General features: G+C 67.6%; 55 protein-coding genes and 1 tRNA gene (2 of these 56 cut by a window edge). 33 read left to right on the forward strand and 23 right to left on the reverse strand.

Annotated features, from left to right (window positions below; all coding sequences use genetic code 11):
• Nucleotides 1–5 carry the final stretch of a DUF4242 domain-containing protein gene (locus FY251_RS12375; protein ID WP_007275693.1) on the forward strand. 232 nt of this gene lie to the left of the window's left edge, so the window shows 5 of its 237 coding nt (coding positions 233–237); the start codon falls outside the window, past its left edge; the stop codon is at nt 3–5.
• A 54-nt stretch (nt 6–59) separates the two neighbouring features.
• Here FY251_RS12375 and FY251_RS12380 read toward each other — a convergent pair whose 3' ends face one another.
• The 4 genes from FY251_RS12380 to FY251_RS12395 all read right to left on the reverse strand — a co-directional run bounded on the left by FY251_RS12380 (nt 60) and on the right by FY251_RS12395 (nt 2,953).
• A complete protein-coding gene (locus FY251_RS12380; RefSeq protein WP_148415156.1) occupies nt 60–1,115 on the reverse strand; it encodes a hypothetical protein in 1,056 nt (351 codons plus the stop codon).
• A 69-nt stretch (nt 1,116–1,184) separates the two neighbouring features.
• Nucleotides 1,185–1,904: a DUF1405 domain-containing protein gene (locus tag FY251_RS12385; protein WP_148415157.1), complete on the reverse strand. Its 720-nt coding sequence runs from the start codon at nt 1,902–1,904 to the stop codon at nt 1,185–1,187.
• A 165-nt stretch (nt 1,905–2,069) separates the two neighbouring features.
• Nucleotides 2,070–2,492 carry a hypothetical protein gene (locus FY251_RS12390; RefSeq protein WP_255516692.1) on the reverse strand — a complete coding sequence of 141 codons (423 nt, stop codon included), beginning with the start codon at nt 2,490–2,492 and terminating at the stop codon, nt 2,070–2,072.
• A gap of 68 nt (nt 2,493–2,560) precedes the next feature.
• The gene (locus FY251_RS12395) at nt 2,561–2,953 is read right to left on the reverse strand and encodes a putative toxin-antitoxin system toxin component, PIN family (RefSeq protein ID WP_148415158.1); all 393 of its coding nucleotides are present in this window, start codon (nt 2,951–2,953) and stop codon (nt 2,561–2,563) included.
• Nucleotides 2,954–3,354: 401 nt separating this feature from the next.
• On the opposite strand from FY251_RS12395, the gene pdxS reads away from it, so the two are divergent.
• Nucleotides 3,355–4,263 (forward strand): pyridoxal 5'-phosphate synthase lyase subunit PdxS, encoded by a 909-nt coding sequence (pdxS, locus tag FY251_RS12400; protein WP_148415159.1) that lies wholly within the window; start codon nt 3,355–3,357, stop codon nt 4,261–4,263.
• 108 nt (nt 4,264–4,371) lie between these two features.
• On the opposite strand, the gene FY251_RS12405 is transcribed toward pdxS, so the two are convergent.
• Nucleotides 4,372–4,863, reverse strand: a complete 492-nt coding sequence (locus FY251_RS12405) for a universal stress protein (protein ID WP_148415160.1) — start codon at nt 4,861–4,863, stop codon at nt 4,372–4,374.
• Between the two features lie 133 nt (nt 4,864–4,996).
• The gene (locus FY251_RS12410; protein ID WP_148415161.1) at nt 4,997–5,878 is read right to left on the reverse strand and encodes a homoserine kinase; all 882 of its coding nucleotides are present in this window, start codon (nt 5,876–5,878) and stop codon (nt 4,997–4,999) included.
• A gap of 163 nt (nt 5,879–6,041) precedes the next feature.
• Here FY251_RS12410 and FY251_RS12415 point away from each other — a divergent pair, with 163 nt between their 5' ends.
• From FY251_RS12415 to FY251_RS12425, 3 genes are all read left to right on the forward strand, one after another.
• On the forward strand, nt 6,042–7,355 hold the full coding sequence (locus FY251_RS12415; RefSeq protein ID WP_148415162.1) for an NAD(P)/FAD-dependent oxidoreductase: 1,314 nt from the start codon (nt 6,042–6,044) through the stop codon (nt 7,353–7,355).
• 149 nt (nt 7,356–7,504) lie between these two features.
• A complete protein-coding gene (locus FY251_RS12420) occupies nt 7,505–8,164 on the forward strand; it encodes a TetR/AcrR family transcriptional regulator (RefSeq protein WP_148415163.1) in 660 nt (219 codons plus the stop codon).
• A complete protein-coding gene (locus FY251_RS12425; RefSeq protein WP_148415164.1) occupies nt 8,161–9,645 on the forward strand; it encodes an MATE family efflux transporter in 1,485 nt (494 codons plus the stop codon). Before FY251_RS12420 ends, FY251_RS12425 begins: the two co-directional genes overlap by 4 nt.
• A gap of 23 nt (nt 9,646–9,668) precedes the next feature.
• Here FY251_RS12425 and FY251_RS12430 read toward each other — a convergent pair whose 3' ends face one another.
• A complete protein-coding gene (locus FY251_RS12430) occupies nt 9,669–10,310 on the reverse strand; it encodes a DUF6149 family protein (protein ID WP_187367406.1) in 642 nt (213 codons plus the stop codon).
• Nucleotides 10,311–10,432: 122 nt separating this feature from the next.
• Here FY251_RS12430 and FY251_RS12435 point away from each other — a divergent pair, with 122 nt between their 5' ends.
• The 6 genes from FY251_RS12435 to mptA all read left to right on the forward strand — a co-directional run bounded on the left by FY251_RS12435 (nt 10,433) and on the right by mptA (nt 15,185).
• Nucleotides 10,433–11,341 carry a winged helix-turn-helix domain-containing protein gene (locus FY251_RS12435; protein WP_148415166.1) on the forward strand — a complete coding sequence of 303 codons (909 nt, stop codon included), beginning with the start codon at nt 10,433–10,435 and terminating at the stop codon, nt 11,339–11,341.
• 88 nt (nt 11,342–11,429) lie between these two features.
• Nucleotides 11,430–11,831, forward strand: a complete 402-nt coding sequence (locus tag FY251_RS12440) for a hypothetical protein (RefSeq protein WP_148415167.1) — start codon at nt 11,430–11,432, stop codon at nt 11,829–11,831.
• Between the two features lie 108 nt (nt 11,832–11,939).
• Nucleotides 11,940–13,181, forward strand: coding sequence for an NAD(P)/FAD-dependent oxidoreductase (locus FY251_RS12445; RefSeq protein ID WP_148415168.1), 1,242 nt, complete (start codon nt 11,940–11,942; stop codon nt 13,179–13,181).
• A 198-nt stretch (nt 13,182–13,379) separates the two neighbouring features.
• Nucleotides 13,380–13,619, forward strand: a complete 240-nt coding sequence (locus FY251_RS12450; protein ID WP_148415169.1) for a hypothetical protein — start codon at nt 13,380–13,382, stop codon at nt 13,617–13,619.
• 162 nt (nt 13,620–13,781) lie between these two features.
• Nucleotides 13,782–14,177 carry a hypothetical protein gene (locus FY251_RS12455; RefSeq protein ID WP_004975410.1) on the forward strand — a complete coding sequence of 132 codons (396 nt, stop codon included), beginning with the start codon at nt 13,782–13,784 and terminating at the stop codon, nt 14,175–14,177.
• Nucleotides 14,178–14,258: 81 nt separating this feature from the next.
• Nucleotides 14,259–15,185 (forward strand): GTP cyclohydrolase MptA, encoded by a 927-nt coding sequence (mptA, locus tag FY251_RS12460; protein WP_148415170.1) that lies wholly within the window; start codon nt 14,259–14,261, stop codon nt 15,183–15,185.
• A gap of 76 nt (nt 15,186–15,261) precedes the next feature.
• On the opposite strand, the gene FY251_RS12465 is transcribed toward mptA, so the two are convergent.
• Both FY251_RS12465 and FY251_RS12470 read right to left on the reverse strand, forming a co-directional pair.
• Entirely contained in the window at nt 15,262–16,065 is an 804-nt protein-coding gene (locus FY251_RS12465; protein WP_148415171.1) for a TrmB family transcriptional regulator, read from the reverse strand.
• A gap of 74 nt (nt 16,066–16,139) precedes the next feature.
• Nucleotides 16,140–17,798, reverse strand: coding sequence for a DUF255 domain-containing protein (locus FY251_RS12470; protein ID WP_148415172.1), 1,659 nt, complete (start codon nt 17,796–17,798; stop codon nt 16,140–16,142).
• 181 nt (nt 17,799–17,979) lie between these two features.
• Here FY251_RS12470 and FY251_RS12475 point away from each other — a divergent pair, with 181 nt between their 5' ends.
• The 4 genes from FY251_RS12475 to FY251_RS23130 all read left to right on the forward strand — a co-directional run bounded on the left by FY251_RS12475 (nt 17,980) and on the right by FY251_RS23130 (nt 19,658).
• Nucleotides 17,980–18,579 (forward strand): FxsA family protein, encoded by a 600-nt coding sequence (locus FY251_RS12475; RefSeq protein ID WP_187367407.1) that lies wholly within the window; start codon nt 17,980–17,982, stop codon nt 18,577–18,579.
• 180 nt (nt 18,580–18,759) lie between these two features.
• A tRNA-Ile gene (locus FY251_RS12480) sits at nt 18,760–18,833 on the forward strand.
• A gap of 326 nt (nt 18,834–19,159) precedes the next feature.
• On the forward strand, nt 19,160–19,348 hold the full coding sequence (locus FY251_RS12485; RefSeq protein ID WP_042661863.1) for a hypothetical protein: 189 nt from the start codon (nt 19,160–19,162) through the stop codon (nt 19,346–19,348).
• Between the two features lie 181 nt (nt 19,349–19,529).
• On the forward strand, nt 19,530–19,658 hold the full coding sequence (locus FY251_RS23130; RefSeq protein ID WP_255516694.1) for a hypothetical protein: 129 nt from the start codon (nt 19,530–19,532) through the stop codon (nt 19,656–19,658).
• A 127-nt stretch (nt 19,659–19,785) separates the two neighbouring features.
• Here the strand turns inward: FY251_RS23130 and FY251_RS12490 are convergent, their stop codons facing one another.
• Both FY251_RS12490 and eis read right to left on the reverse strand, forming a co-directional pair.
• Nucleotides 19,786–20,808, reverse strand: coding sequence for a sodium:calcium antiporter (locus FY251_RS12490; RefSeq protein WP_148415174.1), 1,023 nt, complete (start codon nt 20,806–20,808; stop codon nt 19,786–19,788).
• Nucleotides 20,809–20,926: 118 nt separating this feature from the next.
• Nucleotides 20,927–22,150: an enhanced intracellular survival protein Eis gene (eis, locus tag FY251_RS12495; RefSeq protein WP_148415175.1), complete on the reverse strand. Its 1,224-nt coding sequence runs from the start codon at nt 22,148–22,150 to the stop codon at nt 20,927–20,929.
• Between the two features lie 139 nt (nt 22,151–22,289).
• Between eis and FY251_RS12500 the strand changes: the two genes are divergently transcribed.
• The 5 genes from FY251_RS12500 (at nt 22,290) to FY251_RS12520 (ending at nt 28,104) form a co-directional block, all read left to right on the forward strand.
• Entirely contained in the window at nt 22,290–22,511 is a 222-nt protein-coding gene (locus FY251_RS12500; protein ID WP_148415176.1) for a hypothetical protein, read from the forward strand.
• Nucleotides 22,512–22,675: 164 nt separating this feature from the next.
• Nucleotides 22,676–22,927: a hypothetical protein gene (locus FY251_RS12505; protein WP_004969679.1), complete on the forward strand. Its 252-nt coding sequence runs from the start codon at nt 22,676–22,678 to the stop codon at nt 22,925–22,927.
• A 159-nt stretch (nt 22,928–23,086) separates the two neighbouring features.
• Nucleotides 23,087–23,617 (forward strand): DUF5815 family protein, encoded by a 531-nt coding sequence (locus FY251_RS12510; protein WP_004969680.1) that lies wholly within the window; start codon nt 23,087–23,089, stop codon nt 23,615–23,617.
• A 343-nt stretch (nt 23,618–23,960) separates the two neighbouring features.
• The gene (gene carB, locus FY251_RS12515) at nt 23,961–27,209 is read left to right on the forward strand and encodes a carbamoyl-phosphate synthase large subunit (protein ID WP_148415177.1); all 3,249 of its coding nucleotides are present in this window, start codon (nt 23,961–23,963) and stop codon (nt 27,207–27,209) included.
• A 130-nt stretch (nt 27,210–27,339) separates the two neighbouring features.
• A complete protein-coding gene (locus FY251_RS12520) occupies nt 27,340–28,104 on the forward strand; it encodes an SDR family oxidoreductase (protein ID WP_148415178.1) in 765 nt (254 codons plus the stop codon).
• A 12-nt stretch (nt 28,105–28,116) separates the two neighbouring features.
• On the opposite strand, the gene FY251_RS12525 is transcribed toward FY251_RS12520, so the two are convergent.
• Nucleotides 28,117–28,938 (reverse strand): NAD(+)/NADH kinase, encoded by an 822-nt coding sequence (locus FY251_RS12525; protein WP_148415179.1) that lies wholly within the window; start codon nt 28,936–28,938, stop codon nt 28,117–28,119.
• A 186-nt stretch (nt 28,939–29,124) separates the two neighbouring features.
• Here FY251_RS12525 and FY251_RS12530 point away from each other — a divergent pair, with 186 nt between their 5' ends.
• Entirely contained in the window at nt 29,125–30,249 is a 1,125-nt protein-coding gene (locus FY251_RS12530) for a KaiC domain-containing protein (RefSeq protein WP_148415180.1), read from the forward strand.
• Nucleotides 30,250–30,323: 74 nt separating this feature from the next.
• Here FY251_RS12530 and FY251_RS12535 read toward each other — a convergent pair whose 3' ends face one another.
• From FY251_RS12535 to FY251_RS12545, 3 genes are all read right to left on the reverse strand, one after another.
• Entirely contained in the window at nt 30,324–30,995 is a 672-nt protein-coding gene (locus FY251_RS12535; RefSeq protein ID WP_148415181.1) for a nitroreductase family protein, read from the reverse strand.
• A 163-nt stretch (nt 30,996–31,158) separates the two neighbouring features.
• A complete protein-coding gene (locus FY251_RS12540) occupies nt 31,159–31,593 on the reverse strand; it encodes a universal stress protein (RefSeq protein ID WP_148415182.1) in 435 nt (144 codons plus the stop codon).
• Nucleotides 31,594–31,654: 61 nt separating this feature from the next.
• Complete coding sequence (locus FY251_RS12545) at nt 31,655–33,613, reverse strand: ATP-binding protein (protein ID WP_148415183.1); 1,959 nt, start codon at nt 33,611–33,613, stop codon at nt 31,655–31,657.
• A 134-nt stretch (nt 33,614–33,747) separates the two neighbouring features.
• Here FY251_RS12545 and FY251_RS12550 point away from each other — a divergent pair, with 134 nt between their 5' ends.
• Nucleotides 33,748–34,161, forward strand: coding sequence for a hypothetical protein (locus FY251_RS12550; RefSeq protein ID WP_148415184.1), 414 nt, complete (start codon nt 33,748–33,750; stop codon nt 34,159–34,161).
• A 46-nt stretch (nt 34,162–34,207) separates the two neighbouring features.
• On the opposite strand, the gene FY251_RS12555 is transcribed toward FY251_RS12550, so the two are convergent.
• Nucleotides 34,208–35,482: a DNA double-strand break repair nuclease NurA gene (locus FY251_RS12555; protein WP_148415185.1), complete on the reverse strand. Its 1,275-nt coding sequence runs from the start codon at nt 35,480–35,482 to the stop codon at nt 34,208–34,210.
• A 151-nt stretch (nt 35,483–35,633) separates the two neighbouring features.
• On the opposite strand from FY251_RS12555, the gene FY251_RS12560 reads away from it, so the two are divergent.
• Nucleotides 35,634–36,293, forward strand: coding sequence for an HAD family hydrolase (locus FY251_RS12560; RefSeq protein WP_089781617.1), 660 nt, complete (start codon nt 35,634–35,636; stop codon nt 36,291–36,293).
• Nucleotides 36,294–36,317: 24 nt separating this feature from the next.
• On the opposite strand, the gene FY251_RS12565 is transcribed toward FY251_RS12560, so the two are convergent.
• Together FY251_RS12565 and FY251_RS12570 are read right to left on the reverse strand one after the other, a co-directional pair.
• Nucleotides 36,318–36,713 (reverse strand): hypothetical protein, encoded by a 396-nt coding sequence (locus FY251_RS12565; protein WP_148415186.1) that lies wholly within the window; start codon nt 36,711–36,713, stop codon nt 36,318–36,320.
• A 73-nt stretch (nt 36,714–36,786) separates the two neighbouring features.
• A complete protein-coding gene (locus FY251_RS12570; protein ID WP_148415187.1) occupies nt 36,787–37,233 on the reverse strand; it encodes a DUF2240 family protein in 447 nt (148 codons plus the stop codon).
• A gap of 129 nt (nt 37,234–37,362) precedes the next feature.
• Here FY251_RS12570 and FY251_RS12575 point away from each other — a divergent pair, with 129 nt between their 5' ends.
• Nucleotides 37,363–37,740 (forward strand): 30S ribosomal protein S8e, encoded by a 378-nt coding sequence (locus FY251_RS12575; protein WP_089781610.1) that lies wholly within the window; start codon nt 37,363–37,365, stop codon nt 37,738–37,740.
• Nucleotides 37,741–37,895: 155 nt separating this feature from the next.
• Here FY251_RS12575 and FY251_RS12580 read toward each other — a convergent pair whose 3' ends face one another.
• The gene (locus FY251_RS12580; protein WP_089781608.1) at nt 37,896–38,897 is read right to left on the reverse strand and encodes a phosphate uptake regulator PhoU; all 1,002 of its coding nucleotides are present in this window, start codon (nt 38,895–38,897) and stop codon (nt 37,896–37,898) included.
• A gap of 345 nt (nt 38,898–39,242) precedes the next feature.
• Here FY251_RS12580 and FY251_RS12585 point away from each other — a divergent pair, with 345 nt between their 5' ends.
• The 5 genes from FY251_RS12585 (at nt 39,243) to phoU (ending at nt 44,708) form a co-directional block, all read left to right on the forward strand.
• Nucleotides 39,243–40,298, forward strand: coding sequence for a PstS family phosphate ABC transporter substrate-binding protein (locus FY251_RS12585; RefSeq protein WP_148415188.1), 1,056 nt, complete (start codon nt 39,243–39,245; stop codon nt 40,296–40,298).
• 63 nt (nt 40,299–40,361) lie between these two features.
• Nucleotides 40,362–41,321, forward strand: coding sequence for a phosphate ABC transporter permease subunit PstC (gene pstC, locus FY251_RS12590; RefSeq protein WP_148415189.1), 960 nt, complete (start codon nt 40,362–40,364; stop codon nt 41,319–41,321).
• Nucleotide 41,322: 1 nt separating this feature from the next.
• Nucleotides 41,323–42,951: a phosphate ABC transporter permease PstA gene (pstA, locus tag FY251_RS12595; RefSeq protein WP_148415190.1), complete on the forward strand. Its 1,629-nt coding sequence runs from the start codon at nt 41,323–41,325 to the stop codon at nt 42,949–42,951.
• A 51-nt stretch (nt 42,952–43,002) separates the two neighbouring features.
• Nucleotides 43,003–43,851: a phosphate ABC transporter ATP-binding protein PstB gene (gene pstB / locus FY251_RS12600; RefSeq protein WP_089781600.1), complete on the forward strand. Its 849-nt coding sequence runs from the start codon at nt 43,003–43,005 to the stop codon at nt 43,849–43,851.
• A gap of 176 nt (nt 43,852–44,027) precedes the next feature.
• Complete coding sequence (gene phoU, locus FY251_RS12605) at nt 44,028–44,708, forward strand: phosphate signaling complex protein PhoU (RefSeq protein WP_148415191.1); 681 nt, start codon at nt 44,028–44,030, stop codon at nt 44,706–44,708.
• 96 nt (nt 44,709–44,804) lie between these two features.
• Here the strand turns inward: phoU and FY251_RS12610 are convergent, their stop codons facing one another.
• The gene (locus FY251_RS12610; RefSeq protein ID WP_148415192.1) at nt 44,805–47,036 is read right to left on the reverse strand and encodes a CDC48 family AAA ATPase; all 2,232 of its coding nucleotides are present in this window, start codon (nt 47,034–47,036) and stop codon (nt 44,805–44,807) included.
• A 193-nt stretch (nt 47,037–47,229) separates the two neighbouring features.
• On the opposite strand from FY251_RS12610, the gene larC reads away from it, so the two are divergent.
• Nucleotides 47,230–48,780, forward strand: a complete 1,551-nt coding sequence (gene larC, locus FY251_RS12615) for a nickel pincer cofactor biosynthesis protein LarC (RefSeq protein WP_148415193.1) — start codon at nt 47,230–47,232, stop codon at nt 48,778–48,780.
• A gap of 33 nt (nt 48,781–48,813) precedes the next feature.
• On the opposite strand, the gene FY251_RS12620 is transcribed toward larC, so the two are convergent.
• Complete coding sequence (locus FY251_RS12620; RefSeq protein ID WP_148415194.1) at nt 48,814–49,359, reverse strand: hypothetical protein; 546 nt, start codon at nt 49,357–49,359, stop codon at nt 48,814–48,816.
• A 182-nt stretch (nt 49,360–49,541) separates the two neighbouring features.
• Nucleotides 49,542–50,288: a hypothetical protein gene (locus tag FY251_RS12625; protein WP_148415195.1), complete on the reverse strand. Its 747-nt coding sequence runs from the start codon at nt 50,286–50,288 to the stop codon at nt 49,542–49,544.
• Nucleotides 50,289–50,450: 162 nt separating this feature from the next.
• On the opposite strand from FY251_RS12625, the gene radB reads away from it, so the two are divergent.
• Nucleotides 50,451–51,140, forward strand: a complete 690-nt coding sequence (radB, locus tag FY251_RS12630) for a DNA repair and recombination protein RadB (RefSeq protein ID WP_148415196.1) — start codon at nt 50,451–50,453, stop codon at nt 51,138–51,140.
• A 107-nt stretch (nt 51,141–51,247) separates the two neighbouring features.
• On the opposite strand, the gene FY251_RS12635 is transcribed toward radB, so the two are convergent.
• A complete protein-coding gene (locus tag FY251_RS12635; protein WP_148415197.1) occupies nt 51,248–52,390 on the reverse strand; it encodes a CBS domain-containing protein in 1,143 nt (380 codons plus the stop codon).
• Between the two features lie 390 nt (nt 52,391–52,780).
• On the opposite strand from FY251_RS12635, the gene FY251_RS12640 reads away from it, so the two are divergent.
• Both FY251_RS12640 and FY251_RS12645 read left to right on the forward strand, forming a co-directional pair.
• Entirely contained in the window at nt 52,781–55,015 is a 2,235-nt protein-coding gene (locus FY251_RS12640; RefSeq protein WP_148415198.1) for a type II/IV secretion system ATPase subunit, read from the forward strand.
• Nucleotides 55,005–55,597, forward strand: partial view of a type II secretion system F family protein gene (locus FY251_RS12645; protein ID WP_148415199.1) — the 5' end (the start) only. Its footprint extends 1,534 nt past the window's final position; the window shows 593 of its 2,127 coding nt (coding positions 1–593); its start codon is at nt 55,005–55,007; the stop codon falls past the right edge of the window. Before FY251_RS12640 ends, FY251_RS12645 begins: the two co-directional genes overlap by 11 nt.

A 55,597-nucleotide genomic window follows, 5' to 3' on the forward strand; every position in this document is an offset into this window, starting at 1 on the left:
AGTAAGCGCGGCCGGCGCACCCCTCGGCGCGTCCGTTTGAAGCGACTGTTTTTCGGTTCTCAGAACCCCAGCCCCGACGGGTCAGCCGACGGCACGAGCGGGCTCGTCGGCAGTTCCGCCGGCGGCTCGGGGAGGTTGTACTCGCGGGGTGCCACGTCGTTCGGGCCGTCGGGGTAGAACACCGACGCGAGCAGTTGGATGTGGGCGCGGCCCGCGTCGAGTTCGAACTGGCCGCCGCCGTACAGCGACATCCCGCGTTCGGCGGCGTACTCGATGGTGTCGAACAGCGACTCGACCGTACCGAACCGCGAGGGCTTGACGTTCAGCCACGACGGCTCGAACGGCAGGCTCTCGACGGAGTCGACGCCGGTAATCGGGGCGTCCCACGAGACGCGGCCCTCGTGGCCGTCGAACAGCGGGCGCGTCTCGTCGGTGAACGCCGGGTCCTCGACGACGGCGTCGGGAAAGCCCGACAGCACGCGCTCGTAGAGGTCGGGGTCTGGGGCTTGGTCCACGTCGGTCCCCTCGTACTGCCCTTTGAGGTCGAGGATGCGGACGCAATCGCGGGCGGCGAGCGACGCCACGAGCTCGTCGTGCCAGTCGGTTGTCGGGTCGAGTTTGAACTCGCAGTCGGGGTCGCGGTCGAGGAGCGTCTCGACGCGGTCGGCCGACGGCGGGTCGCCGAGTCGGGTGCTCGCCACGAACCGAACCGGGTCGCGCTCGCGGTCGACCGCGCTTGCGAGGTCGGTGCCGGCCTGTCGAAGCGCGAGGTCGAGCCCGGCGGATTCGAGCGCCCAGCGCCGGTAGTGTGCGGCCGTCTCGCGCTCCGGCGCTTTCGTCGGGAACAGGTCGACCCCGTCGAGCGCCGCGGAGAAGTCGGCGAAGGTGTCGTAGCTTCCGGCGAGGTCGAACACGTCCGCGGGCGCGTTCGCGAGGGCGTCGTGGTCCTCGGCGTCGTAGGTCACGTCCTCGCCGCGGCCGACCGCGCCGTCGCCGGCGAGCGAGAACACCGTGGTCTTACGGAGAAAGCCGCTCGACGTGTCGCTCTCGAAGCGGTCGCGGGAGACGGACTCGACGGTCACCGGCAGGTCGGTCACGCGGTCGAAGAGGCGCATAGCTCGTCGGTTAGGGGCGGCGGGACAAAAGGCTACGTCCGAATCAGTCGACGACGCGTCGGTTCCCGGTCAGTCGATGCCGCCGCGTTCGAGCTTCGCGACCCGCGTCGCGAGCGCGAGGAACGTCGCCGCGACGGTCAGGAGAACCGCACCCGCCGCGGCGTACTCGTGGGCTGGCGAAACGTGCTGGACGACGCCGTCGACGATTGGCTCGGCCGGGATGAGCGTGTGGTGGGGCGTGCCCGCGATGGGGACGAAGTAGTCCACGAGGTCGTTGAGGCCGTACCAGCCGACCGCGACGAGAACGGCGAGACTCGGGAACTCGGCGTACCGCTGGATGAGGAACGCCTCGACGACCATGGCGAGGTGGCTCCAGAAGAGGAAGTTGTACATCGCCCAGTGGAGGTACGAGAACTCGCCTTTGAAGGCGAGGAGGACGTACGGCGTCCACAAGCCGAGTTTGAGACAGCCGAAGAACGCGAGGGCGTTGACGTACTCGTTCGAGCGCCCGAGTTTCCAGAGCGCGAGCGACAGCGCGATGAACAGCGTGGCGACGGGGCTATCGGGGACGAGCGGCCACATCGCGGTCGGTTCGATGCTGAACTGGTAGCCGTAGTACCAGAAGCCGAAGGCGGTCCCGACGAGGTTGATGACGACCACGAGCCACGCGATGTTGAGGCCGAAGTTCTCCAGCCACTCCGGCAGGGGTGCGAGCCACCGCGGCAGGTCGGTCCCCGCCGGGAGGTCGTCGTCGTCGAGCAGTCGGCGCAGTCGGGTCGCCGCGTCCATACCCACGCCGAAGCGGGGGTGGACAAAAGTGATGCCGGTCTCGGAGACTGCGGCCGGTGTCGGCGGGCGGGGATTACGCTGGCGGTACTGTTGAAATCCTCAGCCGCTGATAGCTTGCTGAGGGCGTGCTGAATACAGCGCGCATATGTTGCACGAGACGGGGGCTCAGTTTGATGTTGTATTCCTGTGATTCTCACCTAACTTGCGCCGGGTGATGACGAACGAAAGAGCGAGAATACTCGCTATTTCTGCCCCGATTGCCGGGAGAACCCGCCACAGTGGAGTTAGTTCAGAGAACCCAGGTCTCGGATACAAGACTGCATCAAAGTAGCCAAAGCGATGAAGCGTCATGAACAACAACGCGGCTACGCCGACTAATGCGAACACAGTAACGAGGGCCTGAAGCGTCTTGTTCAGTGAGTTCTTCCGAGTCCACAACAGCCAAAACGACGAACCGGTAAGCGCGACTCCGGCGAGTATGAAGTCGGGTGTTGTGGAGGGTGGAACCATGTCACCAAGGGTGACTGTATCCTTATCGACTTTTTGGGAAATCCTGAGAGAAATTGAGTTGGCTCGTGCTGAGCTCACACTCTACGTTCAGCTCGGGTGTTGCGAAACCAGTCGAGATGGCCACATCGAGAACTGCGTCTGTGCGGTCAGTCAATCAGTTCTTCCGGTGCAACACCACCGTGATCAAGCAACTCTCCGTCGAAGGTAACCATGGTCGCATCAACATCGTTCGCTAATGCGAGAAGCACGCAGTCCATTGTATAGAGTAGATTGTCTTGCTGTAATCCATACGCTGCAACCTGGTCGCTGATTTCGGGCGCGTAGATGTCCACGCTACTGTAGATGTCTGATAACACTGCCTCGACTCGATCTTGCTCAACACGCTTCTTCTTTGTCATCACTGACCGAATCTCCATGAGGTTTAGAATAGAAGTACAGAACTCGTGGTCCTCGTTGAGCAACTGTGTCGCGATTTTGCCACGACCCGGTTCGTCAGTTAAACTAGCGATGAAAACGTTTGTATCGACGAAGACCTTCATTCTCGTCTTCGTTCGTCACGTACCGCCGCAACAGAGTCGATGTCCACGTCTGCAAGTCGGCCTGATAGGAGGTCGCCAAGTCGTAGTCGTGGTTCGTCGTTATCAGACGATTCGTCGGTCCAATTCGGCAGCGTTGCGTAGCTACCCATTGCCGGTAATTGCGGACGTGCCTGTAAATCATTTTCTCTGTGAGAGGGTTCGACTCCCCAACCTCGGTCAGACTGTTCTCGATTTGCTGAACTCGCCCTCTGAGTGTTGCACGCTCCATCTGTCAAAAGCTGAGTAGTTCAACAGAATCACGACACCCCGACCCGCCCACCGCGAAACACGACCTGTGCGGAATGCGAACGGTTGACGGATGGAAGCGACCGCTTAAGTAAACCCAGTCGCAAGCGACGGCTATGCCAGAGGAGACCGACCTGGAGGAGCTTCGGCGCGGGACCGAACTCGTCAAGCGCGGGTTCGCCCAGATGCAGAAGGGCGGCGTCATCATGGACGTCGTGGACGCAGAGCAAGCGAAAATCGCGGAGGAAGCCGGCGCGGTCGCCGTCATGGCGCTCGAAGCCGTCCCGGCCGACATCCGCAAGCGCGGCGGGGTCTCCCGGATGGCCGACCCCGACACGGTCAAAGAGATCATCGACGCCGTCTCCATCCCGGTGATGGGGAAGGCGCGCATCGGCCACTACACCGAGGCGCAGATTCTCGAATCCATCGGCGTCGACATGATAGACGAGAGCGAGGTGCTCACCCCCGCGGACAACGACTACCACATCGACAAGCGCGAGTTCACCTCGCCGTTCGTCTGCGGCGCGCGCAACCTCCCCGAGGCGCTCCGCCGCATCAACGAGGGCGCGGCGATGATTCGCACCAAGGGCGAGGCGGGCACGGGCGACGTGAACCAGGCGGTCACGCACCAGCGAACCATCAAACACCAGATTCGCAGCCTGACCGGCCTCAACTTCGACGAGCGCGAGAAGTGGGCCCGCGAGCACGAAGCGCCCGCCGAACTCGTCCACGAGACGGCCGAGATGGGTCGTCTGCCGGTCGTCAACTTCGCGGCCGGCGGCATCGCCACGCCCGCCGACGCCGCGCTCATGATGTACCACGAGTGCGACGGCATCTTCGTGGGCTCCGGCATCTTCGGCGCGGAGGACCCGGAACAGATGGGCGAGGCCATCGTCGAGGCCGTCAACAACTGGGACGACCCCGACACGCTCGCCGACATCGCCGCCGGCATCGGCAAGGGTATGAAAGGCGAGGCGAACGTCGGCATGGCCGACGAGGACAAACTGCAGGGCCGCGGCGTCTGACGCGGCGGACCCCGGCGGACGCCACGCGTCTCACCGTCTCTGTTTTCGATTTCGATTTCGGTTCCGTTTTCGATTCCGTGTTGCTCTGGTCTCGGCTCGCCGCCCGTTTCAGGCGCTGAGTCCGGACTTCCCCGGCGCGTCGTCGGACGACTCCTCGCCGAGCAGGACGGTGACCGGGCCGTCGAAGTTGAGCATGACCGACTGCGTCAGGTCTCGGGAGATGAGCTTTCCGGCGGGCGAGCGGCGGCGACCGGCGATAAAGAGGTGGTCGCAGCCCTCCCAGCGGGCCGTCTCTAAGATGGTGTCCGCCTCGGGGCCGATGTCGGCGACGATGCGGTAATCGAGGTCCAGTCCCTCGAACGCCTCGCGGGCGACGCGCTTGGCGCGGCGGGTGGCCGACTCGATGGCCTGGTCGATGCCGTAGACCACGTCCGAGGAGCCGACGCTGGCGAGCGCCGAGCGGGTCCGCTCGAACTCCTCGTCCGGGAGGACGGTGAGGACGACGAGTTCCGCGCCGCTGCCGGCGGCGAGTTCGCCGGCCTCGCGGAGGATTCGGTGCGACCGCTTTTCGGGGGAGACGACGACGAGTGCTCGTTCCATGATTCGAATATATCGTGATGGTGAGAAAAGTCTTCTCGGAATCGTGCTACCAGCGACCGCGTCAACGCGTTACAGTGGCTCAGGAGCGAGAAAAGACGAGAATAGCGTGTGGGTGTGGTTCGCTCTGTACCACTCAGGATTCGAATACTTCGGCCCCGCGACCGACCCGGGTCTTGTAGGCGCGGGCGGCCACGTCGGCCTCGTCGAAGGCTTCGAGCATCGCGCCGGCGACGCGGGTGCGGTCGCCCGCTCGGCAGACGGCGAGGACCGACGGGCCGGCCCCCGAGACGGTGACGCCGGACGCGCCCGCGTCGAGGGCGGCCTCGCGGACCTCGTGGTAGCCCGTTATGAGTTCCGCTCGCGCGGGCGTGACGACGCGGTCGTCCATCCCCGCGCCGACGAGGTCGGGGTCGCGGCGACACATCCCGACCGCGAGGGTCGCCGCTCGGCCGACCGTGTGGACCATGTCTTCGATACTGGCGTCGCTCGGGACGACCCGTCGGGCGTCGCGGGTCGAGACGGCGATTTCGGGGAGACAGGCGACCAGCGGGATGTCGGCGTCGACGGTCGTGACGCCCTCGTCGGTCGCGACGGTGAAGCCGCCGAGGAGCGCGGGCGCGACGTTGTCGGCGTGGGCCTCGCCGGAGACGACGGCCTCGCCCTCGGCGGCGACGGGGACGAGCTCCTCCCGTGAGAGTCCGCGGTCGTACAGTTCGTTCAGCGCGAGGGCGGCGGCGGCCGAACTCGCCGCCGACGACCCGAGCCCCGAGGAGGGACGGACGCCCTTGTCGATGCGGATGTGCGCGGGGGCGTCGAGCGCCTCCGCGACCGCGCCGACGACGTTCCGGTCGGGGTCGGTCGGGATGTACTGGCTGCCGACGCCGGTGACTTCGATCGTCGTCCGGTCCGCCCGTTCGACGTGCACGATGTCTGCGGGGCGGTCGAGAGCCACGCCGAAGACATCGAACCCACTTCCGAGGTTTGCGCTCGTGGCGGGTGCGCGGACCGTAACCATGCCCCGCTGTTGCCTTATCGCAGATAAAAATGTGGCGAACGTCGCAACGACCCGTCTCGGTCGCTCGGCGAAGCGCGCCGACGCGTCCCGCGGTCGGTGACGACGACGTCGGCGGACCCGGCCAATCAGAAAGGACTTTCCACCCGACGCCGAACGTCGGGGCATGATAGGCATCGTCGGCGGCGGCATCGCGGGCCTCGCCGCGGCGTACCGGCTCCAGAACCGGGGCCACGACGTTCGAGTCTTCGAGGCGGCCGACTCCCTCGGCGGTCTCGCGGCGACTTACGAGACGAACGGCGACGACATCGAGAAGTTCTACCACCACCTCTCGAAGTCCGAAGAGACCATCGTCGAACTCGCCGAGGAACTCGGCCTCGGAGACGACTTGGAGTGGCGCATCGGCAAGAACGCCTACTACGTCGACGGCGTCGTCCACCCGCTGGACACCGCGTGGCAGATCGCCGCGTACCCCCACATGAGCCTCTACGACAAGTTCCGCCTCGGCATGCTCACACAGGGTATCGACGTCCGCGGGGGCGTCCCCGACTTCGACGCCTACGAGGAACTCGCCGAGTACGAACACACGCCCATCGAGGAGTTCGTCGTCGAGCACACGACCCGCGGCGTCTACGACAACTTCGTCGACCCGCTTTTGGACGGGAAGTTCGGCGAGCGCAAACACGACGTGTCGGCGTCGTGGTTCCTCGGGCGCGTCCGCTTCCGCGGCGAGCGCGACCTGCTTCGCGGCGAGAAACTCGGCTACTTCGACGGCGGCTTCGCGCCCTTCATCGACGCGCTCGTCGAGGCGGTCGGCCGCGAGCACATCGAGACCGGCGCGCGCGTGACGTCGCTCGACACCGACGGCGAGGAAGTCTCGACGCTGACCGTCGAGACCGACGACGGGACCGAGAGCCACGAGGTCGAGTCGGTCGTCGTGGCGACGATGCCGAACGTGCTCGAAGACCTCACGGGCTTCCCCTGCGACATCGACTTCCAGGGCGCGGTCTGCGGGCTGGCGACCATGTCGGAGTCGCTGATGGACACCTACTGGCTCAACATCGCCCACGACGCGCCGTTCGGGTCGCTCATCGAGCACACGAACTTCGTGCCGAAAGAGCGCTACGGCGGCGACCACCTGCTGTACGTCGCCAGTTACGTGCAGGGGCCGCACGAGGACCTCTGGCAGATGAGCGACGAGGAGGTCGAAGACGCGTGGTTCGACGAGATCGAGGACATGTTCCCCGACTTCGACCGCTCGGCGGTCGAGGAGTTCGAAATCGCCCGCAACCCGCGGGCTGGCCCGGTGTACGAGCGTGGCTACCTCGACCTCGTGGTGCCGTACGACCTCGGCGACGACGTGGCCGAGGGCGTCTACTACGCGGGGATGGCGTCGGAGGCGCAGTACCCCGAGCGATCGCTGAACGGCGGCATCGTCGCCGGCTACGAGGTCGCAGACCGCATCGACCGCAGCCTGTAGCCCGGTCTCAGCCCGGTTTTCTCGGAGCTATTCGCGGCATCTCGTCCCCGAGTGTGCCGTCGTCTCTCGTGCCGCGATATCGCACACTTACCGGCAATCGGTTTCCCGATCGCAACTTCTTTTTAAGTAGCTGACTGACTAGTCAGTTAGTGAGTGCAGACGAAACGACGGACCAGTCGGTCCCCGACGAGGTCCACGAAGAACTGATGGCCGCGACCTACCGGGCGCTGTGCGCCCACGGCTACGCGGACCTGACGATGCAACGAATCGCAGACGAGGCCGGAAAGAGCAAGTCCCTCCTCCACTACCACTACGGGACGAAACAGGAGCTGCTCGTCGCGTTCCTCGGCTACCTGTTCGACCGCTTCGAAGCGCGGGTCGCCGCGACCGAGGGCGACGCCCCCGAGGCGCGCCTCCGGGCCCTCCTCGACAAGATGGTCCCCGCAGCGGACGACGACCGCGACTACGACCGCTTCGGACTGGCGCTCAACGAACTGCGGACGCAGGCTCCCTACGTCGAGGCCTACCGCGAGCAGGTCGCCCGCAACGAGGCGGTCATCCGCCGCCGCCTCGCCGACATCATCCGCGAGGGCGTCGCGGAGGGCCACTTCCGCGAGGTCGACGCGGACCGGACCGCGTCGCTCCTGTTCGCCGCGCTCGACGGCGCGCGCCTCCAGCGCGTCGCCGTGACCGACCCCTCGGGCACCGAGACGGCGAGCCAGTCCGCCTTCGACGCGCCGACCGAGGTCCGCGCCGCCCTCGACGAGTTCGTCGTCGAGAACCTCGTGCGCGAGGGGGGCGACGAATGAGCGCGAAGGCCCGCGACGTCAACCTCGTCGACGGCGACCTCGTCAAGCCGATGTTGGTGCTGTCGCTCCCGCTCGTCTTCTCGCAGATCATGCAGGTGGCGTACAACCTCGCCGACACCTTCTGGGTCGGCCGCGTCGGCTCCGAGGCCGTCTCGGCGCTGTCGTTTTCGTGGCCGCTCGTCTTCCTCATGATCTCGTTCGGCGGCGGCTTCACCGTCGCGGGGACGGTCCTGGTCGCCCAGAACAAGGGCGCGGGCAACCACGGCGAAGTCGACCACGCCGCCGGCCAGACCCTCGGGTTCGTCATCCTGCTTTCGGCCGGGTTCGCGGTCATCGGCTATCTGCTGACGCCGATACTGCTCCCGCTCATCGGCACGACGCCCGGCACGGAAGTCCACCAGTTGGCGGTCGAGTACACGCGCACCATCTTCCTCGGCGTCGCGTTCATGTTCGGCTTCTTCATCTTCCAGGCGCTGCTCCGCGGGTGGGGCGACACGAGGACGCCGATGTACCTGATGGGTCTCGGCGTCGTCATCAACGTCTTCCTCGACCCGTTTCTCATCCTCGGGTTCAATGCGAACCCGATATTCGGCCTCGTCGGCCTCGAAGGCCTCGGACAGTCGCTGTTCGCCGCGACCGGCTTCACCGGCTTCGGCGTGCAGGGCGCGGCCATCGCCACGGTGTTCTCCCGCGGCGTCGGCGCGCTCGTCGGCTTCTGGCTCCTGCTTTCGGGTCGGGTCGGCATCAGCCTCTCGCCGCGCGACCTGATTCCGGAGCGCGAGACGGTCGAGCGCATCGTCCGCATCGGCGCGCCGTCGAGCATCGAGCAGTCCACCCGCGCGCTCGGCGTGACCGCCCTCACGGCGCTCGTCGCCTACGCCGCGGTCAACGCCGGCGGGGCCAGCACCGAGACCGCGGTCGCCGCGTTCGGTATCGGTAACCGCCTCAACTCGCTGGTCTTCCTGCCGGCCATCGGCCTCGCGCAGGGGACCTCGACGGTCGTCGGCCAGAACCTCGGCGCGGACCAGCCAGACCGCGCCGAACGCGCCGTGTTCTGGGGTATCGGCATCATCGTCGCCGCGCTGGTGTTCGTCTCCGCCGCCGCGTACCTGTTCGCCGAACCCATCGTCTCGGTGTTCATCCCCGGCGAGGAGGCGGTCATCGCCATCGGCGTCGACTACCTCCGCATCATCGGCCCGACGTTCCTGTTCCTCGGGGCGTTCAACGTCGTCAACGGCGGGTTCCGCGGGAGCGGCTCGACCCGGACGGCGATGGTGTTCTCGCTCATCTCGCTGTGGGTGCTGCGCATCCCGGCGGCGTTCGTGCTCGTGGAGTTCTTCTCCATGGGCCCGACCGGCATCTGGTACGGCATCGCCTTCTCGAACGTCGGGGTGGCGCTGCTCGCGTTCGCGTGGTTCACCCGCGGGACGTGGAAAAACAGCGTCGTCGACGTCGGCCCCCGCGTGCCGACCGACGACTAAGAAACGACTCCGCGCGGCCCCTTTTAGGCGGTCTTCTCGTCGGTGCCGTCGACCTCCTGCATCCCCGGCGCGGCCGACACGTCCACGTCCTCGGGTTCGTCGGCCCCGCCGACACCGACTTCGCCGGAGTCGTCTTCGACGTACACGTCGTCTGCGAAGCCGCCCTCCGCGTGGGGGTGGTCCGGGTCGTCGAGCTTGTCGAGCGTCGCGGGCGCGTCCGGGATGTCGATAGTCCGGAACTCGCCGAGCGGGTCGGCGATGTCGATGCCGTGGCGCTCGAAGAACCCCTCGTAGCGCTCGTAGTGAGCCTCGATTTCGTCGACCGGAATCTCCATCATCTCGGTCCAGCCGTGGTTGTAGAAGTCGAAGTTGGCCTGGACGTGGGTTATCTCGCGGGCCTCGGCCTCGGGGTAGCCCGCGTCGAGCGCCGCGAGGTAGGTGTCGAACGTGCACTCGAAGAACGCCGCCATGTGGTCCTCGCGCTCGTCTCTGCGGTCGGGGTCGGCCCGCTCGCCGAAGATGCGAACGTGGAGGTCCACCATCTTCTCGGTGGCGATGTCGCCGATGACCGGCATGGTGAGCGCCTTCTTCGTCGCGAAGTGGCGGATGTTCTGGCGAATCTTCATTTCGTCGTTCGCTTCGGGTCGAATACACGTAAAGACCACGTCTCCGGGGACGACGGCGCGTTCGCCCCGAGCGAGACGGACGCGACCCCACCGCGACCCGCGAAGCTCCCGAACGAGATTTCACGACGTAATTTAATGCGGTTCGACCGCATGTGAGGGGTATGAGCGACTCCGCATCCGTCCGCGAGGACTCGGTCCTCGAATGCGACGACTGCATCTCGCCGGCCGAAGCGTTCGGCATCGTCGCCGACGAGACCCGACTCACCATCCTCGAAGCGCTCTGGGAATCTCCCGACCGACCCGTCCCCTTCTCGGAGCTCCGCCGACGGGTCGGCGTCGACGACAGCGCCCGCTTCAACTACCACCTCGGAAAGCTCCGCGGCCAGTTCGTCCGCAAGACCGACGAGGGCTACGACTTCCGGCACGCCGGCGAGAAGGTCGTTCGCGCCGTGCTCGCGGGGACGTTCAACGAGGACCCCGTCCTCCCGGCGTTTTCGGCCCCCGGCTCCTGCGTCGGCTGCGGCGGCTCGCTCGAAGCCGACTACGGCGACGAGAAACTCACCATCTCCTGTGCCGACTGCGCGCGGGTCCACGCCCGCGAGGAGTTCCCGCCCGGCGGCCTCGAAGGCCGTAGCTCCGATGCGCTCCTGTCGGCGTTCGACCAGCGCGTGCGACACCTCCACTGCCTCGCCGCCGACGGCGTCTGCCCCGAGTGCGGCGGGACGACCGGCACCTCGCTGTCCCGCGAGGCAGACCCGTTCGACCTCGACGTGGTCGTGACTCACCGCTGCGCCCAGTGCGCCTACGAGGCCGTCTCCCCCGTCGGGCTGGTCCTCCTCGACGAGTCGACCGTCCTCGGCTTCCTCTCGTCGCGGGGGAACGACGTGTGCGGGACGCCCTTCTGGCGGTTCCCGTGGGTCGTCGGCGACGACGCGCTCACCGTCGTCTCCGAGGAGCCGTGGCGCATCCGCGTCCGCATCGAAGCGGACGACGAGGCGCTCGTCGTCGAACTCGACAGCGACCTCTCGGTCGTCGACTCCGCCGTCGAACCTGTCGAGACGGTTGCATAAGTACGCTCCAGTAAGCCAGCGTACAGAAATGTGATTCAGATTACTATTATGGCGTCGGCGGTCGTCTCTCCAAACGAGGAGAACGACCATGTTCGACGACACTCACACCGGCCGCGACGACGTGCGAGAGACGCTCCCCCGCCGGTACAGGACGCTTTCGGAGGCCGCCCTCGTCGCGGTCGCGGCGGTCGGCGGCGTCTTCACGTCGGGGATTACGGCGACGCTCGTCGCCCCGCTCGCTCCCGGCCTCGGCCTCGTCGCGCTGTTCGTCGGGTGGCCGGTCGGCTTCGTCGCCGGTCTCGTCGGCGTTCGCGGCGTCGTCCGTGTGGCTTCCGCCGGTCGCGGCGTCGTCCGCGCCCGGCTCGGCCACGTCCGCAGTCCCAGCCGCGACGCCGTCGCTCGCGGTGGCGACGACGCGGAGGCGACGCATTCGGAGTGCCCCGCGGCCACCGACGGCGGCTTCGACGGGCGCTTCGGCGAGACGCGATAACCATCCGTACTCGGCTTCTGTCTCTCGATTTCGCTGGGGTCTCCGAGGGGGAAATCAATCATGAAGGAGATAGCAATCCACATTAACCCCGAATACAAACGTCGGGTCATGAGCCAATCGTACGTGATCGTCGGCGACGGTATCGCCGGGGCCTCAGCGGCTGAGACACTCCGCGAAGAGGAACCCGACGCCGACATCACCATCATCACGGACGAGGGCGAACCGCTGTACAACCGCATTCTCATCAAGGAATTCGCCAAGGGCAAACTGCCCGAGGCACCCATCTCCATCCACGACGAGTCGTGGTACGACGACCGCGACGTCGACCTCGAACTCGACACGCTCGTCACGGACATCGACCCCGAGGGTCACACCGTCACCGCCCACGACGGCACCGAGTACGACTACGACAAACTCCTCCTCGCCGTCGGCGGCACGCCGACCCAGCTCCCCGTCGAGAACTCCGACGCCGAGGGCATCCACCACTTCTGGACGTTCCAGGACGCCCGCGACATCAAAGAGCACATCGAGGGCGCGGACAACTCCGTCGTCATCGGCGCGGGCCTGCTCGGCATCGACCTCGCGGCCATCACGGCCGCCCAGGAGGTCGAGGGCAAGTACCTCATGCGCGGCAAGGCGTGGTGGCGCTACGCGCTCTCCGAGGAGGGCGCGGAGATCATCCACGAGGCGCTCCGCGAGCGCGACGTCGAACCCGTCTTCGACTCCGGCGTCGACCACTTCGAGGTCGACGAGAACGACCGCGTCACGACCGCCGTCGACCCCAACGGCGACCGCTACGACGCCGACTTCGTCGGCATCGCCATCGGCCTGAACTTCAACACGGAGATTCTCGGTGGCACCGACATCGAGTACGACAACGGCATCTACACGGACGAGTTCATGCGGACGAACCACGAGGACATCTTCGCGGCCGGTGACATCACCGAGTTCCACGACCTCATCCTCGGCGACCGCGCCCAGAACGGCGCGTGGGGCTCCGCCAAAGAGCAGGGCACCATCGCGGCCAAGAACATGGTCGACTACGGCTCCGAGGAGTTCCGCTGGGTCTCGTCGTACTCCATCACCCACTTCGACTTCCCGTTCCTCTCGTTCGGCCACCCGACGCTCGGCGACGACCACGTCGAGGCCAAGTACTCCGACACCGAGTGGCGGCGGCTCGCCATCAAGGACGGCAAAATCGTCGGCGGCGTCCTCATCGGCGACCTCTCGCCGCAGACGAAGTACAAGAAGCTCATGCGCGAACAGGTCGACGTGAGCGGCCAGAAGGAGGTCCTCGTGAAGCAGGATTTCCAGCTCGACGACCTCGAAGGCGCGGCGGCCGAACAGTAACCCGGGACACCGCGCCCGCTGTTTTCACCCGGTCAGCCGCGTCTGCGCGCGGCCGCCCGGCGCGGCGTCGGCTTGCCGAGTGCTTGCCCGCGTCGCGGTTCGCCTCTCGTTCTTGGCTCTCTTTCGCCCGTCGTTACGCGCCCCGACTGTCGCCCCACCGGCCAAACATTTATCACCATCCATGAAGTGTGTTACCACATGTCATCCAAAAACGGACAGCAACCGTCTTCTCCAGACGCCACCGCGCCGCCGACCGTCGCACCCGTCTCCGACGTCCCGCCCGGTGCGCGGGTCCACCACTTCGACGAGTTGAGCGAGCGGACCCAGCGCGCGCTCGCGGCCGCCAGTCCCGCCGGCCGACTCGACATCGACACGACCGCCTCGCGGCTCTCGCGGGGCGACGTCGTGGTGTTCACCGACTACGTCCGCGTTCAGTAATCTCGCTACCTCCGTCCCGTCGCCCGCGTTCTCCGGCCGACCCGGTCGCCCCCCGAGCCGTGCGGCCGTCTCGTCGCGTCTCGCGGACGGCCGGGACCGAAGTCGTTTTCCACGCGTCGCCGCCTATCGCCGGGTATGGCAACAGGTGGCGGCCAAGGAACGATGACGCTCGCGTTCGAACTCTCCGCGCTCAAACAGCTCGGCGACCCGAACGCGGCGTTTTCTGACGCCCGGACGTGGACGAAGTACATCGGCGTGGTGAGCGAGAAACCCACGTACGTCGTGACGAACTTCACCCGGAAAGAGCGAATCCGGCAGGACTTCTTCTCCGGACCGCGCGGCGTCAAAGAGAGCCTCGAAAACGTGATGCGCCAGTTCGACACCGACCGGCACGTCTTCGTCGGCACGTCCGACGAGGACCGCGCGGTGGCCGAGGAGACCGGCTGGGAGTACCTCCCCGTCGAGGACGCCGCCGAGGCCGCCGAGTGGGTGCTCGCCGGCGACGACGACGCCCCCGCCGACCCCTTCGAAGACGAGGGGCGCGACGACTGGCCCTAGTCGGAACACAGCGGCGCGTTCGGCCGCGATTCCGTTCCCCTATCGAAAGCACTAATCAGCAACGGCACTTCTTATTCTCCGATGAGTCACCAGTTGCCTGACGTACAGGCCTCCCAGCCGGACGTGACCGTCGGGCTGAGCCAGGTCGGCGTCACGGGCGTCGAGAAGCTCGTCAAGATAGCCCGCGACGGGAAGCGACCCCTCGTCTTGATGGCGGAGTTCGAAGTGTTCGTCGACCTCCCCGGCGGCCGCAAGGGCATCGACATGAGCCGAAATATGCAGGTCATCGACGAGGTCCTCGAAGCCGCCGTCTCCGAGCCGGCCTACCGCGTCGAGGACATGTGCGGCGACGCCGCCGAGCGCCTCCTCGCCAAACACGAGTACACGACGACCGCCGAGGTCAGCATGACCGCAGAGCTCGTCGTCCGCGAGGACACCCCCGCCAGCGGCCTGTCCACCCAGAGCACCGCCCAAATCATCGCCAGCGCCACCGCGACCGACGAGGGCACCCGCGAGGAAATCGGCGCGGAAGTGGTCGGCATGACCGTCTGTCCCTGCTCGCAGGGGATGTCCGCCTCCCGCGCCCGCGACGTGCTGCAGGACCTCGCCGTCGACGACGACACCATCGAGGAGTTCCTCGACACGGTGCCTCAGCCGGGCCACTCCCAGCGCGGCCACGCCACGCTCACCGTCGAGACGGAGGGCTCGCCCGAGGTCGACCTCATGGACCTCATCGACATCGCCCGCGACTCGATGTCGGCGCGCATCTACAACCTCGCGAAGCGCCCCGACGAGGACCACATGACCTACCACGCCCACGCCAACGCGAAGTTCGTCGAGGACTGCGTCCGCTCGATGGCCGAGCTGTCCATCGACGCGCTCGACCACCTCGGCGACGACGCGGTGGTCCACATGAAACAGTCGAACGACGAGTCGATTCACCAGCACAACGCGCACGCCGAGCGCGAAGTGACGCTGGGACAGCTCCGCGACGAGCTCGACGCCTGAACGCCCTCGACGCCCGAGACGCTCGTTTTTCGAATCCGACCCCGATTTCAGTTCTCGTTTCCGTCGCCGTGAGCCGCTACAGCGAGAGCGGTGCCGCTTCCTCCCAGCGCGGGTCGAACGTCGCCCGGAGGTCGGCGGCGAACTCGGGGTCTTTCAGGTCGATCATGGCGAACGCCTGTCCGGGGTCGAGGGGGTTCGGCACCTCGATACAGACCTCCACGTCGTCGATGAGGTTGAACACGCCCGTGACGTTCTCCGCGGTGCGCGCCCGGAAGTTCGGCGCACTCGACAGTCGGTTCACGTAGCTCTGTCCGACGCTCTCGGGTAGGCTGTCGACGAGACCGGGCGACATGAGCATCGACACTTCGACCCCGCGGTCGAGCGCGGCTTCCAGTTCGTCGACGACGAGGTTGCCGACGGCGTCGAGGTCGAACTGCGGCGAGGGCGTCCCGGCCACCATCACGAGCGAGTCGTCGGCCGCCGCGAGCCGCTCGACGAGCAGGTCGATGGTCTCGTCCGCGCCGACCGCGGCGGTCCAGAACTGGTCGTGGACCGGCTCCGCGGCGTCGAGTTCGTCGGTCAGCTCGGCGACGACGTTCTCGTACTGCTCGGCCTTCTCGGCCAGCTCTTGGCGCTTCGATTCGAGGAGGCGGTCCAGCGCCGTGTCCGGCTCGACGGCGACGTACTTCTTCGGCCGGCTGGCCGCTTGACTCCGGATGAGGTGGTACTGTTCGAGGCTGTTCAGCACGTCGTAGACACGACCCATGGGCACGTCGCTGGCGCGCGATAGCTCCTTGGCCGTCGTCGCCCCCGTCCGCAGGAGCGCACGGTAGGCTCGGGCCTCGTACTCGGACAGCCCGAGGTCTCGCAGACTGGTCATGCACCGTCCGTCACGTTTCTCCTTGATAAACAAACCGGATGTTTACACCCGCAGTCCGTTGCCGCCGGTCGCTGTCAGGCGTCGGGCGTGACTGAAGACACAGCCTCCATCAACTCCTCGGGAGTGGTTGCCTCCACCGCCGTCTCGCCGGCGCTGACGCGCGCGGTCCCCGCCGGGAGGTCGTCGGCGCCGGCGTCGGGCACCACGAGCGCCTCGTGGTCCGCGACGCGGAGCGCCGCCCGGTGGAGGTCCGAGCCGACCCCGTCGTTGAGTTCGACGAGGAGCGGGTCGCGGAGCAGTCGCGCCGCCGCGGTGCCGTAGGCGGCGACCTGCACGCCGATGCGGTCCCACGCGCCCGCGAACGCGGCGATAGTCTCCCGTGCCACCTCGCGGTAGCGTCCCTCGCCGGTGAGCGCCGCGAGGTCGAGCAGCGCGTTCGCCATCTCCACGTTCCCGTCGAGTGGGCGCAGTGGTGACGACAAGAGCGCCTCGCCGCTCGCGGGGCCGTCGAGGAACGAGCCCTCGTCGAACAGCTCGTCGATGGCGGCGTCGGCGACCGCGGCGGCGAGTTCGAGGACCGGTTCGCCCGCCACCGACTCGTCGCCGAGCACCTGCCGGGCACGGCAGGCCGCGGCGACCACGCGCGCCTGGTCTTCCAGCAGGAGGTCCTCGCCCGCGTCGCCGCCGGACCGGAAGTGGGTCACGACGCCGTCGTCGACGAGGTCCTCGGCGATTCTGTCGAGCGCGCGGGAGCCGAACTCGCGGGCCCGCTCGTCGTCGGTGAGCCCCGCCAGCACCAACAGCGCGTCCGCGGCGAGGGCGTTGCCGCCGGCGTACACCGTGAGGTCGGTCCGCGGGCCGGGCGCGTTGTCACGGCCCTCCTTTCCGAGGAGGTAGTAGTCCGTCCCCGCGGCGGGACCCATGCTCCCGGCGAACCCGGTTCCGGTCCACAGCGAGTCGACGAGGAAGTCGGCGGTCCCCGCGGCCGGATCGAGGTAGGCGTCCTCGCCGGTGTAGCGGTAGCCGTTGGCGAACGCCCGCAGGAGCGCGGCGTTCGATTCGAGCGTCTTCTCGCGGTTCGGCTTCGACCACGCGGCGTCGTCGGCGTAGCGGAAGAAGCCACCCTCGACGGGGTCGTACAGGCCGTCGCGAATCGCGTCGAGCGACCGGAGCGCCCGGCTTCGGTCGCGCTTCAGCGCGAACTCGACGGTCCGCGGGAGCGGGAACTTCGCGGCGTCGCCCCACCCGCCGTGGGCCTCGTCGAAGGCGACTTCCAACTGGCCGGCGAGGTGCGATTCGATTTGCGGCGACACCTCGCCCGCGGGCGGGAGGTCGCCCCTGAGCGCCCGCGGGAGCCGCCCGGCCTCTGCGCCCTTTTTGTCCCACACCTCGCGCACGCGGTCGACGACCTGCCGCATGCCGTCGGGGCCGATGAACGTCGCGCCCGTGATGGGGTGGCCGTCGGGCGCGAGGAAGACGGTCGAGGGGAAGCCGCCCATGTTGTACCGCTCGCGGATGCGCGGCTGGCGGTCCACGTTCACCCGAATCGGGACGAAGCCGTCGTTGAGGTTCGCCGCGATGCGCGGCTCGGCGTACGTCTCGGCGTCCATCTCGTGACAGTCCTCGCACCACGTCGCCGACAGCGAAAGCAGAATCGGCTTGTCCGCCGCTCGCGCCTCGGCGAACGCGTCGGGACCCCACTCTCGCCATTCGACGCGCGTCTCGTCGGTCATGTCCACCCATCCGCGGTGGACGCGGGTAAGCGCTTCGAGCCCTCGTGGCACGACCGGTCGCAGTCGGGTGGTCTGTCGGTCGGCCCCGCGAGTCCCTCGACGGCCCCCGGTCGGATTCGGGACACCGGCGCGTCGCGGGCGGGACAAAAGGGCTATGGGCCGCGACCCGGTAGTGTCGCCCATGCGAACGCGCACGCTGATGGCGCTCTTGCTCCTCATCCCCCTCTCCGACGCGTTGCTGCTCGTGGTCGTCGCGCAGTACATCGACCTCGTGCCGACCGTCGCGCTCGTCGTCCTGACCGGGCTCGTCGGGATGCTCATCGTCCGCGCCGAGGGGCGACACACCCTCAGAAGCCTCCAGTCGAAGTTCGCCGGGGGCGACCTCCCGACGAACGAGGTCATGGACGGCGGCCTGCTCATCGCCGCGGGCGCGTTCCTCCTCACGCCGGGGCTCGTCACCGACACCATCGGCTTCCTGCTCGCCATCCCCGTGACTCGGTACCCCATCCGCGAGGTGCTCAAGCGCTTCGTCGTCAAGCCGTACCTCGACAAGCGCGCCGACGGCTTCGTCACCGGCAACGTCTGGACGACCGGCTTCCCGCAGGGCGACTTCGGTCCCGGCGGCCCCGGTGGCCCCGGTGGCTCGCCCGGTCCGGGCGGCGGGAGCGGTTCCGGCGGAAGCGGTAGTAGCGGCAGTAGCGGCAAGGGCGGCAGCGACGGCGTCTACGACGCCGACCCCGACTCCTACCGGTTCGACCGCGACAGCAACGACTCCACGTAACGCGTCTTTCTCGCTTTCGCGTCAGTCGTTCGGTGTTCTCACCCGCGTAGCCGCGCGGTTCCCCCGCGCTTCGATTCGCGCAATCGACCGACGACGCCGACATTCACTAACACGCACCAACGCGCCTCCGAAAAGAAAGTCTTAAAATCAACAGCGCACAACGAGTGAATGCGCTTACCTGGGCCAATAGCTCAGTCAGGTTGAGCGCTCGGCTGATAACCGGGAGGCCCGCGGTTCAAATCCGCGTTGGCCCACTCCCATCGATAACGTTTCGTTGCCGATGCGAGTCAGGGGCTGAAACTCCCCGGCCACCCAACTTCTGCGGATACCACTGACCGAGAGAACGTTCGGTCCGTCGTTCGTGCCGTCGGGACGAATCAGCGACGAAGCCTCGACTCCGCCGACCGAGCGGCGACGCCCTCGGTACAGAAAATTACTACTGCTTGACTCAAATACCGCCCATTCATCGTAATCACGAGCCTATTTGCACAGAATCGTCTGTATTTATCGGCACATATCTGGTCGAACGGACGAATACAGAGAAAGCTATATCACGCAATAGATTGTGGTACTGAACAACATGGAATACGAACTCACCTGTCTGTACGGGTGCGGCCACACCTCCACGGCCGACTCCCGCGAGAGCGTCGGCGTTCTCGTGATGGAACACATGGACGACGAACACGACACGCCCGTCGACCCGCTCGAAGCGGGCGAGCTCGCGTTGAAGCGCTTCGACGGCGCGTCGCTCCGGCAGGCGCGGCAGTAGGAAACGTTCTGATTTCTGTTACGTCTTCCAATCCGAGTTTCTCTCGGTGACAACCGTCTCACGAGCCCAAGTGGCGGTTCAGTCTGCCGATTTCCTGCTTCGAGGGCCCACGGCCTCGGACAAATTTACTCAGTTCTGTATCCCAGTAGTATTAAATCCGTACACGCCATACGTGTTTGTGATGCCAACCATCGACGTCTCCGAACACCTGTACCGCCAGATTGAGTCCGCCGCCGACGGCGACGACCTCGACGCGGCGATGTGGAAGATGGTCGGCCGGTACCAGCGCGGTAACACGCCCGGCGACTGACAGGCTTCGGACCGACCCCGCGACCCTCGACCGCGCGTGCGGTCGTCATCAACCTCGCTCGCCGCGACAGCCCTTTCCGCGGCGAGTCCGTTTTCCGTTTTCTGAGAGGTCATCCCAGAGCGTCGTCTCAGCCGAGAAACCCGGTCACGCCGAGGCTTTCTGCGACCAGCCACGCGACGAACAGCGCGTAGGTTCCGAGGAGGAGGTACGACTCGCCGCGCGTCAGTGCCATCTCGGTTCGGAGGACGGCGAAGAAGACGACCGACGCGCCCGTGAGGAAACTCATCATCGGCACGACCTCCTCGAAGTTAATGACCGCGCCCCCGGCGACGAGGATGCCGACCGGGAGGGCGACGAGGAGCGCGAAGACGTTGCTCCCGAAGACGTTGGCGAGGCTCATCGGCGCGTTGCCCTGCCGGGCGGCCGCGACGCTGACGAAGGTGTCCGGCAGGCTCGTGCCGGCGGCGACGACCGTCAGCCCCCAGAGGAACGGCGACGTGCCGAAGGCGTCGCCGAGGCCGACCGCCGCGCGGACGAGCAGTTCGGCCCCGACAAGGATGACCGCGAGCGACCCGACGAGCGCGAGCCACTCGCGGCCCGGGTTCACGTCGTTGACGACGGCGGTGAGTCCCGCGCGGTGCTCCAGCGTGTCGTGGTACTGCATGAACAGATACAGGCCGTACAGCCCGAGCGGGATGAACGCGAGCGGGGGCGTGACGAGGCCGTCGAGGCCCGCGGTGTCGGCGGCGGGGCTGTAGATGACCGCGAGCGAGAAGGTGAGCACGAGGACGGCGATGGAAAGCAGGTAGAACTGCGCCTCCTTGTAGACGAGGTCGCGGTTCGAGGCGAGCCGCTGGCCCTCGCCGACGAGCGCCGACACGGCCGGGATGATGAGGATGTTGTAGACGGCGGACCCGACGACCGCGCCGACGCCGATATCGAACGACTGGTACCGGAGCGTGGCGATGACGATGCTCGATAGCTCGGGGAAGCTCGACCCCACGGCGGCGATGATGGCTCCCTGCACGATGGCGGGGAGGCCGTAGTACGCACCCAGCCGGTCTGAGGCCTGTACGAGCATGTCGCCGCCCCGCCACGCGAGGGCCGCGCCGGCGACCGCGAACGCGACGAGGACCGGAACAGATGGCACGCCCGCACTTCGGCGGCCGATAGCAAAAAACCGACCCGAACGGGGTCGCCGAACAGCGCCGCCGCGCAGTCGCCCGGTCGTCGGCGGTTCGCCCGCCGGGTCCGTCCCGCCCGCGCTCTCAGAACCCCTCGCGGAGGTACAGGTCCCGCTCTGAGAACACCGCGTCGAGGGCGTCGGCCGCGCGTCCGTCGGCGACTGCGAGGTGTTCGGTGCGGGCGAGCGCCTCGACGGACCGCGCGCCGACGAGGAGCTGTGAGAGCGCCCCGATTTCGACGGTCGCGTCGGGGGCGATGTCGTCGCCGACCGGTTCGACGCTCGCCTCGCCGTCGGCGACGGCGAGTCCGAACGGGCCGTCGTTCCAGTCGCAGCGGTCGTCTTCGACCGCGAGGACGAGGTCGCAGACGGTGTCGGCGGGCAACGAGACGGCTTCGAGGGCGGCCGACACGTCCACGATACGGACCATCGGCCCGGGCTTGATCTCCACCGTCGCCGCCCGCGGGTCGGTCAGGTCGTCGATGAGTCGGGTCGACGCGTGCTCCGACGAGAGGACGACCTCGTCGACCTGCGAGTCGTGGTCCCGCAGGAATCGGAGCAGTTGGGCGCGGGCGTCGGCGTCGACGGCGACGAGTTCCGCCACGGTCAGCGTCCGCGACTCCCAGTCGCCGGTCACGTCGTAGACGACGTAGCCGCGGAGGTCGCCGTCTCGCTCCCAGCCGTAGACGAACGGGTCGTCGTCCCAACCGCGGAAGAGCCGGTGTCGAATCCACCCCTCGCTTCGGTTCACCGCGAGGTCTGCGGTCGCCGCGGCCGCGTACACGCCCTCGACCCGCGCCCAGTCGTCGGCGTCGAGTCTGACGAACTCCCCGTCGGGGTCGGCGGCGACCGCCGCGAGCTCGTCGGGCGGGACGGTCGTCTTCGCGTAGTTGTTCGCCGTCGCCCAGCCGAACCGGCGGTAGAACGCGTACTTGAACGGCCAGAGGGCGGAGAGGTATCGCCCGGTGTCGCGGAACTCCGCGAGCAGGTCGTCGAGCATCGCGGCGATGTGGCCCCGTCGGCGCGCCTCCGGCGGGGACGCGACGGCGGAGACGCCGGGCAACGGATGCCACTCGCCGCGGACGCGGGCCGTGAAGTCGTAGAAGGCACAGACCGCGCGGAGCGACGCCGCGTCGAGGTCTCCGACGGGTGCGTCGCGCGGAGCGTCGTAGAACCCCCGCGGGCGGTAGCTCTCCGGGTCGGGAAGTCGCTCGTCCGGCCAGTCGGGACCGTTCTCGGGGCGGAAGGCGTAGTCGAGGAACTCGCGGTACGTCTCGCGGTGCTCCTCGGGGAGAGGGCGGAGATGCATACCCGCGGTGCGTCGGGCGGCAGTATATGTTTTCGGTACCGGGGGCACGTCGTCGAGCGATTCGACGGGGCTCGACGGGGGTTGAGACGTCGCTCTCCGAACCGTGCGATTCACGTCGCCTCGGTCCCGAGTGCCGCGTATGAGCGAGACGAAACAGTCGTTTCTGTCGCGGGGGAACCTCCTCCTCGCGGCGGTCGTGACGCTCGGCATCGTCCTCCCGGGCGTGGCGCGCCGCCTCCTCGGCGAAGCGGGCTACAACGATCTCGGGATGGTCGTGTTCACGCTCGGCTACGCGGGTATGGTCTTTATCGTCTGGTACGGGTGGCTTCGACCGCTCGACATCACCGGCCCCTCCGGGTAGTCCGCCGCAGTCCGTCGCGGTCGTACCGTTCCGAATCGGTGTCTGCCGACCGTCGGGACCGTCCCGACCGCTCGGTCGCCCCAATATCGGGGGGCTCGGCCCCCGGTTTCCAACGAGAATAACGGAACTTTGATAGTCGATTCGAACCGACCGAGAAAACAAGAATGCTTCCCCTTCAGCTCGTAGACACCTTCCTGCTCGACTACAACATCGGGCAGGCGCTGTTGCTCGTGTTCATCCTGTCGACGGTCGGCACGCTGCCGCTGAAGTCACGGCACGTCCTCGGCATCAACGCCACGCTGTTCGGGCTCATCTTCCTTCTGACCCCGGTGACGCTGGGCAAACCGCACTACATGTTCCTCGGCATCACGCTCCTCATCGTCGGCCCCATCGTCTACGTCTCGGGCCGCCGCTGAGGGGACGCCGCCGCGCGGTTCTCCTCCGGTCGCCGCCGTTTTTCGCCGACAGTACGACGGACAGACCGACCGCAACTGACGTTCCGTGTTCGTCTCGTTCCGCGCGCGCGGATTCCGAAGAACGCGACGTTTAAACGGCGAGAACCGCAACCCACGGGTATGTCTGAACCGAGCGTTCCCGGCGGCCGCGGGGCCGTCTTGGACCTCCCCTGCGGCGAGACGAAGCGCGTCCGGGAACTCGACTTGGGCAAACGGGAGTTCGACTGTCCCTGCGGCGACAGCCACGCCGTCGTGATGGACGTCCACCCGCCCGACCGCTTCCTCCCGGAGTTCCTCGTCGAAATCCTCCAGGAGACCATCGAGACCACGAGCGACGACATGCCCGAGTTCGGGACGGCCCACCTCATGGGCATCGTCTTGGAGGAGTTCCCCGAGGCCGTCGTCTCCGAGGACGTCTCGGAGGACGGCGAACTCGGCGCGGGCATCGTCTGGGTGACCGATTTCGATTCTCGACGGCTCCACGAGATAATCGTCGAACTCGTCGTGGAACTCATGGAACACGCCGTCAGCCACGCCGACGACGACGACGTCGTCTCGGAGTTCGAGTCGAAGATGCTGCAGTTCGACGTGAGCGAGTTCGTCGACCAGTACCGCGCCCAGCGCGACCTCGACCCCGAACCGTACATGTAGCGCGCGTCGAGCGCCCGCTTTTCGGTCGATTCGAAGCCGCGTGACCGCCGGGTCCAGCGTCGCCTTCGCGCCGTGGCTCACGACCCGCGGGTCCAGCGGAACAGCCGGCGGTTGTCGTTGTCGCTGAAGCCGAAGGGGGCGTCGGCGACGCGGTCAGTCTGGTCGGGTCGAACGGCGGCGTCGTGAATACCGCGGGCATGCGTAGCCGGTACTCGGATACCCGTCAAAAGCCTTCCCCGGCCACGACAGCGGCGTTCGGGGGCTTTTTCGAAATTCGCAATCGAGTTTCGGACCTCGTAATTTTTCGCCGGACTTATTACGATGTGCGGATTGGATTCCGACGATGACTGACGAGGACACCTCGACCGGGTCTCAGGAAGGCACGGAGGACCGGACGATTTTGCTCATCGGAAGCGGCCCGATCCAGATCGGACAGGCGGCGGAATTCGACTACTCCGGCGCGCAGGCCTGCCGCGCGCTCCGAGAGGAAGGCGCGCGAGTTGTCCTCGTCAACTCGAACCCCGCGACCATCATGACCGACCCCGAGATGGCCGACAAGGTCTACATCGAGCCCATCACGACCGAGGCCATCTCCGAGATTATCGAACAGGAACGCCCCGACGGCGTCATCGCCGGACTGGGGGGGCAGACCGGGCTCAACGTCACGGCCGAACTCGCGGAGGAGGGCGTCTTAGAGGAGTTCGACGTGGACATCATGGGCACGCCGCTCGACACCATCTACGCGACGGAGGACCGCGACCTCTTCCGCCAGCGCATGGAGAAGATCGGCCAGCCCGTCCCGAAGTCGACGACCATCTCGCTGGAGGAAGGCGAGGCGGTCGAGAACATCACCGAGGAGGCCCTCGAAGAGCGCGTCGAAGACTCCGTCGACGCCGTCGGCGGCCTGCCGGTCATCTCGCGGACGACCTACACGCTCGGCGGCTCCGGGTCGGGCGTCGTCCACGAGATGGACGAACTCGTCTCCCGCGTCCGCAAGGGCCTCCGCCTCTCGCGCAACAGCGAGGTGCTCATCACGGAGTCCATCTCCGGGTGGGTCGAACTCGAATACGAGGTGATGCGCGACGCCGACGACTCGTGTATCATCATCTGCAACATGGAGAACATCGACCCGATGGGGATTCACACCGGCGAGTCCACTGTCGTCACGCCCTCGCAGGTCATCCCCGACGAGGGCCACCAGGAGATGCGCGACGCCGCGCTCGGCGTCATCCGCGAACTCGGGATTCAGGGCGGCTGTAACATCCAGTTCGCGTGGCACGACGACGGCACCCCCGGCGGCGAGTACCGCGTCGTCGAGGTGAACCCGCGCGTCTCGCGGTCGTCCGCGCTCGCCTCGAAGGCGACCGGTTACCCCATCGCCCGCGTCACGGCGAAGGTCGCCCTCGGCAAGCGCCTCCACGAGATCACCAACGAAATCACCGGCGAGACCACCGCCGCCTTCGAGCCCGCAATCGACTACGTGGTCACGAAGGTGCCGCGGTGGCCCAAGGACAAGTTCACCGACGTTGACTTCGAGCTCTCGACGGCCATGAAGTCCACCGGCGAGGCGATGTCCATCGGGCGCACCTTCGAGGAGTCGCTTCTGAAGGCGCTGCGGTCGTCCGAGTACGACCCCGCCGCCGACTGGGACGAGGTGTCCGACGAGGAGCTCGAAGCCAACTACCTCGAAACCCCGACGCCCGACCGCCCGTACGCCATCTTCGAGGCGTTCGAGCGCGGCTACACCACCGAGGACGTGGTCGAACTGACCGACATCCACGAGTGGTACGTCGAGCGCTTCGGCCGCGTCGTCGAGGCGGTCGAGGCCGCCTCCGAGGGTGACTTCGCCGCCGCCGCCTCCGCCGGCCACACCAACGCCAGCATCGCCGCGGCGACCGGCACGAGCGTCGGCGAGGTCGAACAGAACGTCCCCGGCCGCACCTACAAGCAGGTCGACACCTGCGCCGGCGAGTTCGCCGCGCAGACGCCGTATTACTACTCCGCGCGCAAGCCCGAGTTCTTCCGCGGGCCCTTCGAGGGCGACTCGGCGGGTAACGAACTCCGCGTCGACCGCGACATGGAGAGCGTCGTCGTCGTCGGCGGCGGTCCCATCCGCATCGGACAGGGCGTCGAGTTCGACTACTGCTCGGTCCACGCGGTGCAGGCGCTCCGCGACATGGGCATCGACGCGCACGTCGTCAACAACAACCCCGAGACGGTGTCGACCGACTACGACACCTCCGACGGCCTCTTCTTCGAGCCCATCACGGCCGAGGAGGTCGCCGACGTCATCGAGGCCATCGACGCCGACGGCGTCATGCTCCAGTTCGGCGGGCAGACCTCGGTCAACATCGGCCACCCGCTGGAGTCCGAACTCGACCGCCGCGGCGTCGACTGCGAGATTCTCGGCACGACCATCGACGCGATGGACCTCGCCGAGGACCGCGACCGCTTCAACCGCCTGATGGACGACCTCGGCATCCTCCAGCCCGAAGGCGGCTCCGCGACGAGCGAGAGAGAGGCGCTCGACCTCGCAAACGACCTCGGCTACCCCGTGTTGGTCCGCCCGTCGTACGTCCTCGGCGGCCGCGCGATGGAAATCGTCCACTCCGACGCGGAGCTCAAGGAGTACATCGAGGAGGCCGTTCGCGTCTCCCCCGACAAGCCCATCCTCATCGACGAGTTCCTCGCCGACGGCGTCGAACTCGACGTGGACGCCGTCTCCGACGGCGAAAACGTCCTCATCGGCGGCGTGATGGAACACGTCGAGGCCGCGGGCGTCCACTCCGGCGACTCCGCGTGTATGATTCCGCCGCGCTCGCTCGACGACGAGACGATGGCCCGCGTCCGCGAGGTCACCGAAGACATCGCCAGCGCCCTCGACACGGTCGGCCTGATGAACGTCCAGCTCGCGGTCAAGCGGAACGAGGACGGCTCGAACGACGTGTACGTCCTCGAAGCCAACCCGCGGTCCTCGCGCACCGTCCCGTTCGTCTCGAAGGCGACGGGCGTCCCGATCGCAAAGCTCGCGGCGAAGGTCATGGCCGGCAACTCCCTCGACGACCTCGACGTGAGCGAGCAGATTCCCGAGCAGGTGTCGGTCAAGGAGGTCGTCCTCCCGTTCGACCGCCTGCCGGGTTCGGACCCGCGTCTCGGCCCGGAGATGAAGTCCACGGGCGAGGTCATGGGCACCGCCACCTCGTTCGGCAAGGCCTACGAGAAGGCCCAGTCGGCGGCGAACGACCCGATTCCGGCCGACGGAACCGTCTACGTCGACCTCGCTTCCCCCGAGTTCCCCGACGCCGACAGCGAGGCCGGACAGGAACTCCTCGACGCCTTCGGCGAGTACTACGAGGTGCTCACGCCCGAGGACGTCGACGACTTCCTCACGATGCTCCGCGAGGGCGACTTCGACTTCGTCGTCTCCCGAAACCGCGAGACGCTCATCGACTGCGTCGAAGAGGAGGTCAGCTACTTCTCGACGTACGCCTCCGCGAAGGCGGCCCTCGAAGCCCGTGGCGCGGCCGACGAGGACATCGACGTGCTCCCGGTCGGCGAGCGCCCGCGCGTCGTCGCCAACTGGGGCCAGTAAGGAGCCAGCAGGGCGCGCGGACCCACCGACGCGACGTTTCGATTCTCCGTTCTCCCGGCCGCCGAGCGCCGCCGACCCGGACTTTTGACGCGTTCCCGAAGATTATTGAGCCGCGCCCCCATGCGGGGGTATGGCACGCAATCGCGGTCGCGTCCTCCTCGCCGGTGCGACGGGTCGGACGGGCCGACACGTCCTCGACGCGCTGGCCGAGACGCCCCTCGTCGTCAGGGCGCTGACCCGCGACGCCGACGCCGAACCCGACCTCCGAGCGCGCGGCGCGGACGAGGTCGTCGTCGGCGACCTCCTCGACCCCGACGACGCCCGGCGAGCGGTCCTCGACGCCGACGCCGTCGTCTCCGCGGTCGGCGTCTCGGCGGGGCTCGAAACCATCCGCGGCGACCTCGTCGACGGCGCGGGCGTGGTGAATCTCGTGGACGCCGCGACCGCTTCCGGCGCACAGCGGTTCGTCCTCACGTCCTCTATCGGCGTCGGCGACTCGAAGGGCGGACTCCCGCTGTCGCTCCGCGCGATTCTCACCGCGTCGGGCGTCCTCTCGGCGAAGGAACGAAGCGAGAACCGTCTTCGGGACGCGCCGCTCGACCACACGATTATCAGGCCCGGCGCGCTCACCGACGCCCCCGCGACCGCCGACGTGGTCGTCGGCGAGGGCGGCGACTCCGTCCGCGGGAGCGTCCCCCGCGCCGACGTTGCGAACGTCCTCGCGCACTCGCTTTTCACCCGCGAGACCGAAAACCGGACGTTCGAGGTCGTCTCCCGCCCCGGACTCCGCGGCCGGGCGGACAACGTGGTCGATATCGACTGGACGCCGCTCCCCCGAGCCGAGGCCGCGGGCGGCGAGGGCGACCAAGAACGGGAGCGAGAACTCGCGGAGTAGTCGGCGGCGCGCTCAGTCGAGTTTGCCGAGCGCCTCGAAGAAGTCGGAGGTCGGACCGGCGAGTCGGACCGGCGAGTCGGACCGCTCGATGCGAATCTCCGTCGGCGGCGACACCGTCCGACGGGTCCGGCCGTCGCCGACGACGACCGCCGACGCCGCGTCGGTGACGGTGACGGTCACGGCGGCGTCCAGCGGGACGACGAGCGGCGGCATCCCCTCGTCGGCCGCCATCTCGGTGACGACGAGCCCCTCGACGCCGGGGTGGACGAGCGGGCCCCCCTCGCTGAGATTGTAGGCGGAACTCCCCGCGGGCGTCGTGACGAGCACGCCGTCGGCGTGGCTCCCGGAGTACAGCGAGCCGTCCACGCGGACCTCCAGGTTCGCACCGCCGCCGTGGCCCCGCCGCGGGCCGTGGACGACGACCTCGTTCATCGACGGGTCCATCTCCCAGTCGTCGCCCGTGGCGACGATGCGGGGGACCTCCCGGACCGACTGGTTCCCCTCGCGGAACGCGGCCACCTCGGCCAACACCTCGTCGATGGCGTCGTCGGGCGAGACGGCGTTCAGGAAGCCGACCTCGCCGAGGTTCACGCCGAGGATGGGGACGCCGTCGGCACCGCGGGCGGCGTAGAGGAACGTTCCGTCGCCGCCGATGCTCACCACGAGGTCGCAGTCGTCGAACGACTCGACGGGGACGCCCTCGACGCCCAACTCCGCGGCGGTCGCCGCGTCGACGACCGCCTCGGCGTCGACCCCCGCGAGCGCCTCGCTCGCGTCCGCGGCGAGGTACGCCGCCCGGCTGTTGCCCTTCTGTGCGACGATGCCGACCTTCATGCCCCGCGGTTTGGCGTCCCCGGGCAAAAGCCCACCGTCACGTCGCCCGGTCTCGCGTCCGCTCGTCCCGCCCGGCGACGCCGCGTGATAGCTTCGCGCACGGGAAACGTTCATCACGACGCCGACACACCATGAGATGATGGCAGGCACGGACGCCGGCCGCGCTGTCGTTCGGTGGTGGCTCCCGTGAGTGACGACGACGACTGGTTCGAACGGGCACTCCGCGAGACCGACGACGACGAGACCGACGCAGACGACGCGGACCCGGAGGAACGCGAGCAGCGCGACGACGGCGAGACCGACGCAGAGGCGGACGGCGACGCCGAGACCGAAAGCGGAGCCCCCGAAGCGACAGACGCGGCCGGAGACGAGGGCGAACCGCTGTCGTTCGGCGACGACCCGTTCGGCGGGGGTGCGGGCGACGACGACCCGACAGACGACGACCCGTTTTCGACCGACTTCGCCACGGCGTTCAACAACGCGCCGACGCCCGACGCGGGTGGCGGGTTCGGCGGCGAGTCGCCCGGCGACGATTTCGGATTCGGTCCCGCCCCCGGCTCCGGTCCCGAGGGGTCTGACCCCCCGACCTTCGACGACGAGGAGTTCGACTCCGACATCGACCGCATCGATATCGGCATCGAGGGGCTCGACGACATGATTCTCGGCGGCGTCCCCGAGCGGTCGCTCATGGTGGCCATCGGGAGCGCCGGGACCGGCAAGACGACGTTCGGCCTGCAGTTCCTCCGGAAGGCGCTCGAAGACGGCGGCAGCGGCGTCTACATCACGCTCGAAGAGAGCCGCGAGCGCATCCTCGATACGGCCGACGAGAAGGGCTGGGAGTTCTCGAAACACGAGGCCGACGGCCGGTTGGCCGTCGTGGACCTCGACCCCGTGGAGATGGCGAACAGCCTGTCGAGCATTCGCAACGACCTCCCGCGGCTGGTCGAGGAGTTCGGTGCCGACCGGCTCGTCCTCGACTCCGTCTCGCTTCTGGAGATGATGTACGACCACCCCTCGAAGCGCCGCAGCGAGGTGTTCAACTTCACGCGGTCGCTGAAGGACGCCGGCGTGACGACGATGCTCACCTCCGAGGCTGACCAGTCGACTCCCTACGTCTCCCGACACGGCATCGTCGAGTACCTCTCGGACGCCGTGTTCGTCCTCCAGTACGTCCGCGGCGACGACTTCCGGGAGACCCGGCTCGCAATCGAGATTCAGAAGATACGCGACGCCAACCACTCCCGGGAGACCAAGCCCTACGAACTCACGAACGAGGGCATCAGCGTCTACCGGCAGGCGAACATCTTCTGACCCCGCGTTCCGCGTTCCGGCGGTGCCGGCCTCGAACGCGCGCGTCCGCGGCGAAGAAAAGCGTCGTCGATAGCTCAGTCGTCGGCGGGCGCGGGGTCGGCCGACTGTTCGGACTCGAAGCTCTCGAAGTGGACGACCTCGTCGACCGGGCGGCGGTACTTGCGTTCCGCCTGCAGTTCGCCGGCGTCCTCGGCGGGGATGCCCATCGTCAGGAGCATCACGGGTTCGTAGCGCTCGCCGTCGATGTCGAACGCGTCGAGGACGGCGTCGGCGTCGAAGCCGCCGACGGGACAGGAGGCAACGCCCTCGTCCCACGCGGCGTACATGAGCGACATGGCGACCAGCGACGTCGAGCGGACGGTCCAGACGCGGCGCTCCTGCTCGGGGAGGTCGGCCATGCCGGCGATGTTGTCGAGGATGTCGTCGCGGACCTCCTCGCTCGGCAGGTAGCCCTTCTCCAGCATGTCGTCGGCGACGGTCTCGGCGTGCGCCTCGGGGTCCTTGTTGCCGAGCACGATGACCGACGCGGCGGCACCGGTGACGTGGTCTTGGTCGTAGGCCGCCTCGCGGAGCAGCTGCTGTGTCTCGTCTTCGCGCAGCACGACGAACTCCCACGGCTGGAGGTTGTAGCTCGACGGGGCCTGTACGGCGTTTTCGAATATCGTCCGGAGGGTCTCGTCGTCGAGCGACTCGTCGGCGTACTCGTGAATCGAACGGCGGGTCGTCACGACCTCTGTGAACTCCATCGGTTCCCGGCAGGGACGGCGCACAAATAGGCCGTTGTAATCCGGGTGAATCGGCCGATTCCGGTGTGTTCGCAGTTCTCGTATCGGCACACTACCGGGTGACGCCGGTGTTACCGAGGGGGGGCAGACGCGCGGTCCCGCGGCGGCGGCCGCCCGTCGCGGCTCACCTGACGATGGTCACCGGCACGGGCGACCGCCGGAGGACCTCCTCGGCGACGCTTCCCAGCAGGATGCGCGAGACGCCGGTCCGTCCGTGGCTGCCCATCACGACGTGGTCGTAGTCGGCGTCGTCGCCGCCCAGCACCTCGACGATGACTTTCTGGGGGCTGCCGACCTCGATGCGGTCGGTCACCGACCTGTCGGCGTCGACGAGTCCCACCTCGGCTTTCACCTCGGCGAACGTCTCTCTCGCCTTTCGTTTCTCCGCTTGGAACCACTCCTCGGAGCCGCTGAGCGCCCGCTCTCTGTAGTCGGCGTCGGCGGGGTTGATGACGTTCAAGAGCGTGAGTTCGGCGTCGGGCCACTCCGAGGCGGCGAAGCGAACCGCGGCGACCGACTGCGGCGACCCGTCGGTCGGTACGAGCACGTGTTCGGCCATGTCGCGGACTACTCGGCCGACCGCTAAAAAGCCGCCCGGCGAGCGCGCCGCGTCGCGGCCGTCAGTCGCCGTGTCGCGTCACGCAGGTCGAAAGCCCCGTCAGCTCGACGGGTTCGGAGTTGTCGGGCGAGTAGACGACCATCTGGCCTTTCTCCATGTACGGCACCTTGTCTTCGAGGTTCGGCGGGATGTTGACGCTCTTGATGGCGTCCTCGTCGCCGAGGTTGAGCACGATTTTCGTGTTCACCTGCTTGAACACCGGGTCGGCGATGTCCTGCGGGTCCTGCGTGATGAGAAACAGCCCGAGGCGCTCCTTGCGGCCCTGTTTGGCCGCCTCGGTGAACTTCTGGATGACCTTCCGCGCCTGCACCGAGTCGGCGTCGGTGAGGAAGTTGTGCGCCTCGTCCATCCCGAGGACGACCGGCGTCTCCTTGATGCGGTCGCTCGACGGGTCGTTCGAGAGTTTGTCGTCGATGAGCAGCGCCGACACCGCGAGGACGAACAGCTCCTTCGCCCGGCTCGACGAGAGGTGGTAGGTCGGCACGACCGTCAGCCCGCCGGGGCGGACGAGCTGGTGGTCGAGTTCGGTTATCGACCGGGCGTCTTGGTCGAAGACGCCGCTCGGCACGCCGCGGACCCGGCGTTTCACCGCGTCGAACGTGGCCTCGTGGACCCGCCCCGACTCGTCGAGTTCCTCTTTCAGCGCCGGGTCGTCGAGGAACCGGAGGAACTGCTTGTACGTCCCCGAATCGCCGTAGTCCCCGAAAAAGCGGTTCAGGAGTTCGGTGAGCGCCTGGTACTGGTTGTCGTTGAGGCTGCTGCCGGCGACGAGCCACGGGAGGTCCCGCACCATCGAGAAGGGGATGGTGAACTCCAACTGCTCGGCGCGGTGGTTCGCGCCCGGATACGACGACCCGGCCATCTTCGGCACGAGCGCGACGGTGTTCTCGTGGCCGCCGTGGGCGACGCCCTCGCGCTCGTAGCGCCGGGCCGTCTCGGCGTCCATGTCCGGGTTGTCGTCGTGCATCTGGGCGTACTCGTCCTGCGGGTCGAACTGGACGACCGCGGTCTGGACCTCGCGGCCGTCGTCCATCTCGTAGCTCCGTTCCGCCGAGAGGTACTGCCGCAGGATGTTCTTCGAGGCGTGGGTCTTTCCCGAACCGGTGCCGCCGGCGACGAGCGTGTGGCGGAACACCAGCGGGTCGCCGTCGGTGTAGTCGTCGTTCAGCCGGTAGTCGATGGTCGGCGGCCGAGCCGCCGTCCGGACCTTCTCCCCGCCGACCGAGAGATGGCCGAGGAAGACGCCCGCCTCGGGAATCTTCAGGCCGGTCTTAATCTGGGTCGCGTCGGTGGCCTCGCCGACCGTCGCCTGCGGTTTCGGCACGCGGTCGACCATCCGGCGCTTGAGGTCGCCGCCGTCGGAAAACAGGACGGCGATGGGTTCGAGTTCGGCCATGAACTTGAAATCGCGCTCCTCGAACTCGTCGGCCGGGCGGCGCATCGCCCGGCGGGCGTGAATCTCCGTCGCGTCGTCGGCCTGGAACTCCTGGGCGTACTCCAGGCCGACGATGCGGCAGAACAGCAGTTCGTCGTCGGGGTAGGGGACGACGAGGTACTTCCCGAGGCGGACGCGCTCGCGGTTGCCGGCGGTCACGAACGCCCGGAGCGCCGTCCGGTCGGGGTCCTCCGACACGCGCAGGCCCTGCGAGACCGCGATCGCGCCGACGCCCCGCTCGTCGCCGACGGGGTCGGCGTCGTAGTTGTCGAACCGCAGGTCGTCCGCGTCGTCGGTCGCGCCGCTCGAATCGGTCGGACCGGCGTCGTCGCGCTCGCCGCGGTCGGTTTCGACGTCATTGCCGTCAGCCGCGCTCGCGTCGGCGGTCTCGGCTTCCGCGACGGACTCGGACTCCGCAGAGCGCCCGTTTCCGGCGGCTTCCGCTCCTCGGTCCTCTTGACTCGGGTCGGACGAGTCGTCGGGGTCGTCGCCGGCGAAGTCGCTGAAGTCCCCCAGGTCGGTCATGTTCCAACGCTTGCGGGCGGCGAGTAAAAAGCCACGCGTCGGCGACGGCTCTCGGTCCCGTGTCGGATGGTCCCGTATCCCGCGGTCTCGGGCCGTCGCGTGCGACTTTTCCGTGTCGCGCACCTAACCCGGCTATGTTATTGGTCCGCGGTCACGGCGGCGGCACGGCACTCACCGGCACGATATTCGAGCGGGGGGAGCAAGCGCCGACCTACCGCGGCGCGCCGGACGAGGACGCCCCCTACGTCTGGGTCTGCGACGAGTTCTACGAGGTCGAAAGCGGCGGCTCGGAGACCGAAATCGACGGGCGGACGATTCGCGTCGCCTTCGACACGCCGCTTCCCCGCGGCTTCGACACCCGCGAGCAGGCGCTGTCGGCGGCGAAAGAACACGTCAGGACGCAGTTCGCGCGGGTCGGCGTCTCCGCCGACGACGTGCGGGTCGAGGTCGTCCGACCCGAAGAGGAGGGCTCGCCGGAAGACGAACAGCCGTCCCCGGCTGACCGCTCCGCCGACGAGGGCTCCCCCGAGGGCGACGCGTCGCTCTGAGGTCGGCTGAGCGTCTCGGTTTTCCGGCTGTGCGACGCCTTGCCGCTCACTCGTCGGCGTCGACCCAGCGGATGTTGTCGTAACTTTTCATCGGGTCCGAATCGAGCTTCTCGGAGAGCTTGCGCCTGAGCGCGGCCTTCTCGCCGACGCTCACCCGCGCGAGTTCGTCGGCCTTCTCGACCGCCAGCGGCGGCCCGCGCGTGGCGGCCACGTCGCGGACGACGTGGTGCATCAGGTCCGCCCGGAGGTCGGGGTCCTTCGTGAACGCGTAGGGCGCTTCGACCCGGTAGCAGACGTCGGTTCGTGGGTCGTACAGCACGAAGAACGTCACCGTGTACGCCTCGGGGTCGAGCGTTCGCTCGATGCCGAACGCCTCGCCCTCGGCGCTCAGTTGGCGGTCCGACCCGCCGCGCGAGGCGAACCAGCTCGTGAACGTGAGTTCGTCGGTGCGGCGCTCGTCGCCGTCGGGGCCCTCCCGGCGTTCGAGCAGGTTGACGAAGAAGGCGGCGTCGTCGACCCACGGCCGCCGGCCGGCGTCTGTCCCGTCGAGCTGTTTCCTGACCGTGCGGACGACGTGTTTCGCGCCGGGGTTCTTCACGAAGCCGGCGAGGGGGACGCCGCGCTCGACGAAGCGCTCGACGAGTCGGACGTAGTTCTCGACGACGGCCTTCGGCTTCGCGTCGCGCGCGAGGTCCTTCAGTTCGGCGTCGCGGTCGCGCCAGTTCAGGAGTTCCTTGGGGTACACCGGCCCGTCGAGGATGAGGAGGTCCGAAACGGCGTCGGCGTGTTCGAGCGCGTGGGCGCTCTCGGCGAGGTAGAGCGCGAGCGCGTGGACGACGCCCTCGGCGTAGCGGTTGACCCGCGGGACGCTCAGCACGCGCCGGCGGCCGTAGCCCTCGTCGGAGTGGAGCCACTCGTCGGTGTCGAAAAACGGGACCGGGTCGTGGGTGTGCGCCGCCATGACGATAGAGCGGTGGCGGTGGAGGTCGAGGTCCGACGGCTCGGCGGCCATCGCGGCGTGGGCCACGTCGAGGACGAGCCCGTTTTTGAACGTCGTCGGGTTGATCGTCCCCGAGTCGAGGCCGTGGACGGTCGGAAACGGCGACTCCGTGAGCGCCACGTCGTCGATGTCCGCGGCGCGGAGCCGTTTCTCGCCGAGCGGTTCGACGATTGGGAGCCCCCCGTCGGACGATTCGAGGGGGTCGAGAAACGACTCCCAGACCGTCCGCGCGAGGTCGTCGTAGTCGGCGTCGTCGACCGAGTCCGCGATGGAACTCGCCATGGACGCGATGTCGTCCACGTGGACGGGGTCGAGGGTCATATCTCGGCGTCGTCGCCGACGGGTATAGTGGTTGCCGTCGCCGGTGGGCTGTCGTCCGGGCGGGGCCGCCCTCGTACCGGCGCGAGACGGGTTATTCCCTCGACAGGTCCCGGCACGCTCATATCCGTTCGTTTCCAACGCTTCGCCGAGAATGTCTGTCAGCGCGGTCGGGTTCGACCTCGACTACACACTCGCGGTTCCGACGCGGGACCGCGAGACGATTCTCTCGGAGGCGGCGGCGGCGTCGGGCGCGCCCCCGCTGACCCGAGAGGCGTACCTCCGGGCACACCAAGAGAACCTCACGCGCGAGACGCGCGAACCCATCTTCGAGACGCTCCTCGACGAGCACGGCTCTCCCGTCGACCCGGAGCGCGTCACCACGGCGTACCGAGAGCGAATCACCGACGCGGTCGTCCCCGTCGAGGGCGTCGAGGCGATGCTCGCCGGCCTCCGGACGACCTACCGCGTCGGCCTCCTCACCAACGGCCCGGTCGTGGCACAGGAGGCGAAAATCGACAAACTCGGGTGGCGCGACCATTTCGATACCGCCCTCGTGACGGGCGCGCTCCCCGCCGGAAAGCCGGACGGGCGGGCGTTCGACGCCCTGCTCGACGACCTCGGGACCGCCCCCGAGGAGACCGTCTACGTCGGCGACAGCGTCCACCACGACATCGCCGGCGCGCACGACGCCGGGCTGCGTCCGGTGCAGGTGCTCGGAGACGGCTGCGACGACCCAGACCCGCGGGCTATCGCGCACATCCACCACGACGACCTGCCGACGGCGCTGCCCGAACTCCTCGCGGACCTCTGAGTCGGTCGCGCCACGGCCGGCCAGTTATTCCTCGCGGTCCCCGGCGTCGAGCGCCGCGACCAGCGCGCGGAACGCCGGGAGCGTCCACTTCACCTGCGCGCCGTCCTCGACGAACACGAGCGTCCGCGGCGGGCGGACCGCCTTCGGGCGAACGCGAAGCCCCGCCTCGGAGGCGGCCTCGGCGGTCACGTCGGGGTGGGCGAGGAACTCGACGCGGGCGCGGTCCGGCTGGACGTACACCTCCGCGACGCGCTCGCCGTCGGCGGCGACCGCGTAGGCGAGCGCGCCGTCGTCGGTCGGTTCCACGTCGGCGTCGGCGTCGACGACGGAGAGAACCGAGAAGGCGTCTTCGTGGCCCGTGACCTCCGAGGCGAGCAGTTGGGCGATGCGTGTCCCGTCGGAGAGCGAATCGACGACCATGCCGGGCGTTCGCGCCCGGACGGTTTCGGGGTGTCGCTTCGCGGTGGGTGTCGACCGAGTGCGGAAAATGGACTTACTCGGCGAGCGACCGCTTTGCTTTCTCGGCCGCGTCGTCGACGTTCACGTCGTTCGCGCGGGCGAAGAGGATCGCGGCGGCCTCGGCGGTGACGCCGAGCCGCGACTGCCGCTCGTTGATGCCGGCGACGGCGGCCTGTTTTTCGATACCGGCGGCGACGCAGGCGTCGAGAACCCGCTCGAACGCCGACTGCTCGCGGAGGACGGAGGCGTCGGGTTCGAACTCCTCGGGAATCTGCACCTCGGCGGGGTCGAACGTCGCGACGACCTCGCCGTCGTCGCGCTCGACGAGGCCGCGGCCCGCGGCGAGGTCGATGAGGCGCTTGGCCTGGTCCGGGGAGAACCAGTCGCGGTCGAGCGACAGGGCGACGACGAACTCGCCCTCGCCGAGGCGGGTCGAGCCGTGTTGCCGGAAGGGGACGGCGACGGTGACGTCGAGACTCATCGGTTCGACGGCGGGCGCGGGCGAACTAAACGGTTTGCGTTGCCATCGCCCCCGAGAGACGTGGTGGCACCCGTCTCCGCCGAGCACCGATTCGAGCGATTCAAGTAGTCACCGAGGTTTTTACCCCGTATGAAGGACCAAGGACGCTCCAAGCGGAAGCGGACCGGCGGTCGGCGCAAGCCGTCCCGAAACAAGAAGCGCTACCAGCTGGGCCGCGAACCCGCCGCCACGACGGTCGGCGAGCCCCGGTTCCAGGTCATCGACTCCCGCGGCAACAACGAGAAGCTCCGCGCCCTCTCGACGAACGTCGCGCAGGTCGCGGACGGTGCCGACGTGACGCAGGCCGACATCGAAGGCGTCGTCGACAACCCGTCGAACGTCAACTACGCCCGCCGGAACATCATCACGAAGGGCTCTATCATCGACACGAGCGCCGGCCGCGCCCGCGTCACCTCCCGCCCCGGTCAGGACGGGCAGGTCAACGCCGTCGCCGTCGACGAAGAGTAAGCTTCTCTCCCCCGCGTCGCCGTTTCGGCGCGGCTCGACCGTTTTCCCCCTGAGCCTCGCGGCCGTCGCTCACGGACAGGGGGTTCGAAGTAGAACGCGAGACTGGACGGTACTGAATCGAATCGCGCGACGAACCGACGCGGCCGGTCGGCCGGTCAGGGCGTCGGCGCGGCCTTCTGGAGCGCCGTCTCGGCGATGTTGCCGCCGTAGTCGGCGCTCCGCGAGACGGAGTCGACGATGAGGCCGAGCAGTTGCGCGCGCGCCGGGTCGAGGTCCCGGAGGAGTTCGTCGATGCCGCGGGCGCTCGCGTCGATGGCCTGGACGGCCTGCCGGGACTCGTTGGCGAGGCGGCTCGCCTCGTCGCTCTCCTCGGCGAACAGCGCGTCCATCCCGCCGTTGACGACCCCTTCGGTCTCCTCGAACAGCTCCCGAATCGCCTCGACGATTTCGTCGCTGACGGGCTCTTCGAAGTTCAACGAGAGGTGGGCGATTTTGGTGGCGTGATCGCCGATGCGCTCCAGCTGCCGGGCCGCGGACTGGTAGTCGAAGCAGATCTCGCGGGGGAGACCCAGCTCCTCGGCGGCCTTCGGGGTCCGGAGCGTCGCCCGGAAGATGCGGGAGACGACCATCCAGAGGCGGTCGACGTCGTCGTCGCGCTGGATGACGTCGCGGGCCATGTCGTCGTCCTTCTCGGCGATGGCCGCGATGGCGTCTTCGAGCATCGAGAGGGCGATGAGCCGCATCCGGGTGACCGCGTTGTGGATGGAGAGTTCCGAGGAGTCGAGCAGGTCGCGGATGACGACCCGGTCGCGCGTCTCTTCGAGCACTTCGAGGCCGACGAGGCTCTGGGTCGCCTCGCGGATGGTCCGGCGCTGGTCGGTCGTGATGCGCGAGCTCTCCAGCGCGATGATGTCGAACCCGCTCACGTACATCGTCATGACGGCGCGCGTGAGCTTGTCGCCTTCGAGGCTCGTGATGTCGAGGGTTCCCTCGGTGCGCTCTTCCTCCGAACGGGGCGTGAGGAACAGCGAGTCGCCCTCCGGGTAGAACTCGACTTCGCTCCCCGCCGAGACGCCGTTGTCCGTCGCCCAGTCTTTGGGAATCGAGACGGTGTAGGTGGAACCGCCCGTCACCTGCACCTTTCGGGTTTCGACCATGTCCGTGGGTGGTTCTCAATACACAATAAAACTGTCTATCTCTATATATTGGCGTGCTGATTTACGGCACCGACGGGACACGACTCGGTCAGTGCCGGATTCGACGGGGGACTCCGCTCGCTCGGGAGCAACGACGCGACGGGTCCGAAGCGACTCTGTGCCCGAGTTCTTGACGTGTCAGGGAGAACTCGCCCCCGGACCGAGGTCGAATGAGACGAACCGGAGTTTTCGACGGAATCGACCGCCGATTGTCACTCGGTAACAATCGTTGTGGACATACCGGAACGTACCACTATATAGTTGTCATAGCAGGGTATTTACGACAAAATCGGCTCGTCAAAATCGATGACGCGTAACTCGGACAGCGTTCTTTCGCGGCGTAAGTTCCTGATTGCCTCGGGTGCGGCCGGCCTCGCGGGACTCGCCGGGTGTACGGAGAACAACACCGGCGGAGACTCCGATGGCGAGGGCGGTAGCTCCGGCGGCGACTCCGAGGGAACGGACTCGTCGGGCGACGGGAGCGGCGAACTCTCCGGAACCATCGACATCGCCGGCTCCTCGACGGTGTTCCCGCTCGCAACCGCGATGGGTGAGCGCTTCCAGACCGAGCACTCCGAGGTCAATATCAACCTCCAGTCCACCGGGTCCGGTGGCGGCTTCGCGAACTACTTCTGTACGGGGCAGACCGACTTCAACAACGCCTCGCGCCCGATTCAGCCCGACGAGGAGGAACAGTGCGCGAGCAACGACGTGACGCCCGTCGAACTCAAAGTCGCCACCGACGCCCTGACGGTCGTCGTCAACAACGACAACGACTTCATCGGCGAGGGCCTCACCGTCGAACAGCTCCGGACCATCTTCTCGGCCGAGTCGGCCCCGACGACGTGGGCGGACGTCAACTCCGAGTGGCCCGACGAGGAAATCGAGATTTACGGTCCCACCGACGCCTCCGGTACCTACGACTACTTCATCGAGGCCGTCATCGGCGAGGAGGGTTCGGGTCACCGCCAGGACTACTCCGCGACCGAGCAGGACCGCACCATCATCCAGGGCGTCCAGGGCTCCGAGTACGCGATCGGCTATCTCGGCTTCGCGTACTACAGCGAGAGCACCGACGCCGTGCAGGCGGTCCCCATCGAGAACGACGCCGGCGAGTTCGTCGAACCGTCGCTCGACACGGCGCTGTCCGGCGAGTACAACCCGCTTTCCCGCCCGCTTTTCACCTACCCCGCCCGCGAAGCGCTCGCGGAGGACCACATCGCGGCGTTCGCCCGCTACTGGATGGAGAACTCCACTAGCCGCGAAATCGTCGCCAACGAGGTCGGCTACGTCCCGCTCGGCGAGGACGAGCAACAGGAGATGCTCGACACGCTCGACGCCGCCATCGAGGAAGCCAACTAGCCGCTTTCTCGACAGAATCAGCTAACGAAGCGCTTTTTCATACACCACGATTCAATCCAACCAATGAGCACAGATGACCTCGAAACCGACCTCACGCGGAACACGGAGAACGCGCCGCGTGAGCTACTGACGCGGTCGTTCTTCTTCCTGTGCGCGGCGCTGTCCGTCGTGACGACCCTCAGTATCGTCGGGCTCCTCATCACGGAGGCGGCCAAGTTCTTCACGCTGACAGCCCCGCTGATGGGAGTGACGGGGGAGACGGCGTCCGTCGTCGACTTCCTCACCGGAACCACCTGGCAGATACACAGCCAAGAGTTCGGCGTGCTGTCGCTCGTGTCGGCGACGCTGATGGTCACCATCGGGTCGGCCGTCATCGCGCTCCCGCTCGGCGTCGCCACCGCCATCTACCTCAGCGAGTACGCGAGCGCGCAGGCCCGGTCGATTCTCAAACCCGCGCTGGAAATCCTCGCCGGCGTCCCGACGGTCGTATACGGCTTCTTCGCGCTCATCTACATCACGCCGGCGCTGGAAGTCGTCTTCCCCGACATCGGGACGTTCAACATGCTCTCTGCGAGCATCGTCGTCGGCATCATGATCATCCCGATGGTCGCCTCAATCAGCGAGGACGCGATGTCCGCCGTCCCCGACGAACTCCGACAGGCGGGCTACGGTATGGGCGCGACGAAGTTCGACGTGTCGACCGGCATCGTCGTCCCCGCCGCTCTCTCAGGTATCTTCTCTTCTTTCATCCTCGCCATCTCGCGCGCCATCGGCGAGACGATGGCCGTCACCGTCGCCGCGGGCGCGCAGGCGAAGTTCCTCAACCCGCTCAACCCCGCGTCGTACCTCGAAGGCGCGTTGCCCATGACCGCCGCGATGGTCCAGCTTCTCACCGGAGACATCACCGGCGGCGGGCTGGCCTACCGCAGCCTGTTCGCCATCGGTCTCGTGCTCTTCGTCATCACGCTCATCATGAACGTTATCAGCGACTACGTCTCGCGACGCTACCGGGAGGCCTACTGAGATGGCGACCGACACCGAACCCGGCCGCGTCGAAGACTTCGGACAGGTCAGTCGAACCGCCGGAACCGTCTTCCGGTACCTGCTTTTGGGCGCGACGATGTTCGGCATCGTCACGCTCGCCGTCCTCCTCGTCTACGTCGCCAACGACGCGATTCGCCCGCTCACCGCCGACCTCGGTTGGCACCTCACGTTCTTCCTGACGCTCGTCGTCCCCACGGCGGTCGTCGGCGGCTATCTCGCCCGGCGCAACGTGCCGGCGCTCAAACTCGGCGGCATGGTCGTCGGGATGCTCGCCGTCTCCCTGATGTTCAGCGGCGGCGTCGCCATCGTCTTCGTCGACATCATCCCGCCGCTGACCGGCCTCTCGTACGTCATCGGCCTCATCGTTCCGGCGGCGCTCGTCGTCGTCCTGACGAGGTACGAACAGCGGATTCCCTTCACCCTCCGCGTCGCCGTGACCGGGGCCGTCTTCGTCCTCTCGCTCGTCGGCGTCCCGGGCTACTACCACAGCATCCCCGAAATCGTCCGCCAACTCCCCGTGGTCCCCGCCGACTGGATGATTCTGACGCTCGTCCTCGGCGGCGCGGCCGCGGTCGTCGTCGGCCAGTACGTCGCTCGAATCCGCGAGGACACCACGGCCGGCCTCGCCGCGGGCGCGTCCGCGCTCGTTCTGACCGGCCTCGCGGCCGTCGTCGGCCCGACGGTCGGCGTCGACGCGAACGCCGCCGCCGTCGTCACGTCGGTCGCGTTCGTCCCGACGGTCGCCTACGCCGGCGGCGCGGCGGTCACCCGCGAACGGGAGCGAATCGGGCTGGTGCTCGCCGGGGTCGTCATCGGCGGGTCGCTCGTCGGCGCGGTCGCGGTCGACGCGCTCGGCTTCGCCGGCCCGCAGTCGTGGGTCGACTGGCAGTTCCTCACGAGCGCCCACAGCGGGACCGCGGAGAACGCCGGTCTCTACCCGGCCATCGGCGGCTCCATCCTACTGATGGCGACGGTCGCCGCCCTCTCGTTCCCGCTCGGCGTCGGCGCGGCGGTGTACCTCGAAGAGTACGCCCCCGACAACGCCTTCACCCGATTCGTCGACGTGAACATCTCGAACCTCGCCGGCGTCCCCTCGGTCGTCTACGGCCTGCTCGGGCTCGGCGTGTTCGTCACCTACCTCGGCCAGCCCACGGGGACGGTCATCATCGGCGGCGCGACGCTCGCGCTCCTCATCCTGCCCATCGTCATCATCTCCTCGCGCGAGGCGATTCGCGCGGTGCCCGGCGACATGCGGCAGGCGTCCTACGGCATGGGCGCGACGCGCTGGCAGACCGTGAAGAACGTCGTCCTCCCGGAGGCGTTCCCCGGCATCCTGACCGGGACCATCCTCGCGCTCGGCCGGGCCATCGGCGAGACCGCGCCGCTCATCATGATCGGCGCGCCGAACGTCCTTTTCACCCTACCGACGGAGCTCTCGTCGAAGGTGAGCGCGATGCCCCTGCAGGTGTACGCGTGGTCCAGCCTGTTCGCCAGCGAGGACTTCTACACGAAGGCCGTCCCGGCCGGCGTCGTCGTCCTCCTGGCGGTCCTCCTCGCCATGAACTCCGTCGCCATCGTCCTGCGAAACAAGTTCGAAAGTGGAAACTGAACGTCACCAATGAGCCAAAGAGACAAAGCACCCGAGGGAGAACAGCAAGCCATGAACGGAACAGAGGACCCGACGAACGACGAGATGCTCGTCGAAACCGACGTGAGCGACGGGCTCTCTGCGTCGGCGAACTCGGTGGCCGACAACGCCGAGACCGTCATCAGCTCGGAGGATATCAACGTCTGGTACGGCGACGACCACGCGCTCACCGACATCTCGATGGATATCCCCGAGAACAGCGTGACCGCGATGGTCGGTCCCTCCGGCTGCGGGAAGTCCACGTTCCTCCGCTGTATCAACCGCATGAACGACCTCATCGACGTCGCCCGCGTCGAGGGTCGACTCACGCTCCGCGGTAAGAACGTCTACGACGACGACGTCGACCCCGTCGCGCTCCGCCGCCGCGTCGGCATGGTGTTCCAGAAGCCGAACCCGTTCCCCAAGAGCATCTACGAGAACGTCGTCTACGGCCTGAAGATTCAGGGCATCGACGCCGACTACGACGAGGTCGTCGAGGAGTCGCTCAAGCGCGCCGCCCTCTGGGACGAGGTGAAAGACCGCCTCCACGAGTCCGGGCTCGACCTCTCCGGCGGCCAACAACAGCGCCTCTGTATCGCCCGCGCCATCGCCACCGACCCCGAAGTGCTGCTCATGGACGAGCCCGCGTCGGCGCTCGACCCCGTGGCGACCTCGCAGATCGAAGACCTCGTCGAGGAACTCGCCGAGGACTACACGGTCGTCATCGTCACCCACAACATGCAGCAGGCCGCGCGTATCTCCGACAAGACCGCCGTCTTCCTCACCGGCGGCGAACTCGTCGAGTTCGACGACACCCAGAAAATCTTCGAGAACCCCGAGAGCCAGCGCGTCGAAGACTACATCACCGGCAAGTTCGGATAGCCCCGTCCGCGCTCGCGAACTCCCGGGTCGCTTCTGTGAGACGTTCGATTCACGCCCGCGGAGCGACGCCCGCGTCCCGCCGTCGCGCATTCGACACGGTCGTTCGAGACGGACCGGCGACCCCGACCACCGGAACCATCACAAGGAATTTCACGTCCCCTATCGGAACGTCACGTATGGCCAGAAACACGTACCAATCTCGCCTCAATCAGCTCGAAGAGGACGTGTTGTATCTCAGCGAACTCGTCTCGGAGCGAGTTCGGTACGCCCTCGACGCGCTCGAAGACAAAGACGAGCGGAAGGCCCAGGAGGTCATCGAGGGCGACCACGAGATCAACCGCATCTACCTCGACTTAGAGCAGGACTGCATCGACCTGCTCGCGCTCCAACAGCCCGTCGCGGGCGACCTGCGATTCATCGCGGCGTCGTTCAAGATCATCACCGACCTCGAACGCATCGGCGACCTCGCGACCAACCTCGCGCAGTACGCCATCGACGCCGAAAACGACGTCTACACCGAAGTCGACATCCGCCGCATCGGCGACGCCGCGCTCGACATGGTCGACCAGGCGATGGACGCCTACGAGACCGAGGACACGGACCTCTGTCAGTCCGTGGCGGAGCGCGACGACAGCCTCGACACGATGTGTGACAACGCGTCGCAGAGCATCGTCCGCGACCTCATGAGCGGCGACGACTTCGAGGGCGACGGCGACCTCGACCCCGAAAGCGCCCTCGTCGACGTGCGCCGGCTCCTGCTGACGGTGCGCGACCTCGAACGCATCGGCGACCACGCCGTCAACGTCGCGGCGCGGACGCTCTACATGATAGACAACGACGACTCGCTGCTGTTCTGACGGTCGTCTCACGACGACACGTCGCTGTTCTTCGCGGTGACTGAAAAAGACCGGAACCGGAACCGAAACCGCACCGCCGACGGTCGACCGCCCGGCTTACTGGAAGCCGATGCGGCCGCCGTCGCGGGTGTCGGGCGACAGGCCCTCGCGGGAGCCGCCCTTGAACTGGTCTTGGATGTCCTCGTAGTAGCGCATCAGTTCCTCGGTGATGGTCGGGCGGACCGACTCCATCGCCTTGCGGAAGTGGCGCATCTCGATTTCCTCGGCGTCGGCGTCCTCGCGGAGCGCCTCGATGGCCGCCTCGCGGCAGATGGATTCGAGGTCGGAGCCGACGTAGCCGTCGGTTATCTCCGCGATTTCGCGGAGGCTCACGTCGGGGGCGAGCGGGCTCTGCTGCGTGTGGATGTCGAGAATCTGCTCGCGGCCCTCCTCTGCGGGCTGGCCGATGAGCACGAGGCGGTCGAACCGCCCCGAGCGGATGAGCGCGGGGTCGATCATGTCCGGGCGGTTCGTCGCCGCGATGACCATGACGTTGCCCGCGTCTTCGAGGCCGTCTAACTCCGTCAGGAGTTGGTTGACGACGCGCTCGGAGACGTTGTTGCCCATGTCGTTGCCGCGGGCGGGGGCGAGCGCGTCAAGCTCGTCGAAGAAGATGATGGTCGGCGAGACCTGCCGCGCCTTGCGGAACGTCTGCCGAATCGCCTTCTCCGACTCGCCGACCCACTTCGACAGCAGCTGCGGGCCGCGCACCGAGATGAAGTTCGCGTTCGTCTCGTTGGCGACGGCCTTCGCTATCAGGGTCTTCCCCGTGCCGGGCGGCCCGTAGAGGAGCACGCCCTTCGGTGCCTCGATGCCCATCCGCTGGAACTTCTCGGGGGTCGTCAGCGGCCACTCGACGCTCTCTTGGACCTTCTGTTTGGGCCCTTCGAGCCCGCCGACGTCGTTCCACGTGACCTTCGGAATCTCGACGAGCACCTCGCGCATCGCCGAGGGTTCGACCTCGCCGAGCGCGCCGCCGAAGTCGTCGTTCTTGACGACCATGCGGTCGATGAGGCTCGGCGGGATGTCCTCCCTGTCGAGGTCGATTTCGGGGAGGTAGCGCCGCAGCGCCTTCATCGCGGCCTCCTTGGTCAGCGCCTCGATGTCCGCGCCGACGAAGCCGTGGGTGTCGTCGGCGAGGTCGTCGAGGTCCACGTCGTCCGAAAGCGGCATCCCGCGGGTGTGGATCTGGAGAATTTCCTTGCGGCCCTCCTCGTCGGGCACGCCGATTTCGATTTCGCGGTCGAACCGACCGGGACGGCGGAGCGCGGGGTCCACCGAGTCGACGCGGTTCGTCGCCGCGATGACGATGACCTGTCCGCGGGCTTCGAGCCCGTCCATCATTGTCAAGAGTTGGGCGACGACCCGGCGTTCGACCTCGCCGGTCACGTCCTCGCGCTTGGGCGCGATGGAGTCGAGTTCGTCGATGAAGATGATGCTCGGCGACTCCTCTTTGGCGTCCTCGAATATCTCGCGGAGCTGTTGTTCGGACTCGCCGTAGTACTTCGAGATGATCTCCGGCCCTGCGATAGAGAAGAAACTCGCCGACGTCTCGTTGGCGACCGCGCGGGCGAGAAGCGTCTTCCCGGTGCCCGGCGGCCCGTGGAGCAACACCCCCTGCGGGGGCTCGATGCCCAGTTTCTTGAATATCTGGGGGTGTTTCATCGGCAGTTCGACCATCTCGCGGACGCGCTGAATCTCGTTGGTCAGCCCGCCGATGTCCTCGTAGGTGATGCCGCCGCCGGCCTTCTCGAAGCCCGAGATGGGCTCCTCGCGGAGTTCGACGTCGGTGTCCTCAGTGACGAGGACGACGCCGTCGGGCTTCGTCTCGACGGCGATGAGCGGAATCGCCTGTCCGGGCGACCGCATAAACGGGTGGTTCGTGCTCGACATCACCGGGACGATGTCGCGTTCGACCACGGGCCGCTTGAGAATCTGCCGTTTGACCATGCCGGCCGCGTCGGACCCGAACTGCACGCTCGCCTCCTCCGGCGGCGCAAGCACGAGTTTGTCGGCCTTCGTGGCCTCTGCCTTGCGGATGGTGACCCGCTCGCCGATACTCACGTCGGCGTTCTGCCGGGTGAACCCGTCGATGCGGACCGTATCCGTGTTCCAGTCCTGCCGGTCTGCCCGCCACACCTTCGCGGCGGTCGTCTTCCCTCCCTCTATCTCGATGATGTCTCCCGGCGAGAGCTTGAGATGGAGCAAGGTGTCCGGATCAAGACGGGCGATGCCGCGCCCCGAGTCGTTCGGGTACGCTTTCGCCACTTCGAGTTGGACTTCGTTCATGATTACCTCGCGGGGATGCTGATACCTGTGAGAGGCCATCGGATAAGTCCTTCCCCGGTCGGCCCGAGGCACCGTCCTCTCGTGGTTACAGCCTAGCACACCGTAGGGCGGGCCGCTACTAATCCCTACCGACTGGACAGGTGACGGCGCGTCGATGGCCGGCGTTTTTACGCTCGAACACGACGGTTCACGCATGCGACTCCTCGCGTTCGACGGCCGGATGGGTGCCAGCGGCGACATGCTTCTCGGCGCGCTCGTCGCCGCCGGTGCCGACCAGTCCGTCCTCTCGCCCGTCGAAGACGCCCTCGACGTGACCTACCGCGTCCACGAGGTCGACAAAAACGGCATCCTCGCCACCAAGGTGGACGTGCTCCTCCCGGAGGCCGACGGGGGCGACCCCCGCGGCGAGGGCCACGGCGACGACCACCGACACCAGCCCGAACCCGAGAGCGGCGACGGCGACGAGGACGACGGGCGTGGCGGGGGTGGCGTCGACGCCGAGCACAGCCACCAGCACCAGTACCGCCGGCACGACCACGCTCGCGACGAGGAGCACACACACCACCGCGACGACGGCAACGAGCATTCGCACGACCACGGCCACTCCCACTCGCACGACCACGGCCACCCGCACACTCACGACGACCATCACCACCACGAGCATTCGCACACTCGCGACGGCCACACCCACGCCGAGGGCCACGGCCCGCACCGGACCTTTCCCGAGGTCGTCGACCTCGTCGAGTCGATGGACCTCCCCGCGGGCGTGGTCGAAGACGCGACGGCCATCTTCCGCGTGCTCGGCGAGGCCGAGGCCGAGGTCCACGGCACCGACCTCGACGCGACGCACTTCCACGAGGTCGGCGCGGACGACGCTGTCGCCGACGTGGTCGGGGTCTGTCTCCTCCTCGACGACCTCGACGTGGACCGGGTCGTCACCGGCCCGGTCGCCGTCGGCGGCGGCGAGGCCGAGATGAGCCACGGAACCTACCCGGTCCCCGCGCCCGCCGTGGTCAACATCGCCGCGGCGGCCGACTGGTCGGTCCGCGGCGGTCCCGTCGAATCCGAACTGCTCACTCCCACGGGCGCGGCCATCCTCGCGCACCTCGCCGAGGGCGTCGAGACGCTGCCGTCGATGTCGGTCGAGTCGTCCGGTTACGGGGCCGGCGGCCGGGGGTTCCCCGACCACCCCAACGTTCTCCGCGCCGTCGTCGGTGACGGCGGCTCGCGGCTCGTCCGCGACGATATCTCCGTCCTCGAAACGAACCTCGACGACGCCACGCCCGAGGTCCTCGGCGGGCTACAGGAGACCCTGACGGACGCCGGCGCGCGCGACGTGACCATCGTCCCGACGACGATGAAGAAGTCCCGGCCCGGCCACCTCGTCAAGGCCGTCGTCAAGCCGGAGGACGCCGAGCGCGTCGCCTACCGCCTCGCGGTCGAGACCGGCACGCTCGGCGTCCGCGAGCACGGCGCGGGCCACCGCTGGACCGCCCGCCGCGAGTTCGAGACCGCGACGCTCGACATCGACGGCGACGACTACGAGGTGAGCGTCAAGGTCGGAAGCGACGCCGACGGCGTCGTCTACGACCGAAGCGCCGAGTACGACGACGCGCTGGCGGTGGCGAAAGAGACGGGGCTTCCGGTCCGAGAGGTCATGCGCCGCGCCGTCGACGCGGTGGCGTCGGCCGACGCGGCGGTTACCGGGTCCGACTCCGACTCAGACGACTCGAACGGGCAGTAAAATAGACGAACCGCCGCGGCTATCGACGCCGGGTCACGCGTCCTTTTCGTTGAACTGCGGCCGGGAGTTGAACGGCGCGAACGTCCCCGCGGGGTTGTTCACGTGGACCCACGCGTGGAGGCCCCAGTGTCCCGCCGCAAAGCCCCACATGCCGTCGTCGCCGTCGCCGTGGAACGGGTCCGGGAACGAGCCGGTGTACGTCTCTCCCTCGTCGAACAGGTACTCCACCGCGCCGAGGACGAGCGTTTCCCTGCCGTTGCCCTCGTTTTTCCCGTAGACGAGCGCGGCGGGCTTGGTGATATCGACCTCGTCGTCGTCGTTCTCGATGACGTAGTTCTCGTTCACGTAGTGGTAGCCCATGCCCGGCACGAACGGACTGCCGAGGACGTAGCCGTCCGCGATTGCCTTCCGAACGTCGGCGTACTTGGACGTGGCCGCCCGAACCGACGCGAGTTCGCGCTGGAGCGCCCCGCCGTGGGCCGCCGCGGGCGCGGCGAACGCGCCGACCGAGAGCGCGCCGGCGCCGAGTGCCTTCAGATACGTCCGTCGCCCGAGTTCGGGGGTGCGTGATGTGCTCATGCGACACGGAATACGCACCGGGAGAACGTAGGTATGAATCGGGCACGGTGCGTCTCATAAACTGAGAGCCGCGTTAAGACCGTTCTTTCCCCGCCGACCACTCGGAACGCGGGGCTCTCTCTCGGTCGCGTAGCGGGGCGTTAGGCGGGCGTTAACGGCATCGAAACCGCCGACGTGGACGCTCATTCCTCGCGCGAACGGTGTTCGTCCAGCGCCTCGTCGATACTCAGTTCCCCGCCGGCGACGCGGCGCGCGAGGCCGTCGTCGATGGTGCGGTTGTCGGCCGACGCCTCCCGCGACCGAGCTTTGATGCGCGTGAGTTCGCCCTCGGTCGGCTCTATCTCGCGGGACTCGATGCGCTCGCCGTCCCGGCGGGCGATGTTCACCGCGGCGAGCACGTCGCCCATGCCGCGCGCGCCGCTTCCGAGGTAGGGCGTCGTCCCGGTCTCGTCGACGAGTTCGACCGCGACGCCGTCGAGTTCGTTGATGAGCTTCGCGCCCTGCAGACGCGCGCCGTCGCCGATGCGGACCACGGGGTCGACCGCGTCGTCGGTCTCCTCTCGGATGACGTCGACGGCGTCCGAAAGCGGGACGTGGAACGCGGCGACGACCGTCTCGCCCGAGAGGACGGCGATGCCCGGTCTGGTTCCGGGGTCCACGCCGACGACGGTCCGTCCGCCGTCGCCGCGGAGGCTGGCGAGCGCCTCGTCGACGGCGCGGCGCACGTCGTCGCCGGTCGCGGTCACGCGGGTCACGGTTCCGTCTGCCCCCGTGCCGTCGAGGTCGTCGTCGGGGCCGGTGAGGAGCACCCGGGCCCGCTCGGGCAGGGGGTCGCCCGGCTCGACGGTCGTAAACGTGACACCTCGGCTCCGGAGTTCGGACACGGCCTCGTGGTAGAGGTCGAAATCGGCGGTGGCGACGACTATCACGGAGGTCCCTTGGCGACGGCGACGAATAAAGCGTCGTGCGCGAGTCGCCGTGGCGGCCGCGGACCGGCGTCGAGGCGGCGGTCGGTCGCGCGACTGCGAGTGCCCCCGAGACCGTCCGCGGCGACCGGGGTCTTTTTCGGCCGGTGGCACCCACCACCTGACGTGACAGAGTCAGTCTCCACCGGCTGTGACGCGCTCGACGACCTCCTCGACGGCGGGTTCGAACGCGGCACCGTCACGCAGGTGTACGGTCCCTCCGCGGCCGGCAAGACGAACGTCGCGCTCTCGGCGGCGGTCCGGGTCGCCGCCGCGGGCGGCACCGTCGTCTACATCGACACCGAGGGCCTGTCGGTCGACCGCTTCCAGCAGCTCGCGGAGGCGGTCGCCCCCGAGGACGTGGAGTCTGTGACCTCGCGGCTGATGATAAGCGAGGCGTACGACTTCGAGGACCAAGAACAGGCCGTCCGCGACGCCGAAGAGTTCGCCGCCAGCGCCGACCTCATCGTCCTCGATTCGGCGACCGGTTTCTACCGGCTGGAACGGACCGCCGAGGGCGACGGCGGCGAGGCGCTCCGCCGGGTGGCACGGCAGGTCACGCACCTGCTGTCGCTCGCGCGCAAACACGACCTCGCGGTCGTCCTGACGAATCAGGTGTACGCCGACCCCGACACCGACCGGACGCGCGCGCTCGGCGGCCACACCCTCGAACACTGGACCGGCACCGTCGTCCGCCTCGACCGCTTCCGCGGCGGCAACCGCCGGGCGACGCTCGAAAAACATCGCGCGAAACCCGCCGGGGAGACGGCGACGTTCAAGATAACGGACCGCGGGCTCTCCGCGTCTGACGTGTAGAAAAAGGGTCGACGCGGCCGGGCGGACGCCCCGGCCGAATCCCGCTCCTGTGTTCGATTTCCGTTTCAGCTCGGGCGTTCGGTGTGCGCCCCGGCGACTCGGCGGCGTTACAGCTCGTTGAGCTTGCGGAGGAGCTGGCCGCGGTAGCGCTCGTCGGCCTCGAAGCCCTTGACTTCGAGCACGTTGCGTTCGAGCTTGTCGAGCGCGACGTGGAACGCGTGTTCCGCGCCGTAGCCCTCGCCGCTGCCGGCCAGTTGGCCGTGGCTCGTGCGGAGCCGAATCTGGCACTGGATGAGCGGCGTGCCGCGGAGCTTCTCCTTGTGCTCGTGGAAGCGGACGTGGGCGTGGAGCACGCTCATCCGCTGGTACTTGTCCGCGACCTCGGTGATAGCCGAGTTGATATCGGCGCGGCTCAGCGTTTCGAGGAGGCCGATGTTCGTGACCTGCACGTCCATCTGCTCCTCTTCGGTGTAGGTGAGCGCGCGGAGCACGTCGGTTTTGGTCACCACGCCGAGGACTTCGCCGTCGTCGTCGGCCGGCGTGACGACGAGGCCGGCGATGTCGTTTTCCAGCATGCGCGCGACCGCGTCGCGGACGCTCTCGTCGGGCGTCGCCGTGCGCGCCGGGCTGGTCATGAGGTCGTAGACCGGGAGGTCGAGCATGCGGTCGGTGTCGCCGCGGCGGTCCTGTTTGCCCTGCCGACCCTCGTCGCGCACCATGAACTCGACGAGGTCGTAGGTGGTCAGGATACCCGCGAGGCGGCCCTCGTCGTTGACGACCGGGAGCCGCGAGACGCCGTGTTCGCGGAGGCGGTTGATGGCCTGCCCGAGGTGGTCGCGCTCGCCGACGGTGATCACGTCGTCGGTGTAAATCTGCTCGACGGTCAGCGCGTCGAGGTTGTCGAGGACGGCTTCGAGGATGGCGTCCTGCGTGATGATGCCGTACTGTTTTTCGCCCTCGTAGACCGGCGCGACCTTCGTGTCGCCCTCGACGAGCATGCGAGCGACCTCGCGCACGTTCTCGTGACGGTCTATCTTGGGGACGGCCTTCGTCAGCGCGGCCGCTTTGGTGCTGTCTTCGACGTGCGAGTTGATGAGCTGTTTCTCACCGATGACGCCCGCGTACTCGCCGTCGTCCTGGACGATGATGCCCTTAGGGTTTTCCCGCTCGAAGATGGAGCGGACTTTGCCTAATCGCTCGTCAACGTCGACCTCGATGAAATCAGGAGTGGCGATATCAGCAATATCCATAATACATCCTTACATACAACGCCTCGTCTCTTGAAGGTTCGTCCCGTTTCCACCCGCTAGGAAGGACCGAAATCGCAAGGCCACGACGGGACTGAAGGGGCGAATTCCGCCGGCAGACGGCCTATGACCATTGTTAACACTCACATTTCGATGAATGTCGCCGTTTCTCGCCGACGCGTCGGCCGGGGGCACCGTCCGCGAGGGACAGTACTCTCAGTTGGTTGTCAGCCGTTGCCGGGTCGTTCCGGGGGCGTGTCGGTCTAACTTCCCCGCCGAGACCGAACCAGTTAGATTCCTGAATCCGGCGGTAGTTCGGGCCTAACCCGCCGAGTTCGGACATCTAGTCGCTCCATACTTACAGCCGTTCCTACCGTTCAGTATTTCCAGAGAATGGCGTCTCCTGACAAGAACTCCCAGACTGACCGCCGCGATGGCGAAGAATCGTTCCGAGCAGACGGTGGCACCGCCGAACTGGTCCCCACGACCGGTCCGGAGGCGATGGCCGCCCGCGCGAGTGAACTTCCGGTCCCCGCGTCGGACCGCATCGAGTACGGCCCCGCCGACCCCGTCGAAGGCGAGGCGGAAGACGAGGACCGCCCGGAAACGCTCCGGGAGGCCGTCCTCCGCGAGGTGAAGGCGTTCTTCGCCGAAATCGACGACGAGACGGCGTTCGCGCCCGCGCCCTCCGAGGCGTTCATCGAAGACAGGTTCTTCGACTTCGCGTTCCTCGAAGGCGTCGAGGCCGTCGAACACTACTGGGTGAACAAGCCCTTCGCGTTCGTCTCCATCCTGTACGACCACGAGAAGCGCGAACACCGGTACCACGTGAGCGAGCCGCGCCTCGACGCCTTCGAGGACTTCGTGCGCGAGGACCTGACGAAGATTCTGCGCAACAGCCTCCTGTACCGCGACCTCGACGCCGACGGCGACCGCGAGGACGTCTTCGACGACGAGGCCCGCGAGATAATCACCGAACACGCCGCGACGGTCGAAGACGGGTCGCTCTGGAAGCTGTTTTACTTCCTGCTCCGCGACTTCATCCACTTCGGCCGCATCGACCCCGTGATGCGCGACCCCGGCATCGAGGACATCTCCTGCGACGGCGACGACGTGCCCGTCTACGTCTTCCACAGCGTCTACCGGGACGTGCCGACGAACGTCGTCTTCGACGACGGCGACCTCTCGTCGTTCACCATCCGCCTCGCGCAGCGCGCGGGCAAGCAGGTGACCGTCTCCGACCCGCTCGTCGACGCGAGCCTCCCGGACGGCTCCCGCGTCCAGTTGACCCTCGGCTCCGACATCGCCACCCGCGGGTCGAACTTCACCATCCGGAAGTTCTCGGACGTGCCGCTGTCGCCGGTCGACCTCGTGCGCTGGAACACCTTCAGCGTCGAGCAGATGGCGTACTTCTGGCTCGCCATCGAGAACAACCGCTCTCTCATCTTCGCGGGCGGCACGGGCTCCGGGAAGACCACCTCGATGAACGCGGTGTCGTTCTTCGTCCCCGGCCACGCGAAAGTCGTCTCCATCGAGGACACCCGCGAAATCACGCTCCCGCACGACAACTGGATTCAGTCGGTCACCCGCGACACGTTCACGGCCGACGGCCGCGGCGAGGTGTCGATGTACGCGCTCCTGCAGGCCGCGCTCCGCCAGCGCCCCGAGTACCTGCTGGTCGGCGAGATTCGCACCGAAGAGCGCGTCGCCCTGACGTTCTTCCACTCCATCGCCACGGGCCACACCGCGTACACGACGTTCCACGCCGACTCCTCGGAGGGCGTGGTCCACCGCATGCGCAACGAGCCCCTCGGCGTGCCCGCCCAGATGCTCTCGGACCTCGACATCATCTCGGTCCAAAAGCAGATTCACCTCGACGGCGACCGGACCCGCCGGAACATCGCCGTCACCGAAATCGCCGGCGTCGACGACGACGGCGAGGTCGAACTCCGCGACGTGTTCAAGCGCAACCCCGAGAACGACGCCCACGAGCGCGTCGGCGACTCGGTCGTCCTCGACGAAATCGCCGCCGAGCGCGGCTGGACGAAGGCCGACCTCAAGTACGAACTCGACGTTCGCGCCGACGTGCTCCGGTACATCGCCGCCTCGGGCGTCGACGACTACCTGACCGTCTCGGCGATGATTCGCCGCTTCGAGCGCGACCGCGAGGGGCTCCTCGCGCACGTCTACGCCGAGACCTCGCTGGTCTCCGTCGAAGACGAGGCCGACGAGAGCGACGACCCCGCGGCCGGCGAGAACGCCGCGACCGACGACCTCGACGACGAAATAGAGGTCTCGCCCGAGACCGAACGGCTCCTCGCGGACCTGTTCGACATCGAGCTAGACGACGCGGACGGCGACGACGCCGACGCCCCCGACGAACCCGGCGACCCCGACGGTGTCGGGACCGACTGGGAAGTCGGCGACGACGCTGATGCCGGCGCAGACGACGCGGAAGCCGATTCCGCTGTCGTCGCAGACGCCGTCGAGTTCGACGATATCGCGGAGGCCGGCCCCGCGCCGGCCGATGACGCCTCGGACGCTTCGGACGCCTCGGATGGCTCGGACGACGTCGAGGCCGACGAACCCGCGACCGACGCCGACCGGGAGGCCGACGATGCCCGCTGACTCGTCGGCGTCGGTTCCCCTGCCCGACTACGAGGTCGAGCAGTACTTCCCGCGCGAACACTTCGACGAGTCGCCCGAGGAGGTCGAGCGACTCCGCCAGCGCTACGGCTACGTCCGCACGTACTTCAAGCGCCACCCGGCGGGCCACCGCGACCTCCAGCGCTGGCTGAACCAGACCCGCGTGGGCACGACCTACGACCTGTATCTCACCCAGTCGGTGAAGCTGGCGGTCGTCACCGCGGCGTTCGGCTCGCTCGTCGGGCTCGCGCTCACGTTCGTCCTCGCCCGCACGGGCGTGTTGGCGAACGCGTCGAGCCCCGTGAGCCTCGGCATCGCGGCGCAGTACGTCGCCCCGCTCACCCCCTACAAGGTGCCCATCCTCGGCGTGGCCCTCGTCGGCCTCGTCGGCGGGTTAGCGGCCGCCGGGACCTACTACGCCCGGTACTACCTCCCCAAGAGCCGCGCCGAGATGCGCGGCCGGAGCATCGACATCCTGCTCCCGCACGCCATCGTCTACATGTACGCGCTCAGCCACGGCGGGATGAGCTTCCTCGAAGTCATCCGCTCGGTCGCCGACGCGCC

This window comes from Haloferax sp. KTX1, from assembly GCF_902410085.1.
Taxonomy (GTDB): domain Archaea; phylum Halobacteriota; class Halobacteria; order Halobacteriales; family Haloferacaceae; genus Haloferax; species Haloferax massiliensis.

Excerpts from the sequence above, each read along its gene's own strand:
- FY251_RS12380 (WP_148415156.1), bottom strand. The coding sequence starts at position 1,115 with ATGCGCCTCTTCGACCGCGTGACCGACCTGCCGGTGACCGTCGAGTCC.
- FY251_RS12385 (WP_148415157.1), bottom strand. The coding sequence starts at position 1,904 with ATGGACGCGGCGACCCGACTGCGCCGACTGCTCGACGACGACGACCTC.
- FY251_RS12395 (WP_148415158.1), bottom strand. The coding sequence starts at position 2,953 with ATGAAGGTCTTCGTCGATACAAACGTTTTCATCGCTAGTTTAACTGAC.
- pdxS (WP_148415159.1), top strand. The coding sequence starts at position 3,355 with ATGCCAGAGGAGACCGACCTGGAGGAGCTTCGGCGCGGGACCGAACTC.
- FY251_RS12405 (WP_148415160.1), bottom strand. The coding sequence starts at position 4,863 with ATGGAACGAGCACTCGTCGTCGTCTCCCCCGAAAAGCGGTCGCACCGA.
- FY251_RS12410 (WP_148415161.1), bottom strand. The coding sequence starts at position 5,878 with ATGGTTACGGTCCGCGCACCCGCCACGAGCGCAAACCTCGGAAGTGGG.
- FY251_RS12415 (WP_148415162.1), top strand. The coding sequence starts at position 6,042 with ATGATAGGCATCGTCGGCGGCGGCATCGCGGGCCTCGCCGCGGCGTAC.
- FY251_RS12425 (WP_148415164.1), top strand. The coding sequence starts at position 8,161 with ATGAGCGCGAAGGCCCGCGACGTCAACCTCGTCGACGGCGACCTCGTC.
- FY251_RS12435 (WP_148415166.1), top strand. The coding sequence starts at position 10,433 with ATGAGCGACTCCGCATCCGTCCGCGAGGACTCGGTCCTCGAATGCGAC.
- FY251_RS12440 (WP_148415167.1), top strand. The coding sequence starts at position 11,430 with ATGTTCGACGACACTCACACCGGCCGCGACGACGTGCGAGAGACGCTC.
- FY251_RS12445 (WP_148415168.1), top strand. The coding sequence starts at position 11,940 with ATGAGCCAATCGTACGTGATCGTCGGCGACGGTATCGCCGGGGCCTCA.
- FY251_RS12450 (WP_148415169.1), top strand. The coding sequence starts at position 13,380 with ATGTCATCCAAAAACGGACAGCAACCGTCTTCTCCAGACGCCACCGCG.
- FY251_RS12455 (WP_004975410.1), top strand. The coding sequence starts at position 13,782 with ATGACGCTCGCGTTCGAACTCTCCGCGCTCAAACAGCTCGGCGACCCG.
- mptA (WP_148415170.1), top strand. The coding sequence starts at position 14,259 with ATGAGTCACCAGTTGCCTGACGTACAGGCCTCCCAGCCGGACGTGACC.
- FY251_RS12465 (WP_148415171.1), bottom strand. The coding sequence starts at position 16,065 with ATGACCAGTCTGCGAGACCTCGGGCTGTCCGAGTACGAGGCCCGAGCC.
- FY251_RS12470 (WP_148415172.1), bottom strand. The coding sequence starts at position 17,798 with ATGACCGACGAGACGCGCGTCGAATGGCGAGAGTGGGGTCCCGACGCG.
- FY251_RS12475 (WP_187367407.1), top strand. The coding sequence starts at position 17,980 with ATGCGAACGCGCACGCTGATGGCGCTCTTGCTCCTCATCCCCCTCTCC.
- FY251_RS12485 (WP_042661863.1), top strand. The coding sequence starts at position 19,160 with ATGGAATACGAACTCACCTGTCTGTACGGGTGCGGCCACACCTCCACG.
- FY251_RS23130 (WP_255516694.1), top strand. The coding sequence starts at position 19,530 with ATGCCAACCATCGACGTCTCCGAACACCTGTACCGCCAGATTGAGTCC.
- eis (WP_148415175.1), bottom strand. The coding sequence starts at position 22,150 with ATGCATCTCCGCCCTCTCCCCGAGGAGCACCGCGAGACGTACCGCGAG.
- FY251_RS12500 (WP_148415176.1), top strand. The coding sequence starts at position 22,290 with ATGAGCGAGACGAAACAGTCGTTTCTGTCGCGGGGGAACCTCCTCCTC.
- FY251_RS12505 (WP_004969679.1), top strand. The coding sequence starts at position 22,676 with ATGCTTCCCCTTCAGCTCGTAGACACCTTCCTGCTCGACTACAACATC.
- FY251_RS12510 (WP_004969680.1), top strand. The coding sequence starts at position 23,087 with ATGTCTGAACCGAGCGTTCCCGGCGGCCGCGGGGCCGTCTTGGACCTC.
- carB (WP_148415177.1), top strand. The coding sequence starts at position 23,961 with ATGACTGACGAGGACACCTCGACCGGGTCTCAGGAAGGCACGGAGGAC.
- FY251_RS12520 (WP_148415178.1), top strand. The coding sequence starts at position 27,340 with ATGGCACGCAATCGCGGTCGCGTCCTCCTCGCCGGTGCGACGGGTCGG.
- FY251_RS12525 (WP_148415179.1), bottom strand. The coding sequence starts at position 28,938 with ATGAAGGTCGGCATCGTCGCACAGAAGGGCAACAGCCGGGCGGCGTAC.
- FY251_RS12535 (WP_148415181.1), bottom strand. The coding sequence starts at position 30,995 with ATGGAGTTCACAGAGGTCGTGACGACCCGCCGTTCGATTCACGAGTAC.
- FY251_RS12540 (WP_148415182.1), bottom strand. The coding sequence starts at position 31,593 with ATGGCCGAACACGTGCTCGTACCGACCGACGGGTCGCCGCAGTCGGTC.
- FY251_RS12545 (WP_148415183.1), bottom strand. The coding sequence starts at position 33,613 with ATGACCGACCTGGGGGACTTCAGCGACTTCGCCGGCGACGACCCCGAC.
- FY251_RS12550 (WP_148415184.1), top strand. The coding sequence starts at position 33,748 with ATGTTATTGGTCCGCGGTCACGGCGGCGGCACGGCACTCACCGGCACG.
- FY251_RS12555 (WP_148415185.1), bottom strand. The coding sequence starts at position 35,482 with ATGACCCTCGACCCCGTCCACGTGGACGACATCGCGTCCATGGCGAGT.
- FY251_RS12560 (WP_089781617.1), top strand. The coding sequence starts at position 35,634 with ATGTCTGTCAGCGCGGTCGGGTTCGACCTCGACTACACACTCGCGGTT.
- FY251_RS12565 (WP_148415186.1), bottom strand. The coding sequence starts at position 36,713 with ATGGTCGTCGATTCGCTCTCCGACGGGACACGCATCGCCCAACTGCTC.
- FY251_RS12570 (WP_148415187.1), bottom strand. The coding sequence starts at position 37,233 with ATGAGTCTCGACGTCACCGTCGCCGTCCCCTTCCGGCAACACGGCTCG.
- FY251_RS12575 (WP_089781610.1), top strand. The coding sequence starts at position 37,363 with ATGAAGGACCAAGGACGCTCCAAGCGGAAGCGGACCGGCGGTCGGCGC.
- FY251_RS12580 (WP_089781608.1), bottom strand. The coding sequence starts at position 38,897 with ATGGTCGAAACCCGAAAGGTGCAGGTGACGGGCGGTTCCACCTACACC.
- FY251_RS12585 (WP_148415188.1), top strand. The coding sequence starts at position 39,243 with ATGACGCGTAACTCGGACAGCGTTCTTTCGCGGCGTAAGTTCCTGATT.
- pstC (WP_148415189.1), top strand. The coding sequence starts at position 40,362 with ATGAGCACAGATGACCTCGAAACCGACCTCACGCGGAACACGGAGAAC.
- pstA (WP_148415190.1), top strand. The coding sequence starts at position 41,323 with ATGGCGACCGACACCGAACCCGGCCGCGTCGAAGACTTCGGACAGGTC.
- pstB (WP_089781600.1), top strand. The coding sequence starts at position 43,003 with ATGAACGGAACAGAGGACCCGACGAACGACGAGATGCTCGTCGAAACC.
- phoU (WP_148415191.1), top strand. The coding sequence starts at position 44,028 with ATGGCCAGAAACACGTACCAATCTCGCCTCAATCAGCTCGAAGAGGAC.
- FY251_RS12610 (WP_148415192.1), bottom strand. The coding sequence starts at position 47,036 with ATGAACGAAGTCCAACTCGAAGTGGCGAAAGCGTACCCGAACGACTCG.
- larC (WP_148415193.1), top strand. The coding sequence starts at position 47,230 with ATGCGACTCCTCGCGTTCGACGGCCGGATGGGTGCCAGCGGCGACATG.
- FY251_RS12620 (WP_148415194.1), bottom strand. The coding sequence starts at position 49,359 with ATGAGCACATCACGCACCCCCGAACTCGGGCGACGGACGTATCTGAAG.
- FY251_RS12635 (WP_148415197.1), bottom strand. The coding sequence starts at position 52,390 with ATGGATATTGCTGATATCGCCACTCCTGATTTCATCGAGGTCGACGTT.
- FY251_RS12640 (WP_148415198.1), top strand. The coding sequence starts at position 52,781 with ATGGCGTCTCCTGACAAGAACTCCCAGACTGACCGCCGCGATGGCGAA.